46 protein-coding genes and 1 pseudogene are annotated in these 45,064 nt (G+C 30.6%); 35 read left to right on the top strand and 12 right to left on the bottom strand.

The genetic code is table 11. From position 1 onward, the window contains the following. Positions 1-233: 233 nt before the first annotated feature. The 5 genes from panD to coaBC all read right to left on the bottom strand — a co-directional run bounded on the left by panD (position 234) and on the right by coaBC (position 4,477). On the bottom strand, positions 234-584 hold the full coding sequence (panD, locus tag AACQ14_RS22765) for an aspartate 1-decarboxylase (RefSeq protein WP_339365842.1): 351 nt from the start codon (positions 582-584) through the stop codon (positions 234-236). A gap of 1 nt (position 585) precedes the next feature. Continuing rightward, positions 586-1,434, bottom strand: a complete 849-nt coding sequence (gene panC / locus AACQ14_RS22760) for a pantoate--beta-alanine ligase (protein ID WP_339365841.1) — start codon at positions 1,432-1,434, stop codon at positions 586-588. Further along, positions 1,431-2,219, bottom strand: a complete 789-nt coding sequence (gene panB, locus AACQ14_RS22755) for a 3-methyl-2-oxobutanoate hydroxymethyltransferase (RefSeq protein ID WP_339365846.1) — start codon at positions 2,217-2,219, stop codon at positions 1,431-1,433. The genes panC and panB overlap by 4 nt, the downstream gene beginning before the upstream one ends. A 13-nt stretch (positions 2,220-2,232) precedes the next feature. Further along, a complete protein-coding gene (locus AACQ14_RS22750) occupies positions 2,233-3,135 on the bottom strand; it encodes a Rossmann-like and DUF2520 domain-containing protein (RefSeq protein WP_339365840.1) in 903 nt (300 codons plus the stop codon). A 145-nt stretch (positions 3,136-3,280) separates the two neighbouring features. Continuing rightward, entirely contained in the window at positions 3,281-4,477 is a 1,197-nt protein-coding gene (gene coaBC / locus AACQ14_RS22745; protein WP_339365839.1) for a bifunctional phosphopantothenoylcysteine decarboxylase/phosphopantothenate--cysteine ligase CoaBC, read from the bottom strand. A gap of 213 nt (positions 4,478-4,690) precedes the next feature. On the opposite strand from coaBC, the gene AACQ14_RS22740 reads away from it, so the two are divergent. The 8 genes and pseudogenes from AACQ14_RS22740 (at position 4,691) to AACQ14_RS22705 (ending at position 14,320) form a co-directional block, all read left to right on the top strand. Continuing rightward, positions 4,691-6,025 (top strand): diguanylate cyclase domain-containing protein, encoded by a 1,335-nt coding sequence (locus tag AACQ14_RS22740; RefSeq protein ID WP_339365838.1) that lies wholly within the window; start codon positions 4,691-4,693, stop codon positions 6,023-6,025. Between the two features lie 256 nt (positions 6,026-6,281). Continuing rightward, positions 6,282-7,181 (top strand): trans-4-hydroxy-L-proline dehydratase activase, encoded by a 900-nt coding sequence (locus AACQ14_RS22735; protein WP_339365837.1) that lies wholly within the window; start codon positions 6,282-6,284, stop codon positions 7,179-7,181. A gap of 5 nt (positions 7,182-7,186) precedes the next feature. Continuing rightward, a complete protein-coding gene (gene hypD / locus AACQ14_RS22730; RefSeq protein ID WP_423248006.1) occupies positions 7,187-9,550 on the top strand; it encodes a trans-4-hydroxy-L-proline dehydratase in 2,364 nt (787 codons plus the stop codon). A 52-nt stretch (positions 9,551-9,602) separates the two neighbouring features. Beyond that, on the top strand, positions 9,603-10,418 hold the full coding sequence (locus tag AACQ14_RS22725; protein WP_339365836.1) for a MerR family transcriptional regulator: 816 nt from the start codon (positions 9,603-9,605) through the stop codon (positions 10,416-10,418). Between the two features lie 58 nt (positions 10,419-10,476). Next, positions 10,477-11,796, top strand: coding sequence for an MATE family efflux transporter (locus AACQ14_RS22720; protein WP_339365835.1), 1,320 nt, complete (start codon positions 10,477-10,479; stop codon positions 11,794-11,796). 264 nt (positions 11,797-12,060) lie between these two features. Beyond that, positions 12,061-12,216: pseudogene (locus AACQ14_RS22715) on the top strand (response regulator); the annotation flags it as partial. Positions 12,217-12,519: 303 nt separating this feature from the next. After that, positions 12,520-13,842 carry a hypothetical protein gene (locus AACQ14_RS22710; RefSeq protein WP_339365834.1) on the top strand — a complete coding sequence of 441 codons (1,323 nt, stop codon included), beginning with the start codon at positions 12,520-12,522 and terminating at the stop codon, positions 13,840-13,842. A gap of 91 nt (positions 13,843-13,933) precedes the next feature. Next, positions 13,934-14,320, top strand: coding sequence for a hypothetical protein (locus tag AACQ14_RS22705; RefSeq protein ID WP_339365833.1), 387 nt, complete (start codon positions 13,934-13,936; stop codon positions 14,318-14,320). 93 nt (positions 14,321-14,413) lie between these two features. On the opposite strand, the gene AACQ14_RS22700 is transcribed toward AACQ14_RS22705, so the two are convergent. Beyond that, the gene (locus AACQ14_RS22700; RefSeq protein ID WP_339365832.1) at positions 14,414-14,572 is read right to left on the bottom strand and encodes a hypothetical protein; all 159 of its coding nucleotides are present in this window, start codon (positions 14,570-14,572) and stop codon (positions 14,414-14,416) included. Positions 14,573-14,640: 68 nt separating this feature from the next. Next, on the bottom strand, positions 14,641-14,862 hold the full coding sequence (locus AACQ14_RS22695; RefSeq protein ID WP_339365831.1) for a helix-turn-helix transcriptional regulator: 222 nt from the start codon (positions 14,860-14,862) through the stop codon (positions 14,641-14,643). A gap of 179 nt (positions 14,863-15,041) precedes the next feature. Between AACQ14_RS22695 and AACQ14_RS22690 the strand changes: the two genes are divergently transcribed. The 4 genes from AACQ14_RS22690 (at position 15,042) to AACQ14_RS22675 (ending at position 18,110) form a co-directional block, all read left to right on the top strand. Then, positions 15,042-15,452, top strand: coding sequence for a helix-turn-helix domain-containing protein (locus tag AACQ14_RS22690; protein WP_339365830.1), 411 nt, complete (start codon positions 15,042-15,044; stop codon positions 15,450-15,452). A 25-nt stretch (positions 15,453-15,477) separates the two neighbouring features. Further along, positions 15,478-16,221, top strand: a complete 744-nt coding sequence (locus AACQ14_RS22685; protein ID WP_339365829.1) for a hypothetical protein — start codon at positions 15,478-15,480, stop codon at positions 16,219-16,221. Positions 16,222-16,481: 260 nt separating this feature from the next. Beyond that, entirely contained in the window at positions 16,482-16,928 is a 447-nt protein-coding gene (locus AACQ14_RS22680; protein WP_339365828.1) for a MarR family winged helix-turn-helix transcriptional regulator, read from the top strand. A gap of 189 nt (positions 16,929-17,117) precedes the next feature. Further along, on the top strand, positions 17,118-18,110 hold the full coding sequence (locus AACQ14_RS22675; RefSeq protein WP_339365827.1) for an MBL fold metallo-hydrolase: 993 nt from the start codon (positions 17,118-17,120) through the stop codon (positions 18,108-18,110). 83 nt (positions 18,111-18,193) lie between these two features. Here the strand turns inward: AACQ14_RS22675 and AACQ14_RS22670 are convergent, their stop codons facing one another. Then, entirely contained in the window at positions 18,194-18,706 is a 513-nt protein-coding gene (locus AACQ14_RS22670; protein ID WP_339365826.1) for a hypothetical protein, read from the bottom strand. A 268-nt stretch (positions 18,707-18,974) separates the two neighbouring features. Here AACQ14_RS22670 and AACQ14_RS22665 point away from each other — a divergent pair, with 268 nt between their 5' ends. The 5 genes from AACQ14_RS22665 to AACQ14_RS22645 all read left to right on the top strand — a co-directional run bounded on the left by AACQ14_RS22665 (position 18,975) and on the right by AACQ14_RS22645 (position 22,344). After that, a complete protein-coding gene (locus AACQ14_RS22665) occupies positions 18,975-19,688 on the top strand; it encodes an AzlC family ABC transporter permease (protein ID WP_339365825.1) in 714 nt (237 codons plus the stop codon). Next, on the top strand, positions 19,681-19,986 hold the full coding sequence (locus tag AACQ14_RS22660) for an AzlD domain-containing protein (RefSeq protein WP_339365824.1): 306 nt from the start codon (positions 19,681-19,683) through the stop codon (positions 19,984-19,986). The genes AACQ14_RS22665 and AACQ14_RS22660 overlap by 8 nt, the downstream gene beginning before the upstream one ends. A gap of 95 nt (positions 19,987-20,081) precedes the next feature. Further along, entirely contained in the window at positions 20,082-20,918 is an 837-nt protein-coding gene (locus AACQ14_RS22655; protein WP_339365823.1) for a TrmB family transcriptional regulator, read from the top strand. Positions 20,919-21,139: 221 nt separating this feature from the next. Continuing rightward, on the top strand, positions 21,140-21,487 hold the full coding sequence (locus AACQ14_RS22650; protein WP_339365822.1) for a cytochrome b5 domain-containing protein: 348 nt from the start codon (positions 21,140-21,142) through the stop codon (positions 21,485-21,487). Continuing rightward, positions 21,445-22,344 (top strand): hydrogenase small subunit, encoded by a 900-nt coding sequence (locus tag AACQ14_RS22645; protein ID WP_339365844.1) that lies wholly within the window; start codon positions 21,445-21,447, stop codon positions 22,342-22,344. Before AACQ14_RS22650 ends, AACQ14_RS22645 begins: the two co-directional genes overlap by 43 nt. Positions 22,345-22,442: 98 nt before the next feature. Here AACQ14_RS22645 and AACQ14_RS22640 read toward each other — a convergent pair whose 3' ends face one another. Further along, on the bottom strand, positions 22,443-23,234 hold the full coding sequence (locus AACQ14_RS22640; protein WP_339365821.1) for a polysaccharide deacetylase family protein: 792 nt from the start codon (positions 23,232-23,234) through the stop codon (positions 22,443-22,445). 293 nt (positions 23,235-23,527) lie between these two features. Here AACQ14_RS22640 and AACQ14_RS22635 point away from each other — a divergent pair, with 293 nt between their 5' ends. The 8 genes from AACQ14_RS22635 (at position 23,528) to AACQ14_RS22600 (ending at position 31,110) form a co-directional block, all read left to right on the top strand. Beyond that, positions 23,528-24,901: a nickel-dependent hydrogenase large subunit gene (locus AACQ14_RS22635; protein WP_339365820.1), complete on the top strand. Its 1,374-nt coding sequence runs from the start codon at positions 23,528-23,530 to the stop codon at positions 24,899-24,901. Next, positions 24,901-25,362: a hydrogenase maturation protease gene (locus AACQ14_RS22630; RefSeq protein WP_339365819.1), complete on the top strand. Its 462-nt coding sequence runs from the start codon at positions 24,901-24,903 to the stop codon at positions 25,360-25,362. Before AACQ14_RS22635 ends, AACQ14_RS22630 begins: the two co-directional genes overlap by 1 nt. Next, positions 25,355-25,606: a hypothetical protein gene (locus AACQ14_RS22625; RefSeq protein WP_339365818.1), complete on the top strand. Its 252-nt coding sequence runs from the start codon at positions 25,355-25,357 to the stop codon at positions 25,604-25,606. Before AACQ14_RS22630 ends, AACQ14_RS22625 begins: the two co-directional genes overlap by 8 nt. Continuing rightward, positions 25,607-27,859: a carbamoyltransferase HypF gene (gene hypF / locus AACQ14_RS22620; RefSeq protein ID WP_339365817.1), complete on the top strand. Its 2,253-nt coding sequence runs from the start codon at positions 25,607-25,609 to the stop codon at positions 27,857-27,859. It abuts the gene before it with no gap. A 1-nt stretch (position 27,860) separates the two neighbouring features. Continuing rightward, positions 27,861-28,091, top strand: coding sequence for a HypC/HybG/HupF family hydrogenase formation chaperone (locus AACQ14_RS22615; protein WP_339365816.1), 231 nt, complete (start codon positions 27,861-27,863; stop codon positions 28,089-28,091). Further along, a complete protein-coding gene (gene hypD, locus AACQ14_RS22610; RefSeq protein WP_339365815.1) occupies positions 28,084-29,154 on the top strand; it encodes a hydrogenase formation protein HypD in 1,071 nt (356 codons plus the stop codon). Before AACQ14_RS22615 ends, hypD (AACQ14_RS22610) begins: the two co-directional genes overlap by 8 nt. A gap of 4 nt (positions 29,155-29,158) precedes the next feature. Beyond that, positions 29,159-30,160 carry a hydrogenase expression/formation protein HypE gene (gene hypE / locus AACQ14_RS22605; protein ID WP_339365814.1) on the top strand — a complete coding sequence of 334 codons (1,002 nt, stop codon included), beginning with the start codon at positions 29,159-29,161 and terminating at the stop codon, positions 30,158-30,160. A gap of 101 nt (positions 30,161-30,261) precedes the next feature. Next, positions 30,262-31,110 (top strand): patatin-like phospholipase family protein, encoded by an 849-nt coding sequence (locus AACQ14_RS22600; RefSeq protein ID WP_339365813.1) that lies wholly within the window; start codon positions 30,262-30,264, stop codon positions 31,108-31,110. 424 nt (positions 31,111-31,534) lie between these two features. On the opposite strand, the gene AACQ14_RS22595 is transcribed toward AACQ14_RS22600, so the two are convergent. Beyond that, positions 31,535-32,938 carry a sulfatase-like hydrolase/transferase gene (locus AACQ14_RS22595; protein WP_339365812.1) on the bottom strand — a complete coding sequence of 468 codons (1,404 nt, stop codon included), beginning with the start codon at positions 32,936-32,938 and terminating at the stop codon, positions 31,535-31,537. A gap of 288 nt (positions 32,939-33,226) precedes the next feature. Here AACQ14_RS22595 and AACQ14_RS22590 point away from each other — a divergent pair, with 288 nt between their 5' ends. From AACQ14_RS22590 to AACQ14_RS22570, 5 genes are all read left to right on the top strand, one after another. Next, positions 33,227-33,904: a FadR/GntR family transcriptional regulator gene (locus AACQ14_RS22590; protein ID WP_339365811.1), complete on the top strand. Its 678-nt coding sequence runs from the start codon at positions 33,227-33,229 to the stop codon at positions 33,902-33,904. A gap of 375 nt (positions 33,905-34,279) precedes the next feature. Continuing rightward, the gene (gene ilvD, locus AACQ14_RS22585; RefSeq protein WP_339365810.1) at positions 34,280-36,004 is read left to right on the top strand and encodes a dihydroxy-acid dehydratase; all 1,725 of its coding nucleotides are present in this window, start codon (positions 34,280-34,282) and stop codon (positions 36,002-36,004) included. A 50-nt stretch (positions 36,005-36,054) separates the two neighbouring features. Beyond that, the gene (locus AACQ14_RS22580) at positions 36,055-37,419 is read left to right on the top strand and encodes a GntP family permease (protein WP_339365809.1); all 1,365 of its coding nucleotides are present in this window, start codon (positions 36,055-36,057) and stop codon (positions 37,417-37,419) included. Between the two features lie 228 nt (positions 37,420-37,647). Continuing rightward, on the top strand, positions 37,648-38,502 hold the full coding sequence (locus AACQ14_RS22575) for an AraC family transcriptional regulator (protein WP_339365808.1): 855 nt from the start codon (positions 37,648-37,650) through the stop codon (positions 38,500-38,502). A 171-nt stretch (positions 38,503-38,673) separates the two neighbouring features. Continuing rightward, positions 38,674-39,717 carry an amidohydrolase family protein gene (locus AACQ14_RS22570; protein ID WP_339365807.1) on the top strand — a complete coding sequence of 348 codons (1,044 nt, stop codon included), beginning with the start codon at positions 38,674-38,676 and terminating at the stop codon, positions 39,715-39,717. Between the two features lie 199 nt (positions 39,718-39,916). Here AACQ14_RS22570 and AACQ14_RS22565 read toward each other — a convergent pair whose 3' ends face one another. Further along, positions 39,917-40,456 carry a hypothetical protein gene (locus tag AACQ14_RS22565; RefSeq protein ID WP_339365806.1) on the bottom strand — a complete coding sequence of 180 codons (540 nt, stop codon included), beginning with the start codon at positions 40,454-40,456 and terminating at the stop codon, positions 39,917-39,919. A gap of 21 nt (positions 40,457-40,477) precedes the next feature. Then, positions 40,478-41,125, bottom strand: coding sequence for an EndoU domain-containing protein (locus AACQ14_RS22560; protein WP_339365805.1), 648 nt, complete (start codon positions 41,123-41,125; stop codon positions 40,478-40,480). Positions 41,126-42,215: 1,090 nt separating this feature from the next. On the opposite strand from AACQ14_RS22560, the gene AACQ14_RS22555 reads away from it, so the two are divergent. From AACQ14_RS22555 to AACQ14_RS22535, 5 genes are all read left to right on the top strand, one after another. Beyond that, on the top strand, positions 42,216-42,338 hold the full coding sequence (locus tag AACQ14_RS22555; protein ID WP_339365804.1) for a hypothetical protein: 123 nt from the start codon (positions 42,216-42,218) through the stop codon (positions 42,336-42,338). Beyond that, positions 42,332-42,544, top strand: a complete 213-nt coding sequence (locus tag AACQ14_RS22550; protein ID WP_339365843.1) for a DEAD/DEAH box helicase family protein — start codon at positions 42,332-42,334, stop codon at positions 42,542-42,544. The genes AACQ14_RS22555 and AACQ14_RS22550 overlap by 7 nt, the downstream gene beginning before the upstream one ends. A gap of 299 nt (positions 42,545-42,843) precedes the next feature. Next, on the top strand, positions 42,844-43,797 hold the full coding sequence (locus tag AACQ14_RS22545; RefSeq protein WP_339365803.1) for an AAA family ATPase: 954 nt from the start codon (positions 42,844-42,846) through the stop codon (positions 43,795-43,797). 15 nt (positions 43,798-43,812) lie between these two features. Further along, the gene (locus AACQ14_RS22540; RefSeq protein ID WP_339365802.1) at positions 43,813-44,634 is read left to right on the top strand and encodes a DUF58 domain-containing protein; all 822 of its coding nucleotides are present in this window, start codon (positions 43,813-43,815) and stop codon (positions 44,632-44,634) included. Continuing rightward, on the top strand, positions 44,631-45,064 hold a 434-nt coding region (locus tag AACQ14_RS22535; RefSeq protein ID WP_339365801.1), incomplete at its 3' end, for a hypothetical protein. The genes AACQ14_RS22540 and AACQ14_RS22535, both read left to right, overlap by 4 nt.

The following is a 45,064-nucleotide window of genomic DNA, read 5'->3' as shown; positions in this document are numbered from 1 at the left end:
GTCTATTTATTATATAGTAAGATTTTTAACATTCATCTCTACTTCATATGTCTTTCTATCACTTTGTTGTTGTATACTATTTTCTTGTTCACTATTAGTCATATTCATTATAACCTCTTATTATTGTACTTGCTTCATTATATTTGAAGTTATGAAACATGTTACTCTTATAATATATAATACATATTTAATAAGGTTAGTTATAATTAAAGTGAGATAGAGTGTTACTATGTTTAGTTGATGATCTGATTTTTGTTGTCCAGAACAACAACTTTTGGTTTATAGTTTTTAGCTTCTTCTTTATCCATCAATGCGTAGGCGATAATGATTATTATATCACCTGGTTGCACAAGTCTGGAAGCGGCTCCGTTAAGACATATGGTACCGCTGTTACGTTCTCCTTTTATTACGTATGTCTCTAATCGAGCACCGTTATTATTATTAACAATCTGCACTTTCTGTCCAGGCAATATATCTGCTAATTCCATAAGGTGTTCATCAATGGTGATGCTTCCTACATAGTTAAGGTTAGCATCAGTTACAGTTGCTCTGTGTAATTTACCTGTCATCATTTCAATTAACATATTAGATTACCTCCATTCTTAGATTATCAATCAATCTTGTTTGACCGATTTTCACAGCAAGGGCAATGAGAATATTACCCTGAATATAATCTATATCTTCAAGTGTATCTTCATTAACTATGCTTATATAATCTATAGTTGCTGAAGGTTTTTCTTCAATCGTTTTTCTAATGATATCTTTTATGATGGTGGCTGATTGTTCACCGTTTTTGATACACTCTTTTGATTTTTGGAGAGATTTATATAAAATAGTAGCTTGATTGCGTTCTTCATGATCTAGGTATGTGTTACGAGAACTTAATGCTAGACCATCATTTTCCCTTATAATAGGGCAGATGATTATATCAATAGGCATGTTCAGGTCTTTAACCATTTTCTTAATAACTATAGCCTGTTGAGCATCTTTTTGTCCAAAATAAGCTCGATTTGGCTGAACTATATTAAATAATTTAGTTACAATAGTTGTTACACCTCTAAAATGAGTAGGTCTTGATTTACCACATAGATTATCTGTAAGATTGTTAACAGTGACATAAGTAGCGTGATTATCTAGGTACATTACCGTATTGGTTGGTATAAAAATAACATCTACTCCTGCTTCCTTGGCTAGCTTTTTATCATTTTCAATATCTTTAGGGTATTTATCCAAATCCTCAGTAGGACCGAATTGAGTGGGATTCACATAGATACTTAGTACTGTTATATCATTATCTTTAACTGATTTTTGTACTAAAGAGATATGTCCCCTATGTAAATATCCCATAGTAGGTACTAGCCCTATAGTTTTACCTTCTTTACGATAGATTTCCAGATGTTCTCTTAGTTCTTTTATATCATTGAATATTTTCATGATTTTTTCCCTCCACCATATATTGAATCAATTACATCCTGCTTTATATGAAAAACATGTTCTTTACTAGGAAAAGCCTTTTGTTTTACGTCTCTTATATAATTGCTGGCAGCTTTTATGATTTCATCTTGTAGATTAGCATATTGCTTTACGAATTTTGGTACCATATTGGAGTATAGGTTCAATATATCATTGGTAACTAATACCTGACCATCACAGTCAGAACCTGCACCGATACCTATAGTAGGAATTTCTACCTTTTCTGTAATAAGTTTTGCTAATTCCGTTGGTATACATTCAAGTACAATTGCAAATGCTCCTGCTTCTTCTAGAGCCATTGCATCTTCGAGTAATTTTTTAGCTTTTTCTTCGGATTTTCCTTGAATATAATAACCGCCTAATTGATTAATTGATTGAGGGGTCAGTCCTATATGTCCCATAACAGGGATTCCTGCATTTATAATTGCTTTTGTTTGTTTTATTACCTCTGTTCCGCCTTCAAGTTTTACAGCATTAGCTTTGCCTTCTTGAACAAGACGTCCTGCATTTCTCACAGCTTCGTATTTTCCTGTGTGGTAAGTCAGGAAGGGAAGGTCAGCAACAATTAATGAGTGTTTACTGCCTCTAGAAACTGCTTTTACATGATGAAGCATATCTTCTATAGTTACTTCTGTAGTATTTTCATAACCTAAGATAACCATTCCTAATGAATCGCCAACCAATATTATGTCAATACCTGCTTCATCTAGTATGGCTGCTGTAGGGTAATCATATGCTGTCAACATTGTTATTATTTCATTATTCTTTTTCTTGTTCCTTATTGTTTGTGTAGTTACAGTTTTCACCTTGTAATACCTCCTTTAAAGTATTTAGAGTGTATTCGTTTAATTTGTTTTGCTTTTCTACTAGACTTAGAGTTCTATCACCTAGTAAACGATAAAATTGTTCTAGGCTTCTATCTTCTCTAGATAAAGCTCGTATATGTGTCTCGATAGTATGGACATCACCTCGAGCTAAAGGTCCAGTAAGGGCATTCACAGTCCCTTTTTCAAAAATGTTATTGATTGTTCCTTTTACTAAGGATTCTATTAGTTCTAATGATGATTGCTGCTTTAATCCAATTCGGTTAAGAGTTTCTATTCCTGTATCAATTACAGTAACAAGATAGTTAGATACTATACAAGCTGCTGCGTGGTATAGGGATTTTTGCTCTGAACTTATGCTGTTTATTTCTAAATTAATATTTTGAAGGATTTTTCTGAAATCATCAATCAGATTTCCTTTACCTTCTAATGTAAGTGGTGTTTGCGGTAACATGGTTAATGCATAATTTATATCAGCAAATGATAACATAGGATGTAGTGATAGGGTAGTTGAACCAAGCTTGGAAAGAGGTTCAAGTATAGTGGAGGGATGAGTACCACTTGTATGACAAACTACTTTATCATCCCATTTTGCATTTATTGATATTAACTGATGAACAACATCTTCTATTGCGTCATCAGTAGTAGTTATCATGATATATTTTGAGGAATCAACTAATTGGGTAATATTTTCATAAGCCTTGCTATTAGTTAAAGCAGCACTTTTCTTGGCTGATGCAAGTGACTTACTATTATAACCGCTGATAGGCAGATGCATATTATTAAAATACATACCTAATGTTGTTCCAACTCTTCCAGCTCCTATAAATCCAAACATTGCAACCTCCTATTTTTTTATAAGTTACATTAAAAAAACCTTCTTAGACAGCGTCCAAGAAGGTAGAATATCATAATTAATATACCTTGTTTTTTCTTGATACTGTCTTTGTTCTATGAATCAAAGCAGATATTATCTATTTTTTTTAGAGATTAGCTATAATATAATCCAGTATACTATGGGCTAATTGTTTTTTAGGCATAACTGGATAGGCTTTCTTATTACCTTTTTTGTCAATTAATGTTACACAATTGGTATCAGTGCCAAAACCGGCATCTGCCCTAGTGACATCATTAACTATTATCATATCAATATTTTTTTTCTTCAGTTTACTAATTCCATTTTCCATAACATCATTGGTTTCAGCTGCGAATCCCACTATTAATTGTTCTGGGGTTTTGTGCATGCCGATCCATTTTAGTATGTCTGGATTGCGGGTTAGTGTAAGATTGAAATGTTCGTCTGATTTCTTAATTTTTTTATCAATGTAAACCTTTGGACGATAGTCTGCTACAGCAGCAGATTTAATAATTATATTCTGGTCTTTCAGATTGTCTTTTACAGCAGTAAACATTTCCTCAGCTGATTCAATCTGAATATATTTTTTTAGGTTATCAGGTTTTTCCAAGGTAACAGGTCCAGATATTAAAGTGACTTCTGCTCCTTTTACGGCTGCTGCTTCAGCAATAGCATAACCCATTTTGCCAGAAGAATGATTGGTCATATAACGAACCGGGTCAAGAGCTTCTCTTGTTGGTCCAGCTGTTATCAATATTTTTTGTCCAGCTAAAGGTTTATCTTCTAATAGATTCATGGTAATTGATTCAATAATAGTGTCTACATCGGCTAGTTTTCCTATGCCTAAGTCACCACATGCTAATCTTCCTGAATCTGGCTTGATGAATTTATAGCCATAACTCTTTAATCTTTTGATATTATCTTGTACTATAGGATTTTCATACATATTGGTATTCATAGCAGGTGCAATAATTTTAGGTGCTTTAGTTGCCATGATGGTTGTTGATAACATATCATCTGCTATTCCATTTGCTATTTTACCTATTATGTTAGCTGTAGCAGGAGCAACTAAGAACAAATCAGCTGCCTTGGCTAAAGCAATATGTTCAATATCCCATTTAACTATTTTTGCAAACATATCTACAATCACAGGTTGCAATGATAGTGATTCGAATGTCAAGGGTGCAACAAATTCTGTTGCTGATTTAGTCATAATTACATGTACATCTGCATTTAATTTCTTTAGTTTACTAACAAGGTCACATACCTTGTATACTGCAATTCCACCACTTACACCAATAACGATAGTTTTTCCTTTTAGCATTTGGAATCTCCTTTCGGTGTAGTATCTTCAATATACCACTAGAAAAAGTAAAAATCAATATAAAATTTTTATATGGAGTAACCGTAACATAGAATTAGTAACCGTTTTATGGTATAATACGACATAAAGATCATGATGTTTATTCTTAATAGAGCAAAATTATTATGATTCTCTTTAACTTGTTTGTAGACTGATAATACGGAGGGACAATATTTGAATCTTAAAACCAAGAGACAACAATTATTCTACTCTATAAGTATAGGTGTCACCATAAGCGTAGTAATTATGATATTGCTTTTTTTAGCTATTGATACTATAGAAAATAAAGATAATCAAAGGCAGAGGTTAGAAGTTTTAGAAAGATTTCTTAGATATCAATCAAGAGCTGAGGCTATTATTAATGAGAGTATTAATTTATTGGAAGGGTATATGACATATATAAAAATCAATCCAGATATTTCTGAAGAAGATTCAAATAAATATCTAGAGGCTCTATTATCCCAAAAAGAAACACTTATAAGAAATATAGGGATTATAGAGGATACTACAGTTATATGGAATTATCCGAGAGAAAGTAATGAAAAAGTTATAGGCATGGATTTGACTGCAATACCTAGTCAGAGAGATGATATACTTAAGGTGAAAGAAACATTAAAATGCTTATTTATTGGACCTGTAGATTTAGTACAAGGAGGAGTTGGGTTCATAGCTCGTTTACCAATAGCCATTGAAGGTGAATATTGGGGGCAGATAAGTATTGTTTTAGATGGATACAAATATCTTGAATATATGGATTCAGTTGCAGAAGAATCGAAACTTAATGTAGCCATATATAATATGGAGGATTTTCCCATGAAGTCATTTCATGGTGACAGTGAATTAATTGACAGAGATGGTCTAGTGCTTAATATTGAAATTCTTAATAATAAATGGAAAGTGGTTACTGAGCCAATACATGGATGGGAAAAAAACAAAACAATAGTTTGGACTTTTAGAGGGTTAAGTATATCAATTAGCCTAATAATCGGTATCTTTATCCATATGATTTTCAATACTAGATACCGGTTGAAATATCAAGCCATGAATGACCAATTAACGGGATTGAACAATAGATATTTTTTAGAGTACTATTATCAAACTATATTAAAGAAAGCAGAAGCAAATAATGAATTTATTGGTCTATTCTTAATAGATATTAATCATTTCAAAGCCATAAATGATAATTATGGTCACAAAATTGGCGATTTAGTCTTGATTGAATTCGCAAAGAGAATCCAAGCTATTGGAATTAATAATAAAAGAGGATTTAGAATAGGTGGGGATGAATTCCTTATCTTAGTTTCTAATATAGATAAATTACAAGATTTAGAATATGCTTTTAGAATAATAAGGGCAGAAACATTATTTAGATTCAAACATCAAGACATCGATATTGAGGTTGTACCCAGCATTGGTCTTGCAACTTATCCAATAGATGGAGAAACACTAGAAAAAATCATGAATGTTGCAGATTCCAGAATGTATGAAGAAAAAAGATTATCAAAATAATCTATAGAAATTAATAAGGATATCTATAATTGAATTATTTATGTAACAAGACAAAGGGCATCTTACATAGAATTTATCTATGGTAAGACAGCCCTTTTGTTAAATTAAAATAAGGGGATCAGCTAAAAATAATTATGCTTTACTCTTTTTAGATATTAATATAATTATCCATAGATTTTTATTGTAAACATGATATAATGGCATATATATAGATAAGGATAGTATAATCTGATTCTTATTATGAGGAAGTGATGTAATGACAGGTACTATAATGAATATTCAAAAATACTCTGTTCATGATGGTCCAGGAATTAGAACAACAGTATTTCTAAAAGGATGTCCATTAAGATGCTGGTGGTGCCATAATCCGGAGAGTCAAAAGTATAAACATGAAATAATTTATTTTGAGGATAGATGTTCTGCTTGCGGAATCTGTGAGGAAACATGTTCCAAGAAAGCTATTATAATACAAGATTCACAGGTTATTATTAATAATGATAAATGTGATTTATGTGGTAAGTGCACAGATTTTTGTCCTAATAATGCCCTAGAATATGTGGGTAGGGATATAACTGTCACAGACCTCATGAAAGAAATTGAAAAGGATTATGTTTTTTATGAAGAATCTGGTGGGGGTGTTACGTTCTCAGGAGGCGAACCAATGGTTCAATCAGATTTTCTTGATAAAATGTTACGAGCTTGCAAGGAGAAGGATATACATACAGCCGTAGACACAAGCGGCTACGGTAAATGGGAGGATTTCAGTAAAATATTAGAAAAAGTTGATTTGTTTCTATATGATCTCAAATTAATTGATAATCAAAGACATAAGAAGTACGTTGGTACATATAATGAAGAGATACTTGATAATTTACGAAGATTATCTGATGCAGGTGCAGATATATTTGTCAGGATGCCAATTATTAAAGGCATCAATGATGACGATGAACATATTAACGATTCCATTCATTTCTTATCAAGTCTTCGTATTTTACAAGTTAATCTGCTCACTTATCATAAAATGGGCATGGATAAATATAAAAGTCTTGGATTACAATATAGACTAACAGGAATGGAAAGACCTTCAGACACTAGAATGAATGAGATAGCAATGAAATTTGACAAAGCTGGTATAAAGATTAAGATAGGAGGATAGATATTTTGATAACAGAACGAGTAAAAAAACTTAGAGAGCAAAGCGTAAATGCAATACCTTATATCTCAATGGAAAGAGCAGAAATAGTTGATGCAGTTTATAAAGAGTATGAAGGAAGTGTATCAACACCAGCTCTGAGAGGTATGGTATTGAAAGAATTGATGACTCATAAAAAACTTTGTATCAATGACGGGGAACTTATTGTTGGAGAAAGAGGGGAAAAACCTGCTGAAACACCAACATATCCAGAATTGTGTTGTCATACTGTGGATGATTTTCAAGTTATGAATGACCGTGAAAAAATAACATTTAAAACATCTCAAGAATCTAGAGAGATACAGCAGAAAACCATTATTCCTTACTGGGAAAAAAGGTCTATGCGCCATCATATCATCAACAACATGACACAAGAGTGGAAAGAATGCTACGAAGCAGGAATCTTCACAGAGTTCATGGAACAAAGAGGACCAGGACATACAGTTGCTGATGGTAAAATCTATAAAAAAGGTTTTATGGATTTTAAGAAAGAGATAGAAGAGTCAATAAGTAAACTGGATTTTTATAATGATGATGAGTCTCTAGATAAGAAAAATCAACTTATGGGTATGAGCCTTGGTTGTGATGCTATCATGATTTTGGGTAAGCGCTACAGTGAATTAGCCAAAGATTTAGCTGATAAAGAAGATAACCCTGTGAGAAAAGAAGAACTGTTACATATTGCTCATACATGTAATCATGTTCCAGCATATGCACCAAGAACCTTTGAAGAGGCTCTGCAAATGTATTGGTTTGTACATTTGTGTGTTATATCCGAGCTCAATCCTTGGGATGCTTTTAACCCAGGTAGACTGGATCAACATCTATACCCATTTTATAAGAAAGAGATTGAAGAAGGCACTTTGAGCCGTGAAAAAGCTGAAGAACTATTACAATGTTTTTGGGTAAAATTCAATAATCAACCAGCTCCACCAAAAGTTGGTATTACATTAAAAGAAAGTGGAACATATACAGACTTTGCTAACATCAACTGTGGAGGATTAAGAGAAGATGGTTCAGATGGTGTCAACCCAGTAAGTTACATATTACTTGATGTCATAGATGAAATGAAACTATTACAACCAAGTTCCAATGTTCAAATAAGTAAGAAAACACCACAAAGATTCCTGAAAAGAGCTCTAAAAATAGTTAGAAAGGGTTGGGGGCAACCTTCACTATTTAATACAGACGTAGTTATACAAGAAATGCTGCGAGCTGGAAAGACTGTAGAAGATGCAAGAAATGGTGGCACTAGTGGTTGCGTAGAAACAGGAGCATTTGGAAAAGAAGCATATATTCTTACTGGATACATGAATCTGCCTAAAATATTAGAAATTACATTGAATAATGGTATAGACCCAATGACTGGCAAAAAATTAGGTATTGAAACAGGAGCTCCAACAGATTTTGAAAGCTATAAAGAGTTATTTAGCGCTTATAAAAAACAACTGAAACATTTTGTAGATATTAAAGTAAAAGGAAATAGAGTAATAGAAAGGTTGTATGCTACAGAAATGCCTGTACCATTTTTATCAGTTATCATAGATGATTGTATTAAAAATGGAAAGGATTATAATTCAGGTGGTGCAAGATATAATACCACATATATTCAAGGAGTAGGTATTGGTAATATCACAGATATGTTATCTTCTATTAAGTACAATGTATATGATTATAAGAAATTGACTATGGATAAGCTTTTAGCAGCTACAAAAGCTAATTTTGCAGGATATGAAGATATATTGAACTTAGTGAAGAATAAAACACCCAAATATGGTAATGATGATGATTATGCTGATAATATCATGAGTGAGGTTTTCCATGCTTATTATGATGAAGTTACAGGTAGACCTAACGGTAAAGGTGGCGTTCATAGAATAAATATGCTTCCAACTACATGCCATGTTTATTTCGGTGAAGTAATGGGAGCTACACCTGATGGCCGATTAGCCAATAAACCTCTTGCAGATGGTATTTCACCATCAAAGGGAGCGGACGTTAATGGACCTACTGCGGTTATTAAGTCAGCTTCTAAAATGGATCATGTCATAACAGGAGGAACGTTATTAAATCAGAAATTCACACCATCGCTTCTTAAAGGAGAAGAAGGGTTAGATAACATAGCACATCTGGTAAGAGCTTATTTTAGATTAGATGGTCATCATATTCAATTTAATGTTATAAGTAAGGAAACACTTTTAAAAGCTCAGAAGAATCCAGATGCTTATAAGAATCTTATTGTAAGGGTTGCAGGTTACAGTGATTATTTCTGTAATCTTAGTAAAGCATTGCAAGATGAGATTATAGAGAGAACAGAACAATCTTTTAATTAATGTGTATAATAAAATTTACTTATATCTAGTTGAGTATATACTGGAGGAATATATGGACAAATACTTTTCTATAGGAGAAACAGCCAAGATAAATAATGTATCTATTCAAGCTTTAAGGTTGTACGATAAAATGGGACTTTTAAAGCCTGCATATGTCGACCCTGAGAGTAAATATAGATACTACACAATAGATCAATTCATATATATTGATTTGATTAAGTATTCAAAACATATAGGAGCACCTCTAAAGGAGCTTAGCGATGTTTTGCAGAAAAAGGATATTGTTACATTGTTGTCATTTATTCAAAAACAACAAGATATAGTAGATAAAGAGATTGGCAGATTAAAAAATATAAATATAGCTATGGGGAATATTGAAAGCAAAATAAAATATGTTATGGACCTTAAAGAAACCAATAAAATATATTATCGAGATATAGATAAAAGAGTTATTGTAAAAACGAAACTTAAAAAAGAAGACAAAGAAAGTGATATTGAAATAAAGATTAGAAAATTAGATAAGATATTGGAAGAGAATGATATAATATTCGAAGGAGAAACGGGATATTTTGTTGATTTGGATTTAATTTTAGAAAAAGGAGAAATGGTCTACCAAAATATCTATACAACATTATATGATGACAATATTAATAGTAAAAATATAGATGTTAAAGAGATACCTGGAGGAAGATATATATGTATAGCTTATTATAATCATGAAAGAGAAGAAGCTATAGATAAATTACGGTCATATATAAAGGATAATAGTATCAATTACAAAGGTATCTGTATGCAAGCAGAGTTATTCAATACCCTTAGGCAATGGGAAAATGATAATCTATTGTACGAATTACAAATTTTATTATAAAAAACTATTGACTCTATACATGGTATAGACTTTATAATCTTCCACAGGAGGAATGAAAATGAAGTCACTATGGAAAGAGTTTAGAAAATATGCAATACCATCAGTAGTAGGTATGATGGTTTCGGCCCTGTATGTTGTTGTTGATGGAATATTTGTTGGTAGAGGAGTAGGCGCTAGTGCTTTAGCTTCTATAAATGTTGCGTTACCAGTTACAACATTGATGATTGCAATCAGTATGATGGTAACTATGGGTGGAGCGGCTGTTATGTCAATAAAATTTGGTGAAAATAAGCATAAAGAAGGTAATAATATATTCTTGCAGAGCTTATTTCTTATAGTAGCTATAACAGGTGTAGTATCAATAATCAGTGTTATTTTTCCAGAACAAATAGCTAGATTATTAGGTGCTAGTGATGAGTTGGTGAAAGGAACTGCTGATTATCTTCGTTATTATATGATGTTTGGTCTTGGTTTTGCAGGAAGTCTGGCATTAAGTGCTTTTATTAGAAATGATGGTAATCCTAATCTAGCTATGATTGCACTTATAGCAGGTGCTATTACAAATATAATATTAGATTATTTATTTATATTTAAATTTGGTCTAGGGATAGCTGGTGCGGCAGTAGCTTCTGGATTAGGACAATTATCCAGTGTATTCCTACTTATGACACACTTTATAAGGAAAAAAGGCAAGCTTAGATTATATGCACCTCAGCTAAAGAAAGATGAGCTTAAGCGAATTCTTAAGGTAGGAACACCAGAATTCCTTAATCAAATATCACCAGCAGTTTGTATATTTGCATTTAATCAAGTCATAATCAGAAGGCTTGGAGAAATTGGAGTTGCAGGTTTTAGTATCATTGGTTATATAAGTGTTGTTCTACTAGCACTATTCATGGGTATCTCACAAGGGATTCAACCATTGATAAGTTATAATTATGGTAAGGGAAACATAGAAAAAGTTAATAAGGTATTCAAGATGGGTGTTAAGACTAATTTAATTTCATCTATTGTAATTTATTCAATTATGTTATTGATTGGACAGAAAGTGATTGGTGTTTTCAATAGTAATGCAGAACTTATAAAACTGACTTATAATGCTTTAATAATTTATAGTTTTTCCTTTATTATTGCTTCAATTAATATAGTCAATATCACTTACTATCAATCTACAGAGAATTCTAAGACTGCTAATATTATATCAGCTAGTAGAGGAATGGTATTTACAATTATTTTCTTGTTAGCTCTTCCTTCAATGATTGGGAATATTGGAATTTGGATTTCTATTATTCTAGGTGAAATATGTACTTTGCTCTTAATACAGCTATTTGTGAAAAAAGCAGATGTTCATTCTAATAAAAAAGGAATTACAGTATAGTATAAATATTTTAAAGCTGATACGTATGCGTTACTAAAGTGTACATATCAGCTTTTTCTGATTGTCTATCAGCGTAAAAATTTACTATTATCTGCTTTATCTTCGTAGCCTAAAATTATATTTTTATGAACAAATAGACCTAAAATAAGAAATTCTTAAGAATTTTATTAAATAAGTATTTTTGATAAGATATCTTTATTAGTTCAAAGAAAAGGTGTGATATAATATGATGAAGAAAAATATAGCATGTAGAGGTGATACGTCGTGAATATATTAGTATGTGATGATGATAAGGAGATAGTAGAAGCAATAGATATATATTTACAGAATGAAGGTTATGAGGTTTTTAAAGCCTATAATGGAATAGAAGTATTAAACATAGTTAAGGAAGTAGAAATTCATTTAATAATAATCGATATTAGTGTGTACGTTAAAAAAGACATTTTCTTATAATTTTCCTCTTTAATATTTATAATCCCTTTGAATTTGTTGATATTGTATGTAAAAACGTGAAAATAATTGTAATATATTTAAAATTAATTAAAAAATTACTGGATATTATTTAATTGACAAAAAATAATGCAAAATATATAATGTTTAAGGAGATTCTATTTGTTGGAAAAATAAATGATGAGGAGGAGAGTTAGCGGATTATATTTTAATCCGTTTTCGGTATTAGAAACAAATAGGTTCTGAAATTAGCAAAAGAGAAAGGTGATTAGTATGTTTAGAAAAAACAAATTTACAATTTCTTTAATTTTAACTTTAATTATATGCTTAGTAGTAGGAACAGGTTCTTTTGCAAAATCTGTAATTGAAAATAAACTAGTTATGAATGACAATATAACTAATAAATCTACTGTTATGGAATTATCAAAGACAGATGTAAAATTAGATGTAAAAGATGGAATCAATAATCTAATAAATAATAAAGCAGTTAATGAACCTGCTTCAGTACAACCTTCATCTATACAATGGCAGCATCTAATAAACTATCAAGGATATGACTACAATAATAGTAAACTTTACGAAAATACTTCAGATGGTGGATTCATAATGGGGGCAACTACTGGAAATAGCCTTATATGGCTGACTAAAATTGATTCAACAGGTAATATTGAATGGTCATATGTCTATGGTGAAGGCAATAGCTGGGCTGTAAAAGGTTTAAGCCAAACTGCTGATAATGGATATATTGTAACTGGAGAAATAAATGAGGATGTTTTCCTTGCAAAATTTAGTTCTATTGGAAATTTTGAATGGATTAAACTTTTTGGTGGGGATAAATCTGATAATGGTAATGACGTTATCCAAACAACCGGTGGTGGATATTTTATAATTGGAACATCCAAATCATATGGTGACGGACATTATGAACCATTATTGATTAAAACAGATTCAACTGGAAATTTACAATGGGGTACTACTTTAACAACAACTACTAGAGATGAGTTTGGTCAACAAACTATGCTAGAACCATCAACTGGCAATATAATCGTTAGGACACATAGTACAGAATTAAGTAATGACCAAACCAAATTATTGAAGATAAGTAATACTGGTAATTTGATTCAGAGCAAAATCCATAATGATATTATGGAAGGTATCGTAGAACATATGGAACTTACTAATGATGGAGGTTTCATAATGTGTGGTAGAGATTCCGAATATGAAAATGGTGAATATGTTTGCAAGATGTCAATAGCTAAACTAGATTCTTCTTTCAATTCTAGTTGGAAGAAAAATATTTATGTCAATGGATATGACAGTTATCAAGACGCTAGTTATGTTAGCCAGACTAATGATGGCGGTTATGCTATAACTGGAACAGCTAGTTATTATGATTCTGCTGCAAGTAAATCTTTTTATGATATAGCATTAATTAAAGTAAATTCCTCTGGAAATACTGAATGGATTCAAACATATAATATATCTGATGTTGATTATCCATCCTATGTATATCAAACAAGCGATTCAGGATATGTTCTTGGAGGTAAGATAGCTCCTAGTGGTGGTAGTGATATATTTATCTTTAAGTTAAATTAATTAATTGTAGTATAATATTATTAAACTAAAGAATCAGATGTGTTATAATGGTATATGCAATAGATAAAAATATTATGTAAATGGTGATAAGATGAAAAAGAAGAATGTACCGTACTTTTTTGCATGTTTGATATTAGTAATTTTAGTATTATACTTATTCAAATTACAGAATTCACCACTAGAAAAAATTCATAATTCTACTAGCGTTTGTATAGGATATGGTTATAGTAGTCATATGGCTGAGATTGATAATAAAGAAGATATCTCAGAATTAGAAGAGTTGTTCAATACAGCAGAATTTACTGAATCTGATACAGCTATACAATTACCATATCTAAACATAATTTTCTATAATAAGAATGGAAAGACTAAATTGAATATTGATGAAAATGGTATTATAGAGTTAGATGATAATACATACATAAAATCAGAAGACATAAATTTTAAAGATTTATATTCAATATTTGAGAATAATTAAATCATAGCATGAAGCTAATTATTAAAACACACCTCGTTTATTTGTATTGAGGTGTGTTTTAGTATATATGTAAGTATAATTGGAGTGGCATAATTATTGTTTATGATTTACTTCAAAAAAATCTTCCATTTCCATACTTTTCTTTAGCTTTCTCCATATCTTTTTTTTAGTATGGTACGAAATACATTCCAGTATTAAGTATTTACCCATAGAACCTACTAAGAAACCAATCACGAAATCTAAAAATAACATCTAAAGCCCCCTGATATTTATATAAATATAATGTACTTCAAGCATGATGATTATGTAAATGAAAAGTTTTATTTATGTACATGTCCCGTTTTTATTGAAGAAATGTTATCAAAGAATAAATCTTCAATGGAAGTATTATAATAGTTAGCAATATCCATAGCTACATCTAAGCTGGGATTTCGAACACCAAGTTCAATCATTCCATAATAGCTGGTGGTTATCCCTATGGAATCGGCAACACTTTTTTGTGATTTGTCGCCTCTTTTTTTTATTAAATTAATTCGTATCATGATTACACCTCGTTATTAAATCTAACCTAATAATATGATGAAATAAAATAATATTAATAATTCTATATATATTTTATACAACAATATGATGTTTGTCAATAATATAAACAACATTATGACTTGATTTATTTACACTTCCAACTTTAAGTTGTAAAATTCATATGAAAGGTGTGATTAGTTTGTTTGTTAAAAGGCTTAGACAGTTGAGGGAAGATAGAGGATTAAAACAAAAAGACATAGCTAAGTTATTAAATATAACTACTAGTGCATATGGATATTATGAGCAGGGTAAACGTAATTTAGATATGAATACACTTAAAACATTATCAGATTATTACAATGTATCAACAGATTACATGTTAGGTAGAACAGATATTCCATTACCAATTGAAACATTTTTACAAGATAAGCAGGTAGATGAAAAGTTAAATGACATAATAGAAGAAATATCTAATAGTAAAGATTTAAAATATAATAATAGGCAATTAAACACTCAGACAAGAAATTTCTTGATAAAGATGCTTACAAATACATGTGATATTGCAGGGGAGATAAACAGTATTGTAAGTGATAATTCTAAGAACAAATAGTCTTTGTATAATAGGGGGAGAAATTATGGCTTCAGAAGGAACTAATAAGTGGACTAATAAAAAGAAAATAATTATCTTAGTACTAATAAGTATTATTCTAATATTTTATTTCAAGATTTTCTTTACTCGTGGAGTATATTTTGAAGAGGCTTTTTTGAAAAAAGAAGTTGTAGGTTCTGAATATCATTATAAAGGAAATAATGGATATGGTGATATGCTTGTAACTGTAAAAGGAGAAGCTGAAGAAGGTAACGATGTTAATGTGACTTTTAATTTACCTAATAATATCTATAAAGAATTCACAGTTACATTTAATAAAACAACTAACTACAAATCAGACATAGAAATAGAAGAAAATAGTAAAATTATCTTTAACGGAGAATATAACAAAGATAGTTCTTTTTTACGAGATAATAATGGTGAGATTATAATTGATAATAGTTTGATTAGAGTAACGTATAATAATGAATCACCATTTAATGCTGATTATAAAGTACCGTTAATCAATGTAGTAGAGTTTTCGTTACGTGACAATGAACAAAAACGTGGTGCAGGTCATTTAGTATTTCTAGCATTTTTCCTATTTGGTATTACTATATTTGACTATAAATATCCATTATTCTTTTTTAACTTGAAGCATATATTATCAGTAAGAGATCCAGAACCATCTGATTTTTATATCTTTATGCAAAAGATATCATGGTACGTAATGCCTATAACAGGAGTTGTTTTAATGATATTGGCACTTTTTCCTAATGTATTTAAATAATATGCTTACGTACAAGACATTATCAAAGAATCATTATCACTCTAGATTTTCTAAAAGTACAAAAAACAGATGTATCTCAAAGATAGCTTATTGTTGAGATACATCTGTTTTTATTATTTTGATAATATAAGATTGTTAGAAGATGAGATTCACCGTATATTGCCTTTATACAACTATGAACTTAAATATAGTTATTGAGATATAATAAAAAGTTCTTGATAATATTATATACTTGGTATACTATATGAATAGGTGATTACATGAAAAACTATAAGAATATTATTAAACTATATTTTTCATCCATGAAATCTTTTGATAAAATTGAAAAAACGCCTAAAGATTTTGGAACTGGTGATTTATTATATGGTTCAGAAATCCATACTATTGTAGCAATAGGTGAAAATCCTGGGTCTAATATGACCGAGATTGCAAAGATTATGGATATAACAAAAGGAGGAGTGCAGAAATTTACAAAGAAGCTTCTAGCAAAAGATTTGATATACAAGACACATTTACCTAATAATAAGAAAGAAGTCATCTTTGGTTTAACTAAGAAAGGAAATATAGCATTTAAAATGCATGAAGACTTTGAACAAAGGCGTTTTGGGAAAATCTATGATGTAATGTATGATATGGAAGAAAAAGAACTTCAAGTATTAGAGGATTTCTTAACTAAATTGAACGAAATATTATGTGCCGGCGAGTAAGCCGGCAAAAAAACAAACAATAATATACTAGGTATACTATGAAGATGCATTAAATAGTTATAAAAACCATTTAAAGAATAAAGGTGTAAATTGCAAAGAAATTACCTTCATCAATTATCATATCAAAGAGATCTATCATGTAACATCTGGTAAATATGAAGGAAAGAAAATTGAAATGGAGGTATAAACATGAACTATAAAATAAATCCATTGTTATGGCCTGCACTTATTTTAAGTACACCTGTTATGATTCCTATATTACTTATGAAGAACAAAAAGTTTATACAAAACCAAGAATTAGCTGCTAAGTATAATGAAAAACGAATTAAAGAAGCGTCCAGAATACAGCTACAAGAAGTAGAGTACGCAGAACTTAAGGTAATCGTTGAATATTATGCAAAACAAGGATATAAAAGTGAACCAGGTGTTTCTTATCTTTTTACTACCAATAATGGGAATTTACTATATGATATTGGATTTGGGGCAAGTACGGATGTTTTTGAAAATAATCTAAAAGCTTTCGATATATATCCTAATAATATTGATGCATTAGCAATTTCTCATTTTCATCCAGACCATTGTGGAGGAATGAAAGCATCAAAAGGGCGTGACATTAAATTACCAGACACAATGAGAAATAAGATGAAAGAAAAAACTTGCTATGTTCCTGAGAAAGGAAATGTAATGTCAATGAAATCTAGTTATGTTGAAAAACCTCAAGAATTAAGTGGAGGAATTGTATCTACAGGACCTTTAGCAAGGAGTTTATTTTTCTTTGGTTTAACACAAGAGCAAGCCTTAATCATTAATATAAAAGAAAAGGGATTAGTTGTTTTTACAGGATGTGGACACCCGACGATAGAAATAATTATAGACATGGTAAGAAAAATATCAGATATTCCTATATATGCAATAGGGGGTGGGTTGCACTTTCCCGTCAAGAAGGGAAGAGGAAATTATATTGGAGTTCAGGCTCAAAGGATAATTGGAACAGGTAAAAAACCATGGGAAAATATTAATAAAAAAGATATCCAAAGAACTATAAAAACAATTAATGAATGTGGAGCCAAGAAAGTCTTTTTATCACCACATGATACTTGTGATTATGCATTAGAGGTATTTAAAGAAGGTTTAAAAACTGAAACCTATGTGCTAAAGGCAGGAGAAAGTTATTCTTTTTAAACAAATAAATCAATCACACAAGGAGAAAGAGACAAGCAACTATTGCCATTCCATCAGGGGCTATTCTAAAAGCCCCTATAAATTTAATCATCAATATCTGATATACATTCAGAAATATTATTTTCTTTCATAATAGCAACTACTTTTTCTGTTTCATCTTCAGTAAAGTAGAATGTTGCTATTTCTTCATTTTTATTAGGATTATAGGGTTTTATATATAAGATAATACCTTCAACGATCTCATTATCTAAGGAATGTATCAATTCATAGGAAAGAATTCTATCCCATCTGCAAATCTTGTGGTATGATTCTATGCCTGACTCATAAAATTTTTGATTCCTAGCGAATTTTCCAAGATAGAAAATAAACGGTATGATAAATAGTATTGCATAAAAACTCAATCGTAAAACTGTATTAATAATGATGTAAGCGATAATTAATAATAAATATATTATATTAGAATTAAAACTCCACTTGAAATTTATTATTACTTTTCCTAGATTGCGCATTAATTTTATTTCTCGGTAAACCATGATTAAGAATATCGTATATATAACTATGATAAAGATTATGCCTAAATAGAAAGGAACATCCATTGACCATCACTCCTTTATCTTAAATTCAAGATATAGATTCACTTACAAATGAAATTTGGTTATTGATTATTTAATAATATAGTATCTTAATTACTATAAAATATCAAGAAATATTATTTTCCATAACTATAGAGTCATTAAATCTTAATTTTTTATGTGAATAGTAATTATTCTTGACAAAATTTTTGGTAGCTACTATAATAATTACTAATTAATTATGTAGTGGTTATTTTGGTAGTTACTAATATTATAAGAGTAGGTGATATAGATGAAAAAAGAAAATAGAATAAGATATAGTTATAGTGATGGATTTATTGATGGTTTACCCATAGTAATAGGCTTTGTTCCTATAGCTATGACATTTGGTATATTAGCAAAAACCAGCAATATTTCATTATTAGAGGGAATATTATTTTCTGTACTAGTATTTGCAGGAGCAAGTCAGTTCATCGCCCTTAACCTATTAATGGTGGGTGCTGGAATAGGAGAAATCATAGTAACTACTTTGTTAGTAAATATGAGACATATGCTTATGAGTGCTTCTCTAGCTTCAAGATTGACAAAAGATATGAAGAAATGGAGTCCACTAATTGCATTTGGTATAACAGATGAAACATTCTCAGTAAGTTCTTTTAAACATGAAACATTAACTAAAGAGTATATGCTATCATTAGAATTTATAGCATATCTTTCATGGGTAGGAGGGACTGCTTTAGGATATATAGTAGGAGGTATTTTGCCTGATATAGTCAAGGCAAGTATGGGTGTCGCATTATATGCTATGTTTGCAGCGATATTAATTCCTGAGATTAAGAAATCCAACAAAGCATTAATTCTCGCATGTTTATCAGGTGTAACAAATACAGTTTGTAAATATATCCTTATAATTCCTCAAGGATGGAGCATTATTATATCCATTACCCTTGTGTCACTACTAGGTGTATATTTATTCAGAGAACAGGAAGTGAAAGAATATGAATAATATAATGATTTTAATTTTAGGAATGATGATAGTAACGTACATACCTAGATTATTACCTTTTATAATAATGTCAGATAATGAAATGCAACCTAAACTAAAGAAATTTTTAGAGTATATACCGTATACAGCACTTGGGGCATTAATAATTCCAGGAGTATTTTCAGCTACTCCAGAATTACCACAGGCTTCATTGGTGGGTATAGGTTTCTGTTTTATCTATGCTTGGTATAAAGGCGGTATAATAATACCTGTTATAGGCTCCATTCTAGTAACATTCATAACGTTTTTACTTAGTTAACAGCTTTGTTTTTCTGATGAAATATGAGATAATGTACATACATTTTTATATTAGATGTAAAATATACATATTTAAGATAAATAGAGGTGGATTACATGGATAAAAAAATATCAATTATAGAGGATATGAAGAAGTTGGGATTAAGCGAATATGAGGTGAAAGCTTATCTCAATTTGTTAGAGGAATACCCAGTAAATGGATATGTTCTTAGTAAGAATTCTGGTATTCCAAGGTCAAGAATATATGAAGTATTGGACAGCTTGAAAAATAAGCAGATTGTATTTGAACAAGTAGAGGATAACACTACACAATATTATCCACTAGAGCCTAAGTTATTAATAGGTAAATTGAAAAACAACTTTGATGATATATTGAATAACGTAGACAAATACACAAAAAAAGTATACTATGAACAGCAAAAGGATAATAAATTGTTAGTTATCAAAGGAAGGGACAAGATTATTGATTTTGTCAGTACTTTAATTTCACAAGCCAATAAGCGAATAGCTGTTTCCATATGGGAAGAAGAAATAAATGATATGAGAGCTATGTTAGATGCTGCTATCAAAAGAGGCGTTAATGTAAAAGGAATATACTTTGGTAAAAACAATTCTTATAAAGACATCGTTTCACATAGAAGGATTGAAAGATATCTTTCTGAGAAAAGTGAAAGATATATGATAGTTATCATTGATAGAATTCAAGTTGTATCTGGAATAATATCAAGAGGAGAAGATAGCCAAGTCACTTGGACAAAAGATACTGGATTTGTTGATATGAGTGAAGATTATATAGCTCATGACCTAATGGTTAATCTATATTCTAAAAAACTTAATGAGGATCAAAGAGAAGAATTTGAAGCATATTTGGATAAAGTTAGAAAAGATTATTATGGATTTAGTGATGAGGAATTTAATAGCTTTAAAATATGATGTTTATTAAGAGAATATCAAGTCTTTTATATATATCCTTAACATAATTAAAGTAAAAATACTAACTTATTATTCTATTGAATATATATATATAAACTTAAATATATAAGAGGTAGTTCGTTATTAATATTAAAGTGTTGCATGATGAAATCTATAAACTGAGTATAAAAATAAATGATAACAGGATTTCATTTTTTAGGACTCCATTTATAGAAAATAAAATGTATTACGTAAGCAAGATTGAAGAAGAGCTGTTTGTATTAGATAAGTTACTTGAACAATGCTATATATTTCTAGAAAATATGGCAATTAATGAGACAAGTGAAAAAAGACTTAATAGAACATTTACCATAGAAGAATTAAAAAAATATAATGGAGAAAAAGATAGACCTGCTTATATTGCAGTAGATGGTGTAGTCTATGATGTAACTTATAATCCAAGGTGGGGTGGTGGAACTCATTTTGGTGTAGTAGCAGGAGAAGATATAACAGATGAGTTTAATAAATGTCATGGTGGTGAGAATGTATTAACTCAATTAGAAGTCGTGGGGAAAATAATAGAAGGATAAACAATTGTCCAATAATAGATACTAAAAACAGAATGGCAAGAACTATGATGGATATGGTGTCAGAACAAAAATCACAGTTGAATAAAATTAATCTGATATGGTTGGAAACTACAGGATGTTCAGGTAATATCATCTCCTTACTTGATGCGTATAATCCCGATGCCGTATATTTTTTGAAAGAAATGGTTAATTTGATGTACAGTAATAGTTTAATGGCTGCTGAAGGAGAAGCTGCATATGAACAATTTCTGAAAACCATAGATACAGAATTTGTTTTGGTGGTAGAAGGAGCAATTTCAACAAAAGATAATGGTCTGTATAATGTGATTGCAAGATATAAGGGACAGTATATAACTGGAATGGATGCAGTAAAAAAAGCTGGTGAAAAAGCAAAATACATACTAGCTGTAGGAACCTGTGCTTCATACGGTGGGATATCAGCTGCCAGTCCTAATCTGGCATTATGTAAATCTGTAAAAGATTTTGTTGATAAAGAAGTTATTCACCTCCCTGGCTGTCCAGGGAATCCAGATTGGATTACTGGTACTATAGCACATTTAATGTTGTTTGGGAAACCTGAACTAGATGAACAAGGAAGACCTATTATATTCTATGGTGTTACTATTCATGATAGGTGCCCAAGACGTTCTTACTTTGATAATAAAATATTTGCTAAGAAATTAGGGGATGAAGAGTGTATGTTTCGTCTAGGTTGTAGAGGACCAGTCACAAAGACAGATTGTCCTATAAGACGATGGAACAATACTGATAATTGGCCAATAGGTGCTAATACACCTTGTATAGGTTGTGCCCAAGAGGGATTTCCAAATAAAATGGAGCCATTCATTAGGTATTAATTTTAATATAACCTATTGTAAATGAGAAAAAGTGCTAAAATTAAGTTTTATAAATATATTTAAACTTGATTTTAGCACTTTTGGTTTTTCATTATTATCTAAAATAATGAATAGAAATTTTCATTATTTGAAATACTATATCTTCTAATATAATATCGATCAGTAACTTTGGTCACCTTACCTTTAGCAGTAAGGAATGCAAGTTTGTAATCTTTTTCTTTTAATAATTGCTGTGAAGTATTCGTATATGCTCCATATGGATAAGCTAGAGCTTTGGTATCTATATCAATATATTTAGATAATATAGCTTCACTTATGGTAATATCATTTTTAATATCCTCATATGACTTGAATTTCATATATGGTAAATTAGTTTCATTATCTATTCTATGTAAATTATATGTGTGGTCTCCATATGTAAATACATCACTACAAGCTTTTAATTCTGAAACACAACAATATTGTAACTTCTTAGGATTGAATTTCTCGTAACAGTCTTGAATTTGGGATGATATTAGAAATATTGTAGCATTAAAATTATACTCCTTTAAAATAGGATAAGCATATTCAACATTACTCTTATATCCATCATCAAAAGTAATTAATACACTGTCACTGGGAATAGGTTTATCCTCATAAATATAATCTTTAAAATCTTTTAGCGTCAAGATAGTATTTCCATTTTCATATAAATAATTCATTTGTTCATGGAAATCCTCTAAAGATAGAACTGCGCTATTATTCTCCCAACAACCAACAATATCCTTTTTCGGTAAGATGTGATGATACATCAATACAGTTACATTATTTATATTATTATTTGCTCCTAATGAATATGAACCAAAACTTAATAATGATAGAACTAGAATTACTGCCAATAATCTTTTCATTTGTAAAACTCCTATTTCTAACTATATAGTGCGTAATGACTATAAGATCTCCTATAATCTGTTTTAATCAGTAGATAAATATAACAATATATTATATAACATATGGATGAAAATGTCAATGCAAGTCAAAAAATATAAGAATAAGCCGGATATTTATTTGATTAAGTTTTAATAGTGATTTACTCTTATATTTGACTTTTAATAAAATATTTACAACATTTTGTGTTAAGTATAATAACTTGTACATGTATTGAATATATATAGTTAGATAAGGGGAGTAGGTGAGAATAATAATGAAGAAGAAAATAACAATTAATCCAGTTACAAGAATCAGCGGTTTTTTAGAAATTCAAGTTGAGATAACTAATAATCGAATCTCTGATTCTAAGAGCAGCGGCATGTTATTCAGAGGATTTGAAAAAATGCTTCAAGGAAGGTCACCATTAGATGCAGTTTATTTTACGGAAAGGATATGTGGTATATGTTCTACTGCTCATAGTATGGCTTCAAGTCTTGCTCTAGAAGACGCGCTTAATATTAAAGTTGATGATAATGATAAGATGATTCGAGATTTTATGCATGGATGTGAATTTTTACAGAATCATATAAGACACATATATCAATATACATTTCCAGATTTTGTGAAAGGACCAAATATCAATCCTGTGTACGTTGTATCACATAATAATTTTAAGTTACCTGACAAAGTAAATAATGAAATAGCTGAACATTATCTTACATCTATGAGGTACAGCAGATTAGCTCATCAAATGCTTGCTGAACTAGGAGGGAAAGCACCTCACAATCATGGTATTTTTGTTGGTGGAACTACAGGAAATATGGATATCTCAAAATACATAAAAGTAAAATCTATATTAGAAGAAATAAAGGATTTTGTTGTAAATGTGATGATAGAAGATGTAGAAACTGTTGGTTACTATTATCCAGAATGTTTTCATCAAGGAGCAGGATATAAAAATCTAATGACCTACGGATGTTTCGATACATACAAAGAAAAAGATAGAACCTATGTATATCCAAAAGTATGGATTAATGGCAGAGAAGAAGCATTCAGATCAGAAAATATCACGGAAAATGTTTACTATGCATGGTATGAAGATGACAGACCAAATCGTATGAAACAAAATGCTTATTCTTTTATAAAAGCACCAAGATATAAAGGTGTTCCTATGGAAGTAGGTCCTCTGGCGAGGATGTGGTTAGGTGGATATTACAGAAGAGGTATATCTCTGATGGACAGAACCATAGCAAGGGCCTTGGAAGCTAAGAAGATTATAGAGATAATGGAATCACTATTAGAAGGAATTAGGTTGAAAGAAAGTAAACAGAAAATATATGATATTCCTGAAAAAGCTGCTGGCAAAGGATTGATTGATACAACAAGAGGTGCGTTAGGTCATTGGATTCTAATAGAAGATAAGAAAACTAGAAGATATACAATCATAACGCCATCTGGCTGGAATCTGTCACCAAGAGATGAAAAAGGAATAAGAGGTACTGTTGAAGATGCACTTATAGGAACTGAGATTGAAGATATAGATTATCCTGTAGAGATTGGAAGAATCGTAAGGTCCTTTGACCCATGTGTATCATGTGCAACACATGTACGAGGTCAATATAATGCAGTAGAAATGAGGATAGTCTAATGAATATGAAAATAATAGCTATCGGTAATCCCATTATGATGGATGATGGAATAGGTATTTCAGTAGTAAAAGAGCTGAAAGAATGGTTAAACAAAAAGGAGATAGAAATTATTATTGGTGAAACAGATATGGACTATTGTATGGATTATATAGGTGACGGGGATTTCATTATAATTATCGATGCTACCAATCTAGGCTATGAGCCTTGTCATGTTACAACATGTCCTATTAGAGAATTGGATGATAATTATAGAAGTGGTTACTCACAACATGAGATGAGTATATTAAAAGGTTTGACACTTTACCGTAAGAAAATTGAAGGATATTTTATTGGAATAGAAATTAATAGAATTGAATATGGTTGTGAGTTAAGTGATATATTACAAAGAGGATTTATATGTATATGTGAGAATGTGAAAGAAGAAATTGAAAAAATATTAAGGGGGAGTATCAATGCATGATACATTTTTATTTAAGAAAATATCAGACTATCTAAAGAATTTATGTGAAGAACAAAACATCAACAAATTAACTAGCGTCAATGTAATTGTAAATCATGATAGCCATGTTACTGAAGATACATTGTTGGAAGAACTGAGAATGAATATAGGTGAATATCTTTCTGATAAAATCAAAATATATGTTGAGCATAAACAAATAGAAGCTTTGACAGCAATCATATATAAAGTAGAAGGTGAAAATTAGTTGTTAGGGTATAAAATACAGATTATGGGCATAGTTCAAGGCGTAGGATTTCGCCCTTTTGTATATAGCAAAGCACTTGCAAACAACCTGAAAGGGTGGGTCAATAATTGTGACTCTACAGTGGTAATTATGATAGAAGGAGAAAAAAATGATATAAAATGCTTTATCAAAGATATGATCTATAATCCACCTTCAATCGCTAATATTGAAAAAATAAAGATTATACCATGTGAAGTTAAAGGATATAAAGATTTTCACATACTTCCTAGTACTAGTACGACTCCAACCATATGTTTCCTATCTCCAGATATAGCTACTTGTGACAAATGTATGAATGAAGTGTTAAATCCTAAGTCTCGGAGATATAGATATCCTTTTACGAATTGTACGCAATGTGGTCCTCGCTTTTCTATTATTAAAGAGTTACCCTATGATAGAAAAAATACGACTATGTCAATGTTTCCAATGTGCACAGATTGTGAAAAAGAATATAATGATCCTAGTGACAGCAGGTTCCATACTCAGCCCAATTGTTGTAAAAAGTGTGGACCACAGGTTGAATTTATTGACTCAGATAATATGAAGAAATATGGTAATCCAATTAAATCAGCAGTCTCCATGATAAAACAAGGTAAAATAGTTGGTATAAAAGGATTAGGGGGATTTCACTTATGCTGTGATGCAGTTAATAACAATACTGTCAATATTCTTAGGATTAGGAAAAAAAGACCTAATAAACCTCTTGCCATAATGGCTAAGAATCTTGAGTCAGCTAAAAAGATAGCTTATATTAGTACAAAAGAGGAACAAATTGTAACAGGTAAGCAGAGACCTATAGTCTTATTGAAAAAAAGATTGTCTAATATACTTCCATCGAATATTGCACCTAACCAGAGATACATAGGAATTATGCTGCCATATACACCATTACACTATCTTTTATTTGACGAATCTCTAGAATATCTAGTTATGACTAGTGGTAATCTTAATGGACAGCCTTTAGCTTATAAAAATAAAGAAGCAATAGAATCATTGGGAAATATATGTGATTATTTCCTAACTCATAATAGAGAAATACATATGCCTATAGATGATTCTGTTGTGAAAGTCATAGAAGACAAAGTAATGGTAATAAGACTTGCAAGAGGATACGCTCCATATCATGTAAAGATGGATAGTAATAAGGAAATATTGGCATTAGGAGGTCAGCAGAAGAGTACTGTCTGTGTATTGAAAAGCAAATACGCTGTGATGAGTAATTATATTGGTGACTTAGGTGATTATGATACATTTGAAAGGTATCAGAAAACTATAGATAATATCCTGAACATATATAAAACAACACCCGACAGATTAATTCATGATTTACATCCATTATATGATTCAACAAAATATGCCCATGAACAGTCCATTAGACATATAGGGGTACAGCATCATTATGCACATATGTTAAGTTGTATGGTAGAACATAACATGGATAAAAAGGTCATTGGTGTGATCTATGATGGGACAGGACTTGGTGATGATGGAGCTATATGGGGAGGGGAATTTTTTATAGGTGACAGGAAAAGTTATAAAAGAGTAGCTCATCTCAAATATGTGACATTACAAGGCGGGGATATTACTGTTAAAGAACCTTGGCGGAGTGGAGTCAGTTTTCTATGTAGTTCGGAAATTGAACCTGAGAAATACATTAAAGGAGTTAATAGAGATACAATAAAATTACTAAAGGAAGCTCTAAGCTCAGATTTTAACTGCTTCCAATCATCTAGTATAGGACGTTTTTTTGATGGAGTCTCTGCACTTATTGGATTATGTAATTATAATACCTATGATGGAGAAGCCGCAATAATATTAGAAAACAATACAGAATCTGGTGTTACCCAATTATATAGTTATGATATAGATGATACTAACAATGAATTGCTTATAGATTATAAAAAAATAATAAAAGGGATCATTGGTGATGTGAAACAAGGAATTAATATATCAAGTATTAGCAGCAAATTTCATAATACGGTGATTGATTTTACAGTTAATATGGTAGATAGATTATCTAAAAAATCAGGAATTGTTGATGTTGTTTTGAGTGGAGGAGTTTTCCAAAATTCATATTTATTGAGTGGAATATATAGAAGGTTGAAGGGATTAGGGTTTAATACCTATTTTAATGAAATAATTCCTATTAATGATGGGGGATTGTCTTTAGGACAAATAGCAATAGAAGATGATGAGTATGGAGGAGTGAAGTAAAATGTGTTTAGCAGTTCCTGCAAAGATTAAATCAATAAATGGAGCTTATGGAGATGTATTATATCTAGGAGTAGTTCAAAGGGTGAACATAGAACTTATTGAATCTCCTAGAATCGGTGATTATATTTTGGTACATGCTGGTTTTGCTATTGAAAAGATTGATAAAGATGGGTATGTTGAATTGCAGAGAATAATGAGATATCTAATAGAGGAATGTGAAGGGTATGAATGAAAAACAACTAATAGCCAGAATGGTTCAAGAAATAAATGAAGGTGTAGGGAGTGATATTGTAATTATGGAGATCTGCGGTACACATACTGGGAGTATAGCTAAATATGGGATATGGGATATGCTTTCCCCTCGCATCAAATTGGTCTCAGGTCCAGGCTGTCCTGTATGTGTTACTGATAAGAGATATATAGATATGGCTGTATCCTTATCTCAAAGAGAAGATATAATAATTGCTACTTTTGGGGATTTGATGAAGGTAACAGGAACAGAATCTTGTTTGTCAGAGGAAAAATCAAAAGGGAAGGATATAAGGATTGTTTATTCTCCTATCCAGAGTATCGAGCTGGCAAAGGAATATCCTAGTAAAAAAGTGGTTTTTCTAGCTGTAGGATTTGAAACAACAGCTCCTTTGATTGGGAAAATAGTCATGAAGGCAAAAGAAGAAAATATTAACAACCTTTTCTTTTTAACTAGTTTAAAATTAATGAAACCAATATTAAAAGAAATTCTTAAGGATAAGACTCATTGTATAGATGGTATCATATGTCCAGGTCATGTTGCAGTAATAAAAGGTGCGGATTATTTTTCATTCATTAGTAATGATAATAATATTAAAACGGTAGTTAGCGGTTTTGAACCTTTGGATATAATCAGCGGTATTTATTTCATAGTACAACAGTGTAAAGGTAAGATACATAATCATGATAAAAACTTATACAAAAGATGTGTAAAAGAAAAAGGTAATGAAACAGCTTGTAAAATATTAGAGGAAGTCTTTGTACATGAAGACGGCAATTGGAGAGGTATTGGAATTATTCCTGATTCTGCAATGGTAATAAATAAGAAATATGAAACCCTTGATGCAAAGAAAGTTTTCAGTTTTGACAATTTACCAAAAGTTATAGAGGATAATTGTATATGCAAAGATATTCTATTGGGGAAGGAGATACCTACTTCATGCAGATTTTTTGGTAACAAATGTACACCACAGCATCCTGTAGGACCTTGTATGGTTTCGTCAGAAGGTACCTGCGGTATTTATTATAGATATAGAAAAGAGTGATAACTTGTGTAAAACTATTCAACTTCGTCATGGGGATGGAGGAATTCATACTAGTAAGCTGATTAATGAAATTTTTTATAGATATTTTCGTAACCCTATATTGCTGAAAGGGAGAGATTCAGCAGTTTTTGAAATGAGTAAGGGAAGATTGGCATATTCAACAGACAGTTTTGTAGTTAAGCCTATTTTTTTCGAGGGCGGAAATATTGGGAAATTAGCAGCTTGCGGGACTATTAATGATTTGACAGTTGCTGGAGCTAAGCCCTTATATCTTAGTGCAGGTTTTATAATTGAGGAAGGATTTGATATAGAACAACTGGAACGGATTGTTAGTTCAATGCAGCAAGTTTGTAGTAAGACAAATACGTTAGTTGTGACCGGTGATACAAAAGTTGTTGATAGAGGTAGTGTAGATGGCATTTTCATTAATACATCGGGTATAGGAAGTATATATGATAATTATAATCCTAATCCTATTGGTATAGGTGATGAGATAATAATTACAGGTGGCATTGGGGAGCATGGTACGGCTATAGCAATTAGAAGATATGACCTTAATATACAAGGTAATATCAAGAGTGATTGTGATTCGCTTACTAATATTTTGATAGGGATTAAGAAGTTTTTGCCACATGTGAAAGTGATGAAAGACCCAACAAGAGGAGGTATTGCTACTAGTCTTAATGAGATAGTAGAAGAACAGGGAATAGAAATTTTATTAGAGGAGGATAGTATTCCTATAGCTGATGAAGTAAAAGGTGTGACGGAGGTATTAGGATTAGACCCTTATTATTTAGCTTGTGAAGGCAGGATGATATTGATTGCAGAAAAAGGTTATGGGGAGAAGATTGTTAAGACAATAAATGAGCTGGAAAATGGAAAAGATGCTGGATTAATTGGAAGAGTAGTGGATAAATCAAAAGGGATAGTTTGTGTAAGAACTACGATAGGAGGTAAAAGAAGGTTGTATGCTTTAAGCAATAGCATGCTGCCTAGGATTTGTTAAATTACAAGATAATTGAAAAAATAAATATTTTGTATTATAATTATAACAATGTTTATGAATCAAAATCATTCGCATGTAATTATAAGGTGGTGTATTATGTAATGTATCAAGCAACATTAGTGTTAGAGGGTGGCGCTACTAGAGGCGTATATACAGCAGGTATTTTGGATTACTTTATGGAGCAGGAATTAGAAGTGTCCAATATATTAGGGGTTTCAGCAGGTTCCTGTAATTGTGTAGATTATATTTCTGGACAAATTGGAAGATCTAAGGATTGTATGATAATTACTAAGAAAGAAAATGTGTATTATGGTATTAGGAAGCTTGTTGAGAAAGGCAAATTAATAGATATGGATTTATTATTTGATGACTTTGCTAATATAGTTTTTCCATTTGATTATGATGCTTTTTTTGATTCTGATACTGAATGTGAAATAGTTGCTACTAATTGTTTAAGCGGAAAAGCTGAGTACATGAAACCTGAGAAAAAAGAGGAACTTATGTCCATATGCAGGGCTTCCAGCAGTGTGCCTTTGATTGCACCTATGGTATGGATTAATGATATTCCATATCTTGATGGGGGTATTGCTGATTCTGTACCTATAGATAGAGCAATGGAGCTGGGAAATAAAAAGATTGTAGTTATTTTAACAAGAAACAAGGGTTATCGTAAAAAAGTACCCTCAAAAACTATGATAAGGTTGTGCAAACGAAAATATGCAGCTTATCCAGGATTAATATTTGCTTTGGAAAATAGGTATAAAGTATATAACAAAACAATGGATTATATAGATGAACTTGAGAAAAAGGGAGATATTTTTGTTATGCGTCCAACGCTTTCGCCTGTTTCTAGATTTGAAAAAAGTGTGGAAAAGCTTAATGAGTTCTATAATCATGGTTATGAGGATGGCAAGAAGAAGTATACAGCATTGTTAGAACACATAAAATAAAATGGAAAATTATTTCTTTTTTGTCAATATTTACACTTGATTTTTGTTTGAAGATATAATATAATATTTCTTACAATTTTCAACACAAACCAGCCTTATACTAGTCTTATTCTAAAAGATAAGGGGTCGCTCCCAAAGAAATTTTCTAGTGGGTCAAGCGAATAGGAATATGGTGTCTTCTAAGTGGCTATCTGCATGACGGAAATCGTAGCAGACCTAAGAGATAAAATTAACTATTCGTTATGGTTGCTTATAAGGTTAGATAACTTTAAATATAAAATTGTGTTAAGAATATAAAGCACTTCCATAGTACATGTAAAATTTAGTACTATAGAGTGCTTATTTTTTTTGTTAAATTTCATATTTGCTTTTGAATTTGGCATATCAATTTATAATTGACGATAATATTAATAGAATTGCCACTTTATTGGTTTAACTTTTCATATTTTTCCCAATATGATTCGCCAGATTCATGACTTGAATCATCATTCCAATTATCTCTATACTTAAACATTTCATTACGAAGTTTGATTACTATGTCTTCATAGTTTTTGTTAGAATACAAATTATTCATTTCTAATGGGTCATCTATTAAATCAAAAAGTTGAGTTTCATTAGAGTTTCCACTGACGTATTCTATAAGCTTGTATCTTTCGTCTTTTACGCTTCTTATTGTATCTGTATATGCAAAATATAGATTTTCTCTTGTTATATGTTTATTATCTTGAATTGAGTTTAATAAACTTCTGCCTTCAACTGAATCAGGGATATCAATATCAGCTAAATCACATAGGGTAGGATAGATATCAAGTAGATAAGCGTAGGAATCTCTTCTTTCATTGGTGGGTATTCCTTTACCAGAAAATATTAATGGGACTCGTATACTATGTTCGTAACAGCTTTGTTTACCCATTAATCCATGTTGACCTAGAGCAAGTCCATTATCTCCAGTAAAGACTATTATAGTGTTATCATACTGACCTGTTTCTTCAAGAGCGGTTATAACTCTGCCTAATTCATGATCAAGATGACTTATCATACCATAGTATTCTGCAATATGTTTTTTAATGGCTTTTTCAGTACGTGGGTAAGGTGTCAAGATTTCATCTCTTATTTCCTTAATACCATAATCTATAGGATGTTCTTGTGAAAAATTATCTGGCAGGGATATATCATCAGGATTATACATATTCATAAATCTTTCTGGCATGGTTCGTGGGTCGTGAGGTGCCATAAAAGCAATATATAAGAAAAACGGGTCAACACTATCATAATTATATAGAAAATCTATTGATGCATCACAAAAGATTTCACTGGAATGTTTGCCAGCTTCAACATGATCGCCTATGGATATGCGAGTTTCATTAGAAGTCATAAAACTATATGTTCTTTTTAATCTACCTTCATATTTACCTGTTGGATCGTAATGATTTAGAGGAACGTTCCAATGATCATCCATTCCGCCAAAGAAAATATTATCTCCGCAGGTAAAACTTCTTGCATATGACTTAACTCCATTATGCCATTTTCCTGTTCCAAATGTTTGATAGCCTTGATTTTTAAGATGTTCCCCTAATGTAATATGATTATCAGGTATATTTTGACCTTCTTTTTCTATGTGAAAAAGAGTTCTTCCAGTATGTAACATAGCCCTGCTTGGCATGCAAACAGCTCCACTGGTTCCACATGGAATATGGGCCTGTGTGAAAGTTACTCCGTTACTTACTAATTTATCTAGGTTAGGTGTATGTATTTCTTTATTTCCCAAAGCAGAAATAGTATCGAATCGTTGATCATCAGTTAAGAAAAATAATATGTTTGGTTTCATAATAATCCTCTCCTTATTTTCTTATTAAATGGCTAGTGTAGATTGCCTTATAGAAATGATTTTAACAATTTATCTTGTTTATTGAAATATCAAAAGGGATGATTAGAATGTTAAAAAGGGACATTTTTATGATTTATTATTGTTAATTGAAAAAAGGATTGTGTGAAAAATATTGTTGTATGATATAATATGAGATGTATATTATTATTTATTGATGGATGATACTATAAAGATATAAATAAAATTTTATATTTATAGTATTCCTAATACACAAGAGAGGAAATCGTAATGAAAGAAAGAGCTAGTGATATTGTTTTTAGAACAATAAAAGAAAATATAATAAGCGGCAAATGGGTTTCAGGTACAAAAATTATGTCAGAAACACAACTTGCCAGTGAACTGAATGTTAGTAGAATATCAGTAAGAGAAGCTATAGAGAAGTTAGCGGCTTTGAATATATTAAGTAAAAAGCAGGGTGGAGGAACATATGTCAATGATTTGCAGCCATCAATATATTTTAATTCTCTTATACCAATGCTTACACTAGATAGAGATAACTATATGGAAATATTAGAGTTCAGACTTATCTTTGAAACACAAAGTATAAGATTATGTGTTAAAAGATGTACTGATGATAAAATAGAAGAGCTGGAAGAATGCTACTATAGAATGGTTAAATATGAGCATGATGAAGAAAGATTCACAGATGAAGACCTTAAGTTCCATATGCTTATAGTTGAAGGTGCTAATAATTCAATCTTAAAAAAGGTTAGTGAGGTTTTGGGAGAGATATTACGATATCATCAAAGGAGATTGTATAAGGAATTAGGACCAGGTGGCGGTATAAAAGAGCATAAGATGATGCTTGAAGCCATAAAAGATAGAGATGAAGAATTAGCAACAATATATATGAGAAGACATATAGAAAGAACTATAGAGGATATTAAAAATACTAGAATTGATTAATTAGTTAAGTTGTTTGAAGTTATAATAGAATATAAGAGCCCCCAGCATATGATGATAATATTATATGCTGTTTTTTATGCGTTAAACAAGGTTATAATGATACGGTAATGGATGAGGTGTAGTTGATTTATCCTTCCATAGTAATAAATTATTGTCAATATTAGTAAGTTGTATAACAAATATAAAAGGATGCATTGGTCAAAATGTATTACAAATAAGTGCTAAAATTATTCAAAATAGGGATTGACAGAAAAATATTAGTGTTTTATAATGAACTTGTAATACAAATTGTGCATAGTGTACAATTCTTGAAGTTTAAACTTTGATGTAATGAATGATGATTAAATAAGTTGTAATACAACTGGAGGAATTGAAATGTTAAAAAGTCAAGAATTAAGATCATTAGCACCAGAATTGGATTCTCTTAGAATTGGTTCTGGATGGAAATTAGAAGAATTAGATAAACCACAGATTTTTGTTCAAAGCAGTTATGGGCACAGTCACCCAGGAAGTGCGCATTTAGATAAACTGGTAAAAGGCGTATGTGAAGGTGTATATGAAGAAGGTGGACGTCCAGCAAAATATTTTGTAACTGACATGTGTGATGGAGAAGCCCAGGGGCATGATGGAATGAACTATTCATTAGCATCTAGAGAAATGATAGCCAATATGATTGAGATACAATATCAAGCTACACCATTTGATGCAGGAGTATTCATTGCAAGCTGTGATAAATCCGTACCAGCACATTTAATGGCTATTGCTAGATTGGATGTACCATCTGTAATATTACCTGGTGGAGTCATGAAAGCTGGTCCTGATAAACTTACATTAGAGCAGATTGGTACTTATAGTGCTATGTATCAAAGAAATGAAATAACTGAAGAAAAATATACTTATTATAAGCATAATGCATGTCCAAGTTGTGGTGCATGTTCTTTTATGGGGACAGCATGTACTATGCAGATAATGGCAGAATCATTAGGTTTAGCATTACCAGGGACATCATTAATCCCAGCAGTGGGAGAAGAAATAGAAGAAGTATCCCTAAGAGCAGGTAAACATGCTCTAAAATTAGCTGAGTTGGGATTGAAACCATCGACGATATTAACTAAAGAAGCATTTGAAAATGCAATTGTTATTCATGCTGCAATAGCCGGTTCTACTAATACATTACTTCATATTCCTGCTATAGCACATGAAGTTGGAATTGATATTGAACCAGAATTATTTGATGAAATCCATAGAAAAGTACCTTATATATTAAATATAAGACCAAGTGGATTTTATCCAGGAGAGTATTTCTGGTATGCAGGTGGTGTGCCAGCAGTTATGGAACAAGTTAAAGAATATTTGCATCTAGATGTTCTTACAGTGACAGGTAAAACTCTAGGCGAAAACTTAGAAGAATTAAAGAAAAACGGATATTATGAAAAATGCCACAAATATTTGAAAGAACTTAATATCAAGCCTGAAGATATTATCAAAAATAAAAATAATCCAATCCAAGCTCAAGGTGCCATTGCTATATTAAAAGGCAACTTAGCGCCAGAAGGAGCAGTAGTGAAACATTCTGCAATATCTAAAAAATTAATGCAGGTAATACTAAAAGCCAGACCTTTTGATAGTGAAGAAGAAGCTATAAAAGCGGTTCTAACCAAAGAGGTACAACCTGGGGATGCTGTATTCATCAGATATGAAGGACCAAAGGGTACAGGTATGCCAGAGATGTTCTATACGACAGAAGCCATTGCATCAGATGAGGAGTTAGTAGAATCAATAGCTTTAATAACTGATGGTAGATATTCAGGAGCAACAAGAGGACCAGCCATAGGTCATGTTTCACCAGAAGCTTCAGAAGGTGGACCAATAGCACTAGTCGAAAAAGATGATTTGATTAAGATAGATATTCCAAACAGAGTTTTAAGCATCATAGGAGTAAATGGAGTAGAAAAATCTAAAGAAGAGATGACAGAGATTCTAAGAATGAGAAAAGATAAATGGCAGAAGCCAGCACCTAAATATACAAAAGGAGCATTAGGAGCATATACAGCCCTTGCGGTATCCCCTATGAAGGGCGGATATATGGACTGTAAATAAGTATATGATTATCTAGAAGGTAGATTAAGGACAATAGGAGGACATAAGCGATGTCAAATACAACTATGTTGATTTTAATTACTATAGCAGCAATTGTGTTATTATTGGTTTTGGTACTTAAATTTAAGATTCAAGCTTTCATTGCACTTCTTATTACAAGTATGTTTGTTGGAATTGCTACAGGCATGCCTCTGAATGACGTAATAGCAAGTATACAAAAAGGTATGGGTAGTACTTTAGGATTTGTCGCAACCGTTGTTGGATTGGGAGCGATTTTTGGACAGATATTAGAATCTTCTGGTGGAGCGGAAGCTCTTGCCCAAACAATGATTAGAAAATTCGGCAAAGAAAAAGCAAACTGGGCTTTGGTCATAACTGGTTTCTTTGTTGCCATTCCAGTATTCTTTGATGTAGGGTTCATAATTCTTGTACCAATAGTATATGCATTAGCAAAGGATACTAAAAAATCAGTTCTATTTTATGGTATACCACTATTAGCTGGTTTAGCTGTTACACATACTTTCATACCACCAACTCCTGGACCTGTTGCCGTAGCCGAGATAGTAAGTGCTGATCTAGGATGGGTTATTCTGTTTGGATTTATCATAGGAATACCTACAGCAATTATAGCAGGACCAGTCTTTGGAAAATACATAGGTAAAAAAATTAATATTGCACCACCAAAATTCGTAAGTGAAGGTGATGATTCATCTAGGATAAATGATAATAATTTACCTTCATTTGGACTTATTGTAAGTATAATAGGTGTTCCACTGGTACTGATTCTATTGAATACCCTTACAGATGTACTAGTTAAAAAACAAGTTATTAATGAAGGGTTTACAGTTGAATTATTAAAATTCTTAGGGCATCCATTCGTGGCATTAACAATAGCGACTCTTTTAGCTCTATATCTTCTTGGAATAAAAAGAGGATTCTCTAAAAATGAATTATTGAATCTAAGTAGTAAAGCTCTAGCACCAGCAGGTTTGATTATATTGGTTACAGGTGCTGGTGGAGTGTTTAAGCAAATGCTTATAGACAGTGGCGTAGGTAATATGATGGCTGAGTCAATAGCAAAATCAAGCCTTCCACCAATTTTCTTAGCGTACATATTAGCAGTAGTAGTAAGAATTACACAAGGGTCAGCAACAGTTTCCATGATAACTGCCGCTGGTATAATGGCACCAGTTCTTACAGTATTCAATCTTGGTGCACCAGATAGGGCATTAATAGTTATAGCAATCGCATCAGGAGCAACAATATTATCCCATGTCAATGATAGTGGATTCTGGTTAGTTGGTAAGTACTTTGGAATGAATGAAGCACAAACGTTAAAATCATGGACTATGATGGAAACCATTATTTCTGTTTGTGGATTCGTAGGGGCAGTTGTATTAAGTTTATTTGTATAGATTGATTAAGGAAGAGTATAATAAGATTATAGTATTTGATAGATGATATGATATTTAGTTATTGTATCATCTATTTTTTATTCTATAGAATAGTAATATTTTTTTATAACGATTGCTTATTGCTAAGTATTATTTTATATTTTAAAATGTTTATTATCAATGTATAATAAGTTTAATAGTAATTCGTAATTTATTAGGGTTTAAAAAATATCAAAAGGGATGAGTTATATGTTAAAGAAGGATATAATCACTGATAATCCAATAGAAAATATTAAAAGTATATTTAGTGAGGTACCTTACAAATATTATTTTAAAATACATACCGCTTATAATATTGATGAAGTACCTTTAACATGGAAAATTGAAGATAACAGAAGGAATAAAGATTTTCATATAATATTCATAAAAGGTGGTAATGGTTATTATTATCTTGATGGTAAGGAAGAGCAATTAAAAAGAGGTAAGGTTATCTTTGTTAGTAATGATTTTCCTCATAGTGCAATTCCTGATAAATCTAATTTGCCTTCTATTATGCCTATTAGATTCGGATTATATGATAATAGGACTTCATACCAGAGAGAAAATTACTTCTCACGTCCTTTTTCATATGCTTTTCATGCTAATGATATTATTAAGTATCAGAAACTATTTGAGAGATTATATCAAATAGTTAATGGTGATAGTGACTTAGCAGATGAGATGTGTAATAGTATAGTGACTCAGATATTTTATGAATTGGTCAATGATTATGAATGTGATAAGGGGTATAAAAAAGACAGTAGAATAGAAAGTGTTAAAAGCTACATAGATGAGAATCCTAGTAGCATGTTTACTATTGATGATTTAGCTAAGTTGGCTAATCTATCAAAAAAACAGTTCACAAGGCTTTTTAATGCACAATATAAAATATCACCATATCAGTATATAATCAAGTCTAAAATAAGATATGCAACATTTTTGTTAGAGGAAACTGAAATGAGCGTAAAAGAGATATCTAATTATCTAGGTTATCCTAATCAGTATTCTTTTTCTAAGCAGTTCAAGAAGTGTATGGGTTGTGCACCTTCTTTGTGGAATAGCTAATTATCAATTATCATCTAATCCTCTGAATTTAGATTATTTAGAAAATTTAATATTAACTTTGTAAAATAATATTATATTAGTTATATGCTATATATTATTTGTTATTATGTTTACAAAATAATTTTTGTGTAGTATTATAATAGAAAATTTATATGATGAGGAGAAAATATAATGAAGAAAAATATTGCTTTACTTATTCTAATTCTATTAATTACTAATATTAACAATACTATGACTTATGCTCATGACATTAACTGTAATCCAAAACCACTACATGCTTATACAGATCATCATGTACATATGATGAGTGAGGAATTCTCAGAAGTATTTAAAACATTATTGGGTACTGATACATATATTGATATCCCTATTGAAGAAGTTTCAGGTGAAAAAATAGTATCTTTATTAGATGAAGCAAGTATGAATAAAGCTTTTGTACTATCTAATAGTTATATTTATGGTATGGATCAAGTTCAAGATTCAAATGAATATGAAAATGTTAAAAAAGAGAACGATTATTTAGCTAATGAAGTTGCAAAATATCCGGACAGATTAATTGGGTTTTTTAGTGTGAATCCTTTAAAAGATTACGCTATAAGTGAGATTGATAGATGTTATGATGAATTAGGATTATCAGGGTTAAAGTTACATTTTACAAATTCTGATGTTGATTTAAGAAATCCAGATCATCTTATAAAAATAAAACAATTGTTCACACATGTTTCAGAAAAAGGAATTCCTATCCTATTACATTTCAGAAGTAGAAGTCCAGAGTTTGGAAAGAAAGATGCTGAGATACTAATAGATAATGTAATTTCTCAAATTCCTAATTTAAAGCTACAGATTGCTCATTTGGGGGGATGGGGTAGTTTTGATAGATCTGCCAAAGAAGTGTTCACCACATTTATTGAAAAATACAATTCAAACCCATATCTAAAAAAAGAAAATATCTATTTTGATATTTCAGGAGTAATTGTAACTGATAGAGAAAAAGAATTAGGATTAGATGTAACAACTGAAGAAGATTGCAAAGAACTAGCTAGGATGTTGAAAGAATGGGGATTAGATAATATTGTATTCGGAACAGATTACCAATATCAAACTCCAACAGGTTATTTGGAATATATGAAAACTTATCTACCTTTGACTAATTATGAAATTCAAAATATATTAAGTAATGATTTGTCTAAGATATTTTTTAATTGTGAAGAGTAAAAAGGGGCAGAGGTAACATTTCTTGAAAAGTGTATTGATAATATTGTCATAAATTTATAAAAACATAAAATAGATGTATCTCATTAAGAACTTGGAGAGACATCTATTTTATTATTCGATTATTTAATGTTAATTACACTTTAACTTCATTACTAAATTGTCTTGTTTGACATAAAACATATTACTATTAGCCATTTCTTCAATTATTAATCTCCCGATTTTTGTTTAATATATTTGTGAGATTATCAATTAATTCTAATTCATAACTATAATCAAGTTCATTATCAAAACATAATTGAATCTTACAGAAAAATTCCTTAGCTGCTTCTATAAGTGTAATGAAAAATTCATATTTAGGTAATGTCATCTGCATTTTAGTATTTGATTCTATAGACATTAAAATTAAGTCATTACTAATATTATTTATTTGTACTTTAATAGGTTGGTCAGGAAAATATATTTCAGCTTTTTGGTCTTTTAAATTATTGTCTACTAAAGTTATCATATAAGCCCAAAGTTGGTCAATTATATCCCAATATGTAAAGTCTAATATGGTAGTACCGTTATATTCTAGATAGATTATACCTTCAATATAGTTTGTATCAATGTCATTAACTATATTTTTTATTCTTTCCATGTCATTTAATTCTATAAAGTAAGATTTATAATTATCATTTAAACTAAATAAATCTTGTATCTTTTTATTTGGATATTTAATATAAGATTTGATATTAAACATAAAATCCCTTCTTCCGTATTTTTATTTTGGATAAAATTGTCCTATACGACCATTTTTTAGTCCGACTACATAGTCAATTCCATTATAAGTCCCTTCTATTTGGTACATACCTCTTGTCCCTTTTTTTATTAGAGTTTCTCTATTTTGTTTCATAATATCATTAATAATATCAGAAATATCATCAAGTGTTGTATTCTTTTTGAAAAAACTTTGGGTTTTCTTAATAGAGCCTTCCCAATATTCTATATGATGTCTTTCTAGTATGTGTTTCATACCACTTTTATCTAGTAAAAATGTATTATTACCAAATATCATTTTTCTGCTTTTGAAATCTGCTAAGGTATTTATTACTTTACTAGGATCAGCTTTTTTTATATTCTTATAAATATCCTTGGATTTTTCAATGTCTTTTACCATATCACCTGATTTATTAACACCTTTGATTAGAGTGCCAACTTCATCAGTATATTTCAATGATCCAACAATTGGTAATATAGCTGCCATATCTAAAACAGTTTGACCTGCATGTCCCCATGACCATTCCCATTTATCAAAATCGTATGTTATATCAAGTATATCTGAATGTATATCAAATCCCAGAACTCCTAAACCAATTTGTCCAATTGTACCTAACAAAGTTACATCTTCTGCATAATTGCTAAATACCATTTGTTTAACGGAACGTCCTACGTATTCAAAACCACTTTTTATAGCTCCACCAATATCTTTCCAAGTAGGCCAATGACCTCTAGAGCTAAGATATGTTTTGGTATCATATACATAATATGTATATGGATTAGAATTAATAAAATCATTAGCTGTTGTAAAAAGTCTATCTCCATTATCATGTGGAATTAGTTCATTATTTAGCTTTTCATTTGAATTAGTAAAAAAATTACGTAAATGATTTAAACCGCATTTTAATGAATTACCTAATCGTGCTAGGAAATTTTCATTTTTTTTATCTGGTATTGGTTGTTGAGGTTGATTAGAATTATCTAGTTCATAAGAAAGGTAACCTAATTCCTTTTCTATTAGTATTTCAGTTTCAGCATATGCTCTACATGTAGAATTTAAGAAATTACCAGACTTAAATAGATTTTCTTCTATTAAACTTATGTCATTATAAAGACGATTTAACTCATTACTAATATTCTGTCTACATTTTATGTCATAATCTAGTGAATTACTGACTCTAATAAGACTATCTTTAATGTTCCCTGTTCTTGATGCTAAGTTTTTTAATTGACTTTCTTTTTTTCTAATTCTTGTGATTGAATAGATATTTTATGCATTACATCGCTCCCTTATTTTATCATATGTATATAGTTATTTCTAGTTCTCTTTGATGTCAAATAATAAGGTATTAAATATTGAGCAGGATATAAATTATGATAGATGAATTTTTTTATAATTGCAACAAATCCTGACAGACGACATGATTTATGGGATGAAATGCATAAAATACTATTATTTATTACTTTATTGTAATAATTAATAAATGCAGTTGGAATTATTAAGGGTGGGATTTATTCATTAGATTTATGTTTCTTTTATTAACAAGGAGGAGATTTTATTTGATTTCATATTTATGTTATATATCTAGTATGTTATAATTAATTACAGTCGATTAATGTAAAAAACACATATATAAACTAGAGGAGTGTCACTAATGGAAATATTAAAAACCTTGACCTAAATATAGATCCAGTTAGACAAAGCTTTCAAAGCTATTGAAGATGAACCTAAAAATAGTGAATTGATTGGTGTTCTAACCACAGCCAATTATAACGATAAAGAACTAGTTCCAGATAAAAAGCAGATTATTATGACTACAATACATAAGTTCCAAAGTGATAAAGAGAAGAAAAAGAAATACTAAAAGATGATAAACAGTTTCCAGTACTAACAACTAAAACAAACGTTATAGTACTTACTGACGAAGCTCACCGCGGTCAATATAAAAGTATGGCTAAAAATATGAGAGATGAACTACCTAATGCAGCATTTCTAGGATTTACTGGCACAACAATAGATAAAAAAGATAAATCTACCATAAGAACTTTTGGTTCATATATTGATAGTTAGAATGGATTTATAGCAATAAAAATGTAATGTAGCAATTTTGGACTATTATCTATTAGTTGTTATATGTACATATTGTTAAACAATTAATTTTTAGCTGGCTATTTTAGCAGCTTTTTTTATGCTGATATTGCTCACAAAGAGCACTGACATTATAAGGATTATTAGCAGTAAAACAAAAAAATCAAATATTTTTCTATAATTAACAATTTATTCATATATAATTCAAAAAATAAATATAAAATAGTATTTATTGGTATTGCATTAAATATCATATTTGTATTACTAAGGAGGATTAAGAAATGGAAATAACAAGTTTATCTGATAAACAACAGATAATATATTCACTAAGAGATGAAATAAATAAGGTGATTGTTGGACAGGACTATATGGTTGATAGAATACTCATCGGTCTTATGACTGGAGGACATATCTTATTAGAAGGTGTTCCAGGTCTAGCAAAATCCCTGACAGCAAGTACTATAGCTGAGGTAAGTGGAGTTGATTACAAAAGGATACAATTTACTCCAGACTTATTACCAGCAGATATCCTTGGTACAGAGATCTATAACCAAAAGAATGGTGAATTCATTATTAAGAAAGGACCTATCTTCAGTAATCTAATACTTGCTGATGAGATAAATCGTGCCCCTGCTAAGGTACAATCAGCTTTACTAGAAGCAATGCAGGAAAAACAAGTAACAATAGGGGATACTACTTACCAACTGGAAAGACCATTTTTAGTAATAGCTACACAGAACCCACTTGAAGAACAAGGTACTTATCCACTACCAGAAGCGCAACAGGACAGATTTATGATGAAACTGAAAGTGAAGTATCCTGATAGAAACGAAGAAAGTAAAATCATTGACCGTTTTACTATGGATAATTACTATGAACCTAATCTTACTAAGATTTTATCATGCAGAGATATATTACATCTGAGAGAACAAATAAACGGCATTTATATAGATGATAATGTTAAGAACTACGTACTTGACATAGTTCTGAAAACTAGAGAAAAATCTAATTATATAGCTTGCGGTGCATCCCCACGTGCAAGTATCAACCTTATAAAATCAGCAAAAGGACGAGCATTCTTAGAAGGCCGTGATTATGTAGTACCAGATGATATAAAATCAATGGCATATGATGTTCTGAGACATAGAATATTACTTTCATATGAAGCTGAAGCTGATGATATTACTTCTGAAGATATAATAGCTGGAATTTTGGAAAAGGTTAACTTACCATAGATAAGGAGTTAAACAATGGTTTCAAGAGAAATGATTAAGAAAATAAGACAAATTGAAATAAAGTCCAATAAAATAGTTGAAGAAATATTTTCAGGTGAATATCGTTCCGGCTTCAAAGGTAAAGGAATGGAATTTGACGATATTAGGCAGTACTATCATGGTGATGATGTTAGAAATATTGATTGGAACGTTACAGCTCGTCATAACAAAGCATATGTAAAACAATTTTGCGAAGAACGGGAACTGAATATGTTTCTAATAATAGATATGTCAAAATCCAGTGATTTTGGTAATAAAAAAGAGTTAATAGCAAGTATCGGTGCAACATTAGCTTTATCAGCAAGTAAAAATAATGATAGAGTTGGTATAATCCTATTTACTGATGAAGTAGAGAAATTCGTTCCTTCCAAAAATGGAAGAAAGCATGTTTTATCAATTATAGAAAACATCCTTGATTTCAAACCTAAGAATAAGGGAACCAATCTTGGAAAAGCACTACAATATTTTAACAGAATTGAAAAAAAGAGAAGTGTAGTTTTTGTTATATCAGATTTTCTTGATGAAGGTTATGCAAAAGATCTTAAAATAACTTCTGGACGCCATGATTTAGTTATGGTACGTGTTATTGATAGAACTGAAGAACTGATTCCTGCTGGCGCTATATTTACTTTTGAGGATTTGGAGACAGGAGAGATAATAGCGCTAGATAATCTTAAGAAAGAATATAAATTAGATAATAACTTTAAGATGTATAGAAAAAACATTATTAACATATACACTGACGAAGATTATTATAAACCGTTAAAACAATTTTTCAGAAGAAGGGGTAATATATGAGAAAAAGGAAAGTTGCATTTTTAATTAGTTTAATATCTTTATTATTACTTATTTCATCTATAACTATATTAGCTGAGGAAAGAAGTATATACGTTGGTGATTTGATTAATATAGAGATTGAAACAAACTTATATAGTGAAGATGATATAAGAGATAAATTCAAGGATTTTGAAATAGTTGATATAAAGGATACTGAAAAAGGATATTTATTGACTTTGCGCAGTTTTGAAACTGGTAAGAAAACTATTCAGATAGACAATAATGAAATAGAAATAGAGATTAAATCAACTCTTGATGAGATTGATAGAGATAAAATATATGAAGGTGATGGGGGTACAAGGAGTTATGGATTCTCGTTTAATTATAGTTATATATTTTATCTCTTGATAGGTATCTTTTTGATAACAGGATGTATAAGCCTATGGCAATA

Source organism: Vallitalea maricola, assembly GCF_036985595.1.
GTDB lineage: Bacteria > Bacillota > Clostridia > Lachnospirales > Vallitaleaceae > Vallitalea > Vallitalea maricola.
The sequence above is the reverse complement of the archived record's forward strand: the minus strand, read 5'-3'. Positions and strand labels throughout refer to the sequence as shown.

Excerpts from the sequence above, each read along its gene's own strand:
- AACQ14_RS22675 (WP_339365827.1), top strand. The coding sequence starts at position 17,118 with ATGAACTATAAAATAAATCCATTGTTATGGCCTGCACTTATTTTAAGT.
- AACQ14_RS22695 (WP_339365831.1), bottom strand. The coding sequence starts at position 14,862 with ATGATACGAATTAATTTAATAAAAAAAAGAGGCGACAAATCACAAAAA.
- AACQ14_RS22635 (WP_339365820.1), top strand. The coding sequence starts at position 23,528 with ATGAAGAAGAAAATAACAATTAATCCAGTTACAAGAATCAGCGGTTTT.
- AACQ14_RS22570 (WP_339365807.1), top strand. The coding sequence starts at position 38,674 with ATGAAGAAAAATATTGCTTTACTTATTCTAATTCTATTAATTACTAAT.
- AACQ14_RS22710 (WP_339365834.1), top strand. The coding sequence starts at position 12,520 with ATGTTTAGAAAAAACAAATTTACAATTTCTTTAATTTTAACTTTAATT.
- AACQ14_RS22685 (WP_339365829.1), top strand. The coding sequence starts at position 15,478 with ATGGCTTCAGAAGGAACTAATAAGTGGACTAATAAAAAGAAAATAATT.
- AACQ14_RS22565 (WP_339365806.1), bottom strand. The coding sequence starts at position 40,456 with ATGTTTAATATCAAATCTTATATTAAATATCCAAATAAAAAGATACAA.
- panB (WP_339365846.1), bottom strand. The coding sequence starts at position 2,219 with ATGTTGACAGCATATGATTACCCTACAGCAGCCATACTAGATGAAGCA.
- AACQ14_RS22665 (WP_339365825.1), top strand. The coding sequence starts at position 18,975 with ATGAAAAAAGAAAATAGAATAAGATATAGTTATAGTGATGGATTTATT.
- AACQ14_RS22655 (WP_339365823.1), top strand. The coding sequence starts at position 20,082 with ATGGATAAAAAAATATCAATTATAGAGGATATGAAGAAGTTGGGATTA.
- AACQ14_RS22575 (WP_339365808.1), top strand. The coding sequence starts at position 37,648 with ATGTTAAAGAAGGATATAATCACTGATAATCCAATAGAAAATATTAAA.
- AACQ14_RS22720 (WP_339365835.1), top strand. The coding sequence starts at position 10,477 with ATGAAGTCACTATGGAAAGAGTTTAGAAAATATGCAATACCATCAGTA.
- ilvD (WP_339365810.1), top strand. The coding sequence starts at position 34,280 with ATGTTAAAAAGTCAAGAATTAAGATCATTAGCACCAGAATTGGATTCT.
- AACQ14_RS22725 (WP_339365836.1), top strand. The coding sequence starts at position 9,603 with ATGGACAAATACTTTTCTATAGGAGAAACAGCCAAGATAAATAATGTA.
- AACQ14_RS22650 (WP_339365822.1), top strand. The coding sequence starts at position 21,140 with ATGTATTACGTAAGCAAGATTGAAGAAGAGCTGTTTGTATTAGATAAG.
- AACQ14_RS22735 (WP_339365837.1), top strand. The coding sequence starts at position 6,282 with ATGACAGGTACTATAATGAATATTCAAAAATACTCTGTTCATGATGGT.
- hypD (WP_339365815.1), top strand. The coding sequence starts at position 28,084 with ATGAATGAAAAACAACTAATAGCCAGAATGGTTCAAGAAATAAATGAA.
- panC (WP_339365841.1), bottom strand. The coding sequence starts at position 1,434 with ATGAAAATATTCAATGATATAAAAGAACTAAGAGAACATCTGGAAATC.
- AACQ14_RS22660 (WP_339365824.1), top strand. The coding sequence starts at position 19,681 with ATGAATAATATAATGATTTTAATTTTAGGAATGATGATAGTAACGTAC.
- AACQ14_RS22590 (WP_339365811.1), top strand. The coding sequence starts at position 33,227 with ATGAAAGAAAGAGCTAGTGATATTGTTTTTAGAACAATAAAAGAAAAT.
- AACQ14_RS22540 (WP_339365802.1), top strand. The coding sequence starts at position 43,813 with ATGGTTTCAAGAGAAATGATTAAGAAAATAAGACAAATTGAAATAAAG.
- AACQ14_RS22680 (WP_339365828.1), top strand. The coding sequence starts at position 16,482 with ATGAAAAACTATAAGAATATTATTAAACTATATTTTTCATCCATGAAA.
- AACQ14_RS22700 (WP_339365832.1), bottom strand. The coding sequence starts at position 14,572 with ATGTTATTTTTAGATTTCGTGATTGGTTTCTTAGTAGGTTCTATGGGT.
- AACQ14_RS22560 (WP_339365805.1), bottom strand. The coding sequence starts at position 41,125 with ATGGTATTTAGCAATTATGCAGAAGATGTAACTTTGTTAGGTACAATT.
- AACQ14_RS22670 (WP_339365826.1), bottom strand. The coding sequence starts at position 18,706 with ATGGATGTTCCTTTCTATTTAGGCATAATCTTTATCATAGTTATATAT.
- AACQ14_RS22615 (WP_339365816.1), top strand. The coding sequence starts at position 27,861 with ATGTGTTTAGCAGTTCCTGCAAAGATTAAATCAATAAATGGAGCTTAT.
- AACQ14_RS22545 (WP_339365803.1), top strand. The coding sequence starts at position 42,844 with ATGGAAATAACAAGTTTATCTGATAAACAACAGATAATATATTCACTA.
- AACQ14_RS22750 (WP_339365840.1), bottom strand. The coding sequence starts at position 3,135 with ATGTTTGGATTTATAGGAGCTGGAAGAGTTGGAACAACATTAGGTATG.
- AACQ14_RS22600 (WP_339365813.1), top strand. The coding sequence starts at position 30,262 with ATGTATCAAGCAACATTAGTGTTAGAGGGTGGCGCTACTAGAGGCGTA.
- AACQ14_RS22640 (WP_339365821.1), bottom strand. The coding sequence starts at position 23,234 with ATGAAAAGATTATTGGCAGTAATTCTAGTTCTATCATTATTAAGTTTT.
- AACQ14_RS22580 (WP_339365809.1), top strand. The coding sequence starts at position 36,055 with ATGTCAAATACAACTATGTTGATTTTAATTACTATAGCAGCAATTGTG.
- panD (WP_339365842.1), bottom strand. The coding sequence starts at position 584 with ATGTTAATTGAAATGATGACAGGTAAATTACACAGAGCAACTGTAACT.
- AACQ14_RS22705 (WP_339365833.1), top strand. The coding sequence starts at position 13,934 with ATGAAAAAGAAGAATGTACCGTACTTTTTTGCATGTTTGATATTAGTA.
- coaBC (WP_339365839.1), bottom strand. The coding sequence starts at position 4,477 with ATGCTAAAAGGAAAAACTATCGTTATTGGTGTAAGTGGTGGAATTGCA.
- AACQ14_RS22595 (WP_339365812.1), bottom strand. The coding sequence starts at position 32,938 with ATGAAACCAAACATATTATTTTTCTTAACTGATGATCAACGATTCGAT.
- AACQ14_RS22630 (WP_339365819.1), top strand. The coding sequence starts at position 24,901 with ATGAATATGAAAATAATAGCTATCGGTAATCCCATTATGATGGATGAT.
- AACQ14_RS22625 (WP_339365818.1), top strand. The coding sequence starts at position 25,355 with ATGCATGATACATTTTTATTTAAGAAAATATCAGACTATCTAAAGAAT.